Source organism: Gemmatimonadaceae bacterium (genome assembly GCA_020852815.1).
Lineage (GTDB): Bacteria > Gemmatimonadota > Gemmatimonadetes > Gemmatimonadales > Gemmatimonadaceae > SCN-70-22.
In genome coordinates, this window is sequence record JADZAN010000037.1 from 1 (window position 1) to 41,465 (window position 41,465).

At 64.7% G+C, this 41,465-nt stretch carries 31 protein-coding genes and 1 pseudogene; 6 read left to right on the forward strand and 26 right to left on the reverse strand.

What is annotated here, in order from left to right; translation table 11 throughout:
• Positions 1 to 2,130: 2,130 nt before the first annotated feature.
• Entirely contained in the window at positions 2,131 to 3,474 is a 1,344-nt protein-coding gene (gene argG, locus IT359_18240; protein MCC6930937.1) for an argininosuccinate synthase, read from the forward strand.
• Between the two features lie 200 nt (positions 3,475 to 3,674).
• On the opposite strand, the gene IT359_18245 is transcribed toward argG, so the two are convergent.
• From IT359_18245 to IT359_18255, 3 genes are all read right to left on the reverse strand, one after another.
• Positions 3,675 to 3,872, reverse strand: a complete 198-nt coding sequence (locus tag IT359_18245; protein MCC6930938.1) for a BrnA antitoxin family protein — start codon at positions 3,870 to 3,872, stop codon at positions 3,675 to 3,677.
• A gap of 10 nt (positions 3,873 to 3,882) precedes the next feature.
• Positions 3,883 to 4,071: a BrnT family toxin gene (locus IT359_18250; GenBank protein MCC6930939.1), complete on the reverse strand. Its 189-nt coding sequence runs from the start codon at positions 4,069 to 4,071 to the stop codon at positions 3,883 to 3,885.
• 103 nt (positions 4,072 to 4,174) lie between these two features.
• Positions 4,175 to 5,656: a beta-lactamase family protein gene (locus IT359_18255; GenBank protein ID MCC6930940.1), complete on the reverse strand. Its 1,482-nt coding sequence runs from the start codon at positions 5,654 to 5,656 to the stop codon at positions 4,175 to 4,177.
• A gap of 220 nt (positions 5,657 to 5,876) precedes the next feature.
• Between IT359_18255 and IT359_18260 the strand changes: the two genes are divergently transcribed.
• On the forward strand, positions 5,877 to 6,323 hold the full coding sequence (locus tag IT359_18260; protein ID MCC6930941.1) for a (2Fe-2S)-binding protein: 447 nt from the start codon (positions 5,877 to 5,879) through the stop codon (positions 6,321 to 6,323).
• Positions 6,324 to 6,356: 33 nt separating this feature from the next.
• A complete protein-coding gene (locus tag IT359_18265) occupies positions 6,357 to 8,618 on the forward strand; it encodes a xanthine dehydrogenase family protein molybdopterin-binding subunit (GenBank protein MCC6930942.1) in 2,262 nt (753 codons plus the stop codon).
• A 31-nt stretch (positions 8,619 to 8,649) separates the two neighbouring features.
• Here the strand turns inward: IT359_18265 and IT359_18270 are convergent, their stop codons facing one another.
• The 19 genes and pseudogenes from IT359_18270 to IT359_18360 form a co-directional block, all read right to left on the reverse strand.
• Positions 8,650 to 9,558 (reverse strand): alpha/beta hydrolase, encoded by a 909-nt coding sequence (locus tag IT359_18270; GenBank protein MCC6930943.1) that lies wholly within the window; start codon positions 9,556 to 9,558, stop codon positions 8,650 to 8,652.
• Between the two features lie 40 nt (positions 9,559 to 9,598).
• Positions 9,599 to 9,820: pseudogene (locus IT359_18275) on the reverse strand (hypothetical protein).
• Positions 9,777 to 10,784: a tyrosine-protein phosphatase gene (locus IT359_18280; GenBank protein MCC6930944.1), complete on the reverse strand. Its 1,008-nt coding sequence runs from the start codon at positions 10,782 to 10,784 to the stop codon at positions 9,777 to 9,779. The pseudogene IT359_18275 and the gene IT359_18280 overlap by 44 nt, the downstream one beginning before the upstream one ends.
• 204 nt (positions 10,785 to 10,988) lie before the next feature.
• Positions 10,989 to 11,672, reverse strand: coding sequence for a hypothetical protein (locus IT359_18285; protein MCC6930945.1), 684 nt, complete (start codon positions 11,670 to 11,672; stop codon positions 10,989 to 10,991).
• A 478-nt stretch (positions 11,673 to 12,150) separates the two neighbouring features.
• Positions 12,151 to 12,546 (reverse strand): hypothetical protein, encoded by a 396-nt coding sequence (locus IT359_18290; protein ID MCC6930946.1) that lies wholly within the window; start codon positions 12,544 to 12,546, stop codon positions 12,151 to 12,153.
• Between the two features lie 934 nt (positions 12,547 to 13,480).
• The gene (locus tag IT359_18295) at positions 13,481 to 14,299 is read right to left on the reverse strand and encodes a prolyl oligopeptidase family serine peptidase (protein MCC6930947.1); all 819 of its coding nucleotides are present in this window, start codon (positions 14,297 to 14,299) and stop codon (positions 13,481 to 13,483) included.
• Between the two features lie 236 nt (positions 14,300 to 14,535).
• Positions 14,536 to 15,252, reverse strand: a complete 717-nt coding sequence (locus IT359_18300; protein ID MCC6930948.1) for an ATP-binding cassette domain-containing protein — start codon at positions 15,250 to 15,252, stop codon at positions 14,536 to 14,538.
• A complete protein-coding gene (locus IT359_18305; GenBank protein ID MCC6930949.1) occupies positions 15,249 to 15,557 on the reverse strand; it encodes a hypothetical protein in 309 nt (102 codons plus the stop codon). Before IT359_18305 ends, IT359_18300 begins: the two co-directional genes overlap by 4 nt.
• Before the next feature lie 925 nt (positions 15,558 to 16,482).
• A complete protein-coding gene (locus IT359_18310) occupies positions 16,483 to 17,286 on the reverse strand; it encodes a methyltransferase domain-containing protein (GenBank protein MCC6930950.1) in 804 nt (267 codons plus the stop codon).
• 1,056 nt (positions 17,287 to 18,342) lie between these two features.
• The gene (locus IT359_18315) at positions 18,343 to 18,552 is read right to left on the reverse strand and encodes a hypothetical protein (GenBank protein MCC6930951.1); all 210 of its coding nucleotides are present in this window, start codon (positions 18,550 to 18,552) and stop codon (positions 18,343 to 18,345) included.
• Between the two features lie 119 nt (positions 18,553 to 18,671).
• On the reverse strand, positions 18,672 to 20,906 hold the full coding sequence (locus IT359_18320) for an AAA family ATPase (protein MCC6930952.1): 2,235 nt from the start codon (positions 20,904 to 20,906) through the stop codon (positions 18,672 to 18,674).
• Complete coding sequence (locus IT359_18325) at positions 20,903 to 23,404, reverse strand: N-6 DNA methylase (protein ID MCC6930953.1); 2,502 nt, start codon at positions 23,402 to 23,404, stop codon at positions 20,903 to 20,905. The genes IT359_18320 and IT359_18325 overlap by 4 nt, the downstream gene beginning before the upstream one ends.
• Complete coding sequence (locus IT359_18330) at positions 23,405 to 23,641, reverse strand: DUF1016 family protein (GenBank protein MCC6930954.1); 237 nt, start codon at positions 23,639 to 23,641, stop codon at positions 23,405 to 23,407.
• Entirely contained in the window at positions 23,608 to 23,946 is a 339-nt protein-coding gene (locus IT359_18335; GenBank protein ID MCC6930955.1) for a hypothetical protein, read from the reverse strand. Before IT359_18335 ends, IT359_18330 begins: the two co-directional genes overlap by 34 nt.
• Before the next feature lie 100 nt (positions 23,947 to 24,046).
• Positions 24,047 to 26,587, reverse strand: coding sequence for a DEAD/DEAH box helicase family protein (locus tag IT359_18340; GenBank protein ID MCC6930956.1), 2,541 nt, complete (start codon positions 26,585 to 26,587; stop codon positions 24,047 to 24,049).
• A 208-nt stretch (positions 26,588 to 26,795) separates the two neighbouring features.
• Positions 26,796 to 28,205: a sensor histidine kinase gene (locus tag IT359_18345; GenBank protein MCC6930957.1), complete on the reverse strand. Its 1,410-nt coding sequence runs from the start codon at positions 28,203 to 28,205 to the stop codon at positions 26,796 to 26,798.
• Positions 28,206 to 28,400: 195 nt separating this feature from the next.
• The gene (locus IT359_18350; GenBank protein MCC6930958.1) at positions 28,401 to 28,883 is read right to left on the reverse strand and encodes a hypothetical protein; all 483 of its coding nucleotides are present in this window, start codon (positions 28,881 to 28,883) and stop codon (positions 28,401 to 28,403) included.
• Entirely contained in the window at positions 28,840 to 29,139 is a 300-nt protein-coding gene (locus IT359_18355) for a hypothetical protein (GenBank protein ID MCC6930959.1), read from the reverse strand. Before IT359_18355 ends, IT359_18350 begins: the two co-directional genes overlap by 44 nt.
• Before the next feature lie 1,012 nt (positions 29,140 to 30,151).
• Positions 30,152 to 30,427, reverse strand: coding sequence for a hypothetical protein (locus IT359_18360; protein ID MCC6930960.1), 276 nt, complete (start codon positions 30,425 to 30,427; stop codon positions 30,152 to 30,154).
• Between the two features lie 84 nt (positions 30,428 to 30,511).
• Between IT359_18360 and IT359_18365 the strand changes: the two genes are divergently transcribed.
• Positions 30,512 to 30,661 carry a hypothetical protein gene (locus IT359_18365; GenBank protein MCC6930961.1) on the forward strand — a complete coding sequence of 50 codons (150 nt, stop codon included), beginning with the start codon at positions 30,512 to 30,514 and terminating at the stop codon, positions 30,659 to 30,661.
• A gap of 175 nt (positions 30,662 to 30,836) precedes the next feature.
• On the opposite strand, the gene IT359_18370 is transcribed toward IT359_18365, so the two are convergent.
• Positions 30,837 to 32,792: a multicopper oxidase domain-containing protein gene (locus IT359_18370; protein ID MCC6930962.1), complete on the reverse strand. Its 1,956-nt coding sequence runs from the start codon at positions 32,790 to 32,792 to the stop codon at positions 30,837 to 30,839.
• 277 nt (positions 32,793 to 33,069) lie between these two features.
• Here IT359_18370 and IT359_18375 point away from each other — a divergent pair, with 277 nt between their 5' ends.
• Positions 33,070 to 35,022, forward strand: coding sequence for a hypothetical protein (locus tag IT359_18375; GenBank protein MCC6930963.1), 1,953 nt, complete (start codon positions 33,070 to 33,072; stop codon positions 35,020 to 35,022).
• Here the strand turns inward: IT359_18375 and IT359_18380 are convergent.
• The 3 genes from IT359_18380 to IT359_18390 all read right to left on the reverse strand — a co-directional run bounded on the left by IT359_18380 (position 35,019) and on the right by IT359_18390 (position 39,153).
• On the reverse strand, positions 35,019 to 36,224 hold the full coding sequence (locus IT359_18380; GenBank protein MCC6930964.1) for an ankyrin repeat domain-containing protein: 1,206 nt from the start codon (positions 36,222 to 36,224) through the stop codon (positions 35,019 to 35,021). The two genes, IT359_18375 and IT359_18380, sit on opposite strands and share 4 nt — an antisense overlap.
• 30 nt (positions 36,225 to 36,254) lie before the next feature.
• Entirely contained in the window at positions 36,255 to 38,612 is a 2,358-nt protein-coding gene (locus IT359_18385; GenBank protein ID MCC6930965.1) for a DPP IV N-terminal domain-containing protein, read from the reverse strand.
• A 124-nt stretch (positions 38,613 to 38,736) separates the two neighbouring features.
• Positions 38,737 to 39,153: a hypothetical protein gene (locus IT359_18390; GenBank protein MCC6930966.1), complete on the reverse strand. Its 417-nt coding sequence runs from the start codon at positions 39,151 to 39,153 to the stop codon at positions 38,737 to 38,739.
• Between the two features lie 191 nt (positions 39,154 to 39,344).
• Between IT359_18390 and IT359_18395 the strand changes: the two genes are divergently transcribed.
• Positions 39,345 to 40,733 carry an amidohydrolase family protein gene (locus IT359_18395; protein ID MCC6930967.1) on the forward strand — a complete coding sequence of 463 codons (1,389 nt, stop codon included), beginning with the start codon at positions 39,345 to 39,347 and terminating at the stop codon, positions 40,731 to 40,733.
• Positions 40,734 to 41,465: the final 732 nt, after the last annotated feature.

The following is a 41,465-nucleotide window of genomic DNA, read 5'->3' on the forward strand; positions in this document are numbered from 1 at the left end:
AGGTTTCGCCCTGCCGGTCTGCTCGCTCATGGCATGCCTCCCTTCGCGTCCCGGCCACTCGCCGGTCGAGGGAAGAGTGTCACTCGCTCAGATCGCCCGAAAGTGCGATTTCCGGTGAACCACTACAGGAGGCGCATGGAGGCTTACGGAGGCGCACGAAGGCGCACGAAGGCGTACGAAGGCGCACGAAGGCGCACGGAGGCTCACGGAGGCTCACGGAGACGACACGGTGGCAAACGAAGAAATGCCACGACGCGCCGAACCCAGCCCCCACGCCCACCTTCCCAGCGAAAGCTGGGATCCATTTGTCCTCGACGCACGCGCGAAGAGCTGCCTCGGGCGTCCGTGATCGCAACAGCAAAAGCTCGACACGGAGGTTCACGGAGGAGACACGGAGGTTCACGGAGGAGACACGGAGGTTCACGGAGGAGACATGGAGGAGACCAGGAGGCGACACGGAGGAGACATGGAGGAGACCCGGAGGCTCACGGAGGAGACACGGTGGCAAACGAAGAAATGCCACGACGCGCCGAACCCAGCCCCCACGCCCACCTTCCCAGCGAAAGCTGGGATCCATTTGCCCTCGACACACGCGCGATCGGCTGCCTCGGGCGTCCGTAATCGCAACAACACAAGCTCGACACGGAGGCTCACGGAGGAGACACGGAGGAGACACGGAGGAGACACGGTGGCACACGAAGAAATGCCACGATGCGCCGAACCCAGCCCCCACGCCCATCTTCCCAGCGAAAGCTGGGATCCATTTGTCCTCGGCACACCTGCGATCGGCTGCCTCGGGCGTCCGTGATCGCAACAACACAAATTCGTCACGGAGGAGACACGGAGGAGACACGGAGGCGCACGAAGGAGTGCCGCGACGCGCCCTGATCCTCAACGCAATGCTCAGGAGAGAGCAGCGATGGCAGTTCGACGTGGCCACCACCGCTTGGCTTTCAACACAGCTACTCCGTGTTCAAGGGTTTGAGTTGGTGAACCCCGTTGATCGATCGCCCGCATCCAGCGCTTTCGCGCGCACGTCTTGCCGGCCAGGTACAAAGCCATTTCACGATGACGCCCCGCATTCGTGGCAGTGGTTGCGATGCTGGTAGTTCCAAAAGCTTTGAACACGGGGGACACACGGAGGAACGGAGGTACACGGGGAAGACCTCGGCACTGCCGTTCTCCGTGATGCACGGTGTCAAGCTTCTCCATCGCCGACCCCGGCGCCGCACGCGACCGATCGGGTGCAACGCGAGGACAAATGGGTCCCAGCTTGCGCTGGGACGGTGGGCGGCGGTTCTGGCACTCACTCGTGCCTCGGCGCTTCCTCCGTGATCGCTCAGCGAATCCTCTGTGATCCCTCCGTGATCGCTCCGCGAATCCTCCGTGATCCTCCGTGAATCCTCCGCGATCCTCCGTGTCGTGCTTTTCCATCGCCAACCCCGGCGCCATACGCGACCGATCGGGTGCAACGCCACGGCAAATGGATCCCAGCTTCCGCTGGGACGGTGGGCGGCGGTTCTGGTCCTCGTTCGTGCCTCGGCGCTTCCTCCGTGATCGCTCCGCGAATCCGTGATCCCTCCGTGATCCTCCGTGAATCCTCCGCGATCCTCCGTGTCGTGCTTTTCCATCGCCAACCCCGGCGCCGCACGCGACCGGTCGGGTGCAACGCGAGGACAAATGGGTCCCAGCTTGCGCTGGGACGGTGGGCGGCGGTTCTGGCACTCATTCGCGCCTCGGCGCTTCCTCCGTGATCGCTCAGCGAATCCTCCGTGATCCTCCATGAATCCTCCGCGATCCTCCGTGTCGTGCTTTTCCATCGCCAACCCCGGCGCCGCACGCGACCGATCGGGTGCAACGCCACGGCAAATGGATCCCAGCTTCCGCTGGGACGGTGGGCGGCGGTTCTGCCAATCACTCGTGCCTTAGCTCTCGAGATGGACGGCGCCGCTGACCCCTCTCCGGCACCGGAAGCGACGCCATGGCCGCCGCCCCACCGACCGATTCGAGGACGTGGCGACGCGACACGGGTGACCTGCCCTCTCCGGAAAGGGGCGAGGGTATGAATCGGTGGCCAGACGTAGGTAAATTCGAGGTTCGCATCGTTCAGAACCTCGACGTCGAGCACCCGTGGCCAATATCCTCCAAAGACTCCCCGTCGGCGAGAAGGTCGGCATCGCCTTCTCCGGCGGACTCGATACCAGCGCCGCCCTCCACTGGATGCGCGCCAAGGGCGCGATCCCCTACGCCTACACGGCCAACCTCGGGCAGCCCGACGAGAGCGACTACGAGGAGATCCCGCGCAAGGCCATGCTGTACGGCGCCGAGAAGGCGCGCCTGATCGAGTGCCGCGAACAGCTGGTGGCCGAAGGTTTGGCGGCACTGCAGTGCGGCGCCTTCCACATCACCACCGCCGGGCAGACATACTTCAACACGACGCCGCTCGGGCGCGCCGTCACCGGGACGATGCTCGTCGCGGCGATGCAGCAGGACGACGTCAACATCTGGGGCGACGGGAGCACCTTCAAGGGGAACGACATCGAGCGCTTCTATCGCTACGGGCTGCTGACTAACCCGTCGCTGCGCATCTACAAGCCGTGGCTCGACCAGCAGTTCATCGACGAACTGGGCGGGCGCACCGAGATGTCGGAGTACCTCATCAAGGCCGGTTTCGACTACAAGATGAGCGTGGAGAAGGCGTACTCCACCGACTCCAACATTCTCGGCGCCACGCACGAAGCGAAGGACCTCGAGTTCCTCAACAAGGGGATCATGATCGTCCAGCCCATCATGGGTGTCGCCTTCTGGCGTGACGAGGTCGAGGTCAAGCGCGAGACCGTCTCGATCCGCTTCGAGGAGGGGATGCCCGTCGCCATCAACGGGCAGAGCTACGCCACGCCGCTGGCGCTGTTCATGGAGGCGAACGCGATCGGCGGGCGCCACGGACTCGGCATGTCGGACCAGATCGAGAACCGGATCATCGAGGCCAAGAGTCGCGGCATCTACGAGGCGCCGGGGCTCGCCCTGTTGTACATCGCCTACGAACGGTTAGTCACCGGCATCCATAACGAGGATACGATCGAGACGTATCGCGCCAACGGGCGCAAGCTCGGGCGTCTCCTCTACCAGGGGCGCTGGCTCGACTCGCAGTCGCTCATGCTGCGCGACTCGGCGCAGCGTTGGGTCGCGCGCGCCATCACCGGCGAGGTCACCATCGAGCTGCGCCGTGGCAACGACTACTCGATCGTCGACACCACGAGCCCCAACCTGACCTACAAGCCCGAGCGCCTGACGATGGAGAAGGGGGAGGCGTTCTTCACGCCGGCGGACCGCATCGGCCAGCTCACCATGCGCAACCTCGATATCATGGACACGCGCGAGAAGCTGGGGCTGTACTCGGAGCAGGGATTGCTGATGGGGGGCGGAAGCACCGGCGTTCCGCAGTTGCCAGCGGGGGGCGAGGGCGGCGACTAGACTCGAGCGCGGCCAGGCGAAGGCACCGCACGGCGCGATGGCGTGGTACGACAGCGAGGGTCGAAGGCGCGGGGAGGGCCGTGTGCCTTCCGCGACTACGAGCGCACCATCGCCCAGCAGCTGGGCGACATGTTTGCACCTGGCGGTTTCGACCCGCGGCGCGACGTCGCGGGGGTCATCCTCAACCGCTGGGGGCACGCCTACGTGAGTCCGCAGCCCGGCTTCTTCTTGGGCCCCGTCGCTCGGAAGAACGCGATCACGTCGCTGTCGAGCCGAATCGAGATGGCCTCCTTCGCCACCGGCACAACCACCCGCGCCTCCGACCAGAAATCGTCTGGCAGGTCCCGCAGTTCGACCGGCGCCGTGCGGGCAATCTCGGCGTCGGAGACACGGCGCAAACGCGCGAGGTCAGCGCGACCCTGTGTCGGCGTCGTCTTGCGGGCAGATCGCTTCGAGACTCTTGGCATAACGCTGGCGCTCCTTGCGACTGCTGACTCGGGCACTGATCACGCGGCGCACAATGGAACCGTCCGCGGCAATCCGATCGGTGAACACGACGGTGAGCGGGATGCCGTCAGCGAGGCCAAGGGCGATCACGCGATGCTCGCCATAGTCCTGCCGCGGCGACGAATGCCCAGCCTGTTCACCGGCGGCTGCACCGGCACGCACCGCACCGCACGATCACTCGACCGCCGCCCCGCTACCTGATCCGCCGCATCATATAGTTTGTCCGCGCCCGGAACACCCTCCCGTCGCTCCCGCGGTCGAAGCGCATGATCTCGCCGCCCTCGCCGTCCTTCCGGATCTCCTGGAAGGCATCGTCGCCGATCTTCTTCCAACGGGTGATCCCCTTCACCGGCTCATCGCTCGGCACGTGCATCGTCGCCAGCCCGCCTTTCCAGCGAATCACCTCCATCTCGCCGCCAAAGCTCCAGTACGTCCCGATGTACGCGTCGAGTGATGCATCGGCCGCCTTGAGTGCGCGTGCCGTGTCGGCGAGTGCCTCCTTGAGCGCGGGGGCGAGGAACTCGTACCCCTGTTGCGCGAGCGACGTCGCATTCGCGTCGCCGGCGTTGGTCATCACGATCGAGGCGATCTTGTCCTCGGGCTGCAGCGTGAGCTGGGTGCGGTAGCCGGGGCAGCTCCCGCCGTGCCCCACAAACGTCTTCTCCCCCTTGCGCCAGACCTCGAAGCCAAGTCCCCAGGTGGTTTCCCACGAGGGATCGGTGAAGTGCACGCGTTGCATCTCGCGGAGCGTGGGCTTGGACAGGATGGCGCTCCCGCCCGTGGCGCCATTTCCCGCGAGGACGCGGAACTGCCAGGCGGCGAACTTCGCGAGGTCGAGCGGCGTCGACGCGTAGCCCGCTGCCGCCGCCATCGCCTTGGTCTGGTAGGGGGGCATGACGTGACGGCTCCCGTCGCGCTCCGCGGCGCTGTAGCCGATGGCCAGCGTCTTGCCCCGCGCCGCCGCCGGGTACTCGGTGAAGGTGCTCGTTAGGCCCAGCGGGGCGTTGATGTGCGAGGTGACATAGTCGCTCCACGGTTCGCCCGAGACCGCCGACACGACAGCGCCCAGCAGGGTGAAGCCCAGGTTCGAGTACTGGAAGTAGCGCTCGGGGCGATACTCGACCTCGCGGTCCTTCACCCCCTTTACCAGTTCGTCGAAGGAGGGAAACATCATCGCCGGCTCCAGCCACAGCGTGTCGGCGAGCTCGCGTTGCAGCCCCGAGGCGTGAGTGAGGAGCCCCTCGACGGTGATCGCCCCCTCGTCTGCATAACGAGACTTGGGCGTGAACCAGGGCAGGTGCTTGGAGACCGGGTCGTCGAGGCGGAGCTTTCCCGCATCTCGCAGCTGCAACGTGGCGATGCTGGTGAAGAGCTTGGAGATGGAGCAGATGCTGTACGCGGTGTTCGCCGTCGCCGGGATCTTCCGCTCGGCGTCCATGTAGCCGCTTCCCCCCTGCCAGATCACGTCCTGGTCTACGACGAGCGCCGCCGACGCCCCCGGGATCCGCTTCCAGGCGCGCTGGGCATCGAGCCACTTCTCATAGGCCGTGAGTGCCTCCTGCACGCGCGGGTGCTGGGCGACGCCTTGCGCCTGCACGCCTGCGGCCGGGGCGGCGATGGAGAGGGCGATGACTGCGGCGAGGAGCGCGCGGCGCGCGCGGGTGCGATCCGTCATGGGAGGCTCGTGATGGGTGAGGCTGGCGGCCTTAAGCTCCCGGTTATGGCGCGTGGCGCAAGGAGGGCTTCGTCGCGTCGCTGGCGCATCGCCCTGCCTGCAGGGGACTCGGCAATGGCGGCGCGCTTGACCGGTGCCGAGGCGTGCACGATGTTCGCAGGAGTCCCGCGGCCCACCAACAGCATCCGACTGTCGCTTTCATCCCGTTCCGGTCATGGCGATCTACGACCTCACGATCAACGGCAAGTCCCAGAAGGTAGACGTGGCGCCCGACACGCCCGTGCTCTGGGTCCTTCGGGACCATGTGAAGCTGCTGGGGACCAAGTACGGATGCGGGATCGCCCAGTGTGGCGCCTGCACCATTCATTTGGGTAAGGTCGCCGTGCGCTCCTGCACGTTGCCGGTCTCCGCGGTGGGCAACCAGCCGATCACCACCATCGAGGGCTTGTCGGACGACGGCGACCATGCCGTGCAGAAGGCGTGGCTGGAGCACGATGTGGCACAGTGCGGCTACTGTCAGGCCGGACAGATCATGAGTGCCGTCGCACTGCTCAACAGCAATCCCACGCCGAGCGACGCGGATATCGAGTCCGCGATGAGCGGCAACATCTGTCGGTGCGCCACCTACCTGCGCATCAAGGCCGCCATCAAGTCGGCCGCGGAGTGACGTATGGATCGCGAGACGCCAGCCACGACTGACATGCCCATCGTCAGCACGACGTATAGCCGACGTTCATTCCTCAAGACCACGGCGCTGGCCGGCGGTGGTCTCGTCCTCAGCTTCAGCTGGTTGGCCGGTTGCACGCCGACCGACGAGGAGCTTCGGACCCTTCCGAAGGAATGGTTCGACTTCAACAGTTACCTGAAGATCGGGGAGAACGGCGTCGTCAGCATCATGTCGCCCAACCCGGAGTTCGGGCAGAACGTGATCACGTCGATGCCGATGGTCGTGGCAGACGAACTCGATGTCGACTGGAAGGATGTCGTCGTGGAGCAGGCGCCGCACGATCCCGCGAAGTTTCCCGACGCCATGTTTGGGCAGTTCACCGGCGGGAGCCGCGGCGTCTCCAGCAAGTGGAAGGCGCTGCGCACGGCCGGCGCCTCCGCGCGCCAGATGCTGCGATCGGCCGCGGCACAGGCGTGGAACGTCCCGGTCGAGGAGATCACGACCGCCGCCGGTGTCCTGAAGCACGCCGCCAGCGGCAAGTCGGCGCGTTACGGAGAGATGGCCTCCGCCGCCGCCAAGCTCCCGGTGCCAAAGGACGTGCCGCTCAAGGCGGTCAAGGATTTCACGATCATCGGCACGTCGCGAAAGAACGTGGAAGGGCGAAAGATCGTGACAGGGAAGCCGCTCTTCGGGATGGACTATCAGGCGGAGGGGATGCTGATCGCCATGATCGTGCATCCGCCGGCGTTTGGCATGCGCCCCAAGTCGGTGGACGACGCCGCCGTCAGGTCGATGCCCGGCATCACCGACGTCTTCACGATCAGCACGCTGCCCAACGATCAGGAGCGGGGCCCCTTCGACGTCAACGCCTTCCCGGAGCTGGTGGTGGTGGTGGGGCGCAGCACGTGGGAGGTGATGAAGGCTAAAAAGGCGCTGCAGGTGTCGTGGGAAACCGCGCCGAGCGCCTCCTTCGTCGTCGCCGGCTTCGGCAACAAGGCGACCGTGACCGTCCCCGCGGGATTGGAGGACACGGCCACGCACCAGGCGCGCATGGAGTCGCTGGCGGCCAGGCCGGGGCGTGTGGTGCGAAAGGACGGCGACCCCGCCGGCGCCTTCAAGCGCGCGGCCAAGGTCATCGAGCGCAGCTACACGGCGCCCTTCCTCGCGCACAACTGCATGGAGCCCATGAACTTCTTCGCCCACGTGACCGCCGACCGCGTCAAGGTTGCCGGTCCGTTGCAGGCGCCGGGCTTCGTCGAGCCAACGCTCGCCGCGCGGCTGGGAGTCCCCGCGGACAAGATCGACATCGAGATGACGCGCATGGGGGGCGGCTTTGGACGGCGCGCCTATTCGCACTACCTCATCGAAGCGGCGCTCATCTCGCAGCGGGTGAAGGCACCGGTCAAGTTGATCTACACGCGCGAAGACGACATGAGCACCGGGATCTATCGCCCGGCGTATCATGCCACCTACCGCGCCGCGCTCGACGCGGACAACACGCTCATCGCCCTGCACGTGAAGGCTGGTGGCGTCCCCGAGAGCCCGCTCTTCGCCAATCGCTTCCCGGCTGGGGCTGTCGACAACTACCTGGCCGAAGACTGGTCGATTCCGTCGAACATCACCGTCGGCGCCTTCAGGGCGCCGCGCTCCAACTTCATCGCGGGGGCCGAGCAGTCGTTCCTCGATGAGGTCGCCGAGGCAGCGGGGAAGGATCCCATCGAGTTCCGTCTCGACCTGCTCAAGCGCGCGATGGCGAAACCGGTGGGTACCGGCAACGAGTACGAAGCCGATCGCTACATCGGCGTGCTCGAGATGGTGCGCGACAAGTCAGCGTGGGCAACTCCTCCAGCCGGCGTGCACCGCGGCGTTGCGGCCTACTTCTGCCACGAGAGCTATGCCGCGCACGTGCTGGACCTGACCATCGAGGATGGAAGGCCGGTCGTGCAGAAGGTGACCTCCGCCATCGACTGCGGCATCGTGGTCAATGCCGACGCCGCCACCAACATGGTCCAGGGTGCGGTCATCGACGGCATCGGCAACGCGCTGTTTGGCACGATGACGTTCAGGAACGGCGCGCCGGAGAAGACCAACTTCGACAGCTATCGCATGATTCGGATGCGCGAGGCGCCGAAGGCGATCGACGTCCATTTCGTGAAGAGCGAGGTCGACCCCACCGGACTCGGTGAGCCGCCCTTCCCACCCATCTTCGGCGCGATTGCCAACGCCATGTACAAGGCGACGGGGAAGCGGTTGTACCAGCAGCCGTTCTTTGGGGAGAAACCGGTGCTCGGCTAGCCTGCGACGCACGCAAGCGAACGCCCGGCGCTCACTTCAGCGAGCGCAGGAAGTCGAGCACCGCTGCGTTGAATGCCGCCGGGTTCTGTCGCGGCGATCCGTGGCCGGCCTGCGGGATCACCACGCGCGTCGCGCGCGGGAGTTGTTCCTTGAGCGCGTCGGAGAGGAAGAGGTTCACCGGGTTCGTCGACTGGCCGTGGATCAGGAGGATCGGCATGCCTAACGCGCGCACCGCCTCTTTCGACAGGTTGGGATAGGGATCTCTGGCGGCCGTGATCGCCCGGAAGTATCCCACGTTGTCCATCACCGTGCGCCGGCGCTCCGGGGGGAGGCGATCCAGCGTTCCCTCGCCATCGAACGCATCGATGAAGACCCGCATCCCGCCCTCGTCATCGCCACGCGCAAAGAGCGGCGCCGCGCGCTCGTGCGTGCGGGCCATGAAGTCGCGATAGAGGGGGGCGCCGGTCGGCGACGACGCGGCCCAGGCGAGGAGCGGCGCTTCGGCCAGCACCATCGAGCGCACGAGCTCGGGGTGCTTGAGCGACAGGACGAGCGCGGCGAAGGCTCCGATCGAAGTCCCCACCAGGTGCACGCGTCCGAGCCCGAGCTGGTTGATGAAGCCCGCCAGGTCGTCGGCATCGAGGAGTGGCGAGTAGTCGGCACGCGGCGGGTTGTCGTTCGGGTAGTGATACCGGCGACTGTACGACAGGACGCGGTATTGCGGCGAGAACGCCGCCATCTGCGGTCCCCACATGCGGTAGTCGCCCTGCCCGCCGTGCAGCAGGATGAGCGGCTCGCCCTGGCCCTGTTCGATGTAGTGCAGCTCCGCGCCGTTGACGACGATGCGCGTGGGGGTGGGGGGTTGGGCGGGGGCCGCCGAGGGCACCGCCTGGAGGGCGGAGGCAAGTGCGATCGCTGATGTTACGGTGCGGAGATTCATGTGCTCGTCTGTGCCTCGGTTGAGAGGCGCTGCGACAGATCCACCCAAAGCACTCCTGCAGCACTCGATGAAGGACATCGAGCGAGAACACGTCGGGCACCACGACTTGTCGCCAGATCTCGGGCTCGACGTCCCGCAGCACGATGCGGAGCTCGAGGGCTTGCGGCAGTGACTTGGTGCGCGGTGTGCCGAGCCACCCTCGATCGCGCGGGATCCACTCAGGAGGGGCGCGCTCCTTTCGTGCGCTTCTCGAGGAAGACATCCCGCAGCTTCTTCTGCCCGGCGGCGTCTATCCCGAGCCCTTCCGCGAAGTAGTGCTCGATGGTCCCGTAGCGCTTCTGCACCTCGTCGAACGCGGCCTCGAGGTACTCCGGCTCCACGCCGAAGATGGAGTTTGCCAGCGACCGGTCGCCGCCCGCCTCAACGAACGCATCGATCTGCGGCCTACTCGCGCGGAGCATGTTGTCGTTGCTGCGCAGGTAGTCCGCCATGACGGTCTCCCGAGGCACGCCGAGCAACGTGAGGAACGCCGCCGCCCCCCAGCCGGCGCGGTCCTTCCCCGCCGTGCAGTGAAAGAGGGCGGGAAGCTGGTCCGCGTGGCTGATCGACACGAACAGCTCTCGGTACGATTGCCTCGCGCTCGGCAGCGAGACCACGTCGCGGTATAGTTGCGTGTACGTCGCCTTCAACGTGCCGTTGCGCAGCACATCGTTGGCCTTCCTTGGCTCGCGCAGGAGAGCCGACAGCTGCAAAATGGCAGTCATGTCGGCGTCGGCCAGCACGTTCACCTGATGATACACGACACCGAGCGGCAGTTGGTCCGGCCGGAGTCGGACTTCCTCGGACGTGCGCAGGTCGAAGTCGTTCTTGAGCCGCAACTGGGCGAGCTTGTCCCGGTCGTCGGGACTGATCGGATTGAGCTGATTGGAGCGATACAGCAGCCCGCGCCGCACCACGGCACCACTGGTGGTGGCATAACCGCCGACGTCCCGCAGGTTGGGGACAGAGGCAATGCCGAGTGCCTGTCCTGCGGCCAATCCCGCGGCGGGCGCCGCCGGTGCCGGCGTGATCGCGCGATGCGTGCAGCCGGCGAGGAACGCTGACGCGGCGATGGTGGTAGCGAGCGTACGGAAGGTCGATCGCATGGTGCGCGGAGCGGTGAGCACGGGAGGAAGGGAGTGCGCGTTGCGGACGGAGTTGGCGGGGGGGCGTGGTGACGTTGTCATGCGGCCTGGGGGCGTTGGGCCGCGATTGCATGAGAATGGCATTTGCGCGGGCGCGCCGTAAGGGCGTCGCCTCGGCTGATCGATTGTGACGGGGCGCAGGTCACCCGCACGCATCGCGCGCTCACTCGCGCGAAGAGTGGCCGTCGCGGGGTCGGACGTGGGAAGATCGGTGCGTGGTTTGTGGCTGACGGCTGGGTGAAGCACCTATGGCAGCAAAGTCACGATCGGAGGCGCAGCTGCCCAGTTCTCTCCGAACACGCCACTGAAGCGATAGGTGCCCGGCGCAAGGTCGTAGTAGTGCGCGCCGCCGGCGTGCACGCGGAAATCGAAGATGAAGCGCTTCACCTCAAACGGGGCAAAACGCACAACCTCAGGTACATCGGCTCGCAGGTCGTACCACTGGCTACCACCGTTGCCAACGAGCTTGAATCCCCAACTGCGTGGTGGCCCAGCGTCGCCGGACGGAGCGAGGTCGATGATCAGCGCCTGAGGCGTTTCGTTGCGGGCCTGAATGATCATCATGAAATGACCATTCATGATCGCGCGTTGTGGTTGTGGCGGCGTCACCTCGACGCTGACGCGGAGCGAGTCGGAGGGTACATGAACTGCTGTCGGGTCCGGCGGCGGCGGACGGCCGCCCGCTACGATGCAGTCGTCGATGCACACCACCTCTGCCGCGCAGCGCCCAATGAACATCTCGCGCGGATGATCACCGTTGCGCATCAAGGCGTGCAGCATTTCGTGGCGTACGAGGGAACCGTGCAGCTGTGCATTGCCGGCGAGGACTATGCGGTTGGCCCCGTCGTCCCATCGCCCCGAGACTGGGTGTCCATCTGCCAAGGGAATCTCGGCGGCGCCAGGCACCACATAGAAGCTGACGTCGCGCATGGAGCCCGTCAGGCGGGAGCACGACTGCGTGAGCGTCCACCACCACTGGTATACCGCAGGCGGGTCGAATCGCACAGCGCCACGGGGGAGCGGCGCCGTGAGGCTGTCGCAGCTGCCGATGGAGAGGAGGAGGAGCGCGAGTGCAGGATGACGTCGGCTCATGAAGGTTGGGGAGGTTACCTAACGCTTAGCGATCACCTGCAAGCCGCGTTGCACGCGGCGCGCGCGGAGTGAACTACTCTGGACGGTCACGCCGAGTCCATACGCTCTTGTCAGCGATGCGACCCACACTAGCGCGGCGAGTCGCGCAACATCCTGTCGAGCTTCGCGTGCTATGGGCTCGAGGTAGTCGCGCATCATGCTCGGCTCCGAGGCGTAACGTAGGCTGCAGCCGCACAATATCGATCGCGCGGAGCGGCGACGTCACGCGGCGGACTGCGCCCGGCGACGCTAATCTGCAAACTCTCCTGTCGCGCGTTCACGGCTCCAGCGGTGTCTGAACGAGCTGTGGAACAGCGCACCCGTGAAGGCGCGCGGGACGAAACCGCCATCGGGCGAGCACCGCGCGGCCCGTCGACACCAAGTCGCGATCGTTGGCGACAAGGACCTTGAAGCTCTGTGGATCGGGCACCCCGCTCGAGTCGACGACGAACTGCACGAGTGCGAGTTCGGCGGCGGCGGTCGCGGCCCGTCGTCGCGAAGGACGTGGCGACACGGTGGAGTCGGCGATGAAGGTCGCGGGCTGGGCAACCTCAAACTCGAAGTAGGGTTTCGACGGCGCCGAACACCGCTGAGCAAACGCATGCGCGCCCGGCACTCCGGTCGCGAGGCCGAGCACAAGTGATGCGAACCGGACCCGCTTCACAGTCTTCATCGTCCTCCTCATCCCTCCACCTCCAGAGTGCAGTAACTAAACAGTCTTACCCCACCCAGCTCTTACCCGCAACACCGGCCGAGACGCAGCTTTCTCCTTCCCACGATAACGCCCCTCCCCGCCCCCATCCACTCTGTTGCAACTCCAGCACACCCTCGTTTCTCTACCACCACCCCACGACCAACCCGTTCGAGGACCAAGGGGGAGAGCTTGCGGCCCCTCGCCCGTCAGCGGACCATCTCCCGGCTCACGCCCCTCGGAGATGGTGGTGGTCCCCGGCACCGCAGGCCGAACGAGATTGCGGGTGCGCGCATCGACGGCGGCGTTGAGCACGTCGCTCTCCGCCAGGAGGCGCGCCGGATGGCCCTTCGTCATTCCTTCCGCCGCGAACTTTGTACGAACCGCTTCGCTTCGCAGAGGCCATCTACGTGCTGAAGTCAGTCAAGAAGTAGTCGCAGCAGGCGGCGCGGCTGGATCTGGAGCTGGGTGCGAAGCGGTATCGGGATCGTATCAGGAAGCGGGAGAACCGCTGAAGAGACCGTTCATGGCGACGAAGGTCCATCGCAGTACCGGCAACGTGCTGCTCGACAAGATGGGCGCCGAGGTCCGCGAGAGCACCCACGCCGGGTTCGTCGCCTAACGGAGGTGGCGGCGCGCCATCGGGCGCCGCGCGAGGCCTGCCGCTCCGTGGGGAGCGCGCCATTCGTCGATCCGTCACCACTCCGAGGAGAACGTCGCGTATCGCGCGGTCGCCTGCCCCGGATACGGCGCATCCTACGTTCTCAACGTTCGATCTGAGCTGCCCGCGGAGGCAGCTGCAGTAGACCCGAGCTGCAATGATGCACCATGTGCCGCGGCCCGGGCTTACAGCGCCTGCCGTTGCGGGTCAGCTTGAGCGAGGGATAGGCTGCACGCGTCCGCGATGCGCTGCGAACTACTTGACCCCTGTACGCAGCGTCCTTGTGAAAAAGGCGGCTACCGCTCGATTCATGGAAGCGTGCCAACTCTCGCGACTGACTCCGCTGGGATCCTCGCAGATCCTGCGAGCCTCTTTCCGAAGCTCCTCAGGACATGGCGCAAGAAAGACGAAGTGACCCGCCCCCTTAGCCATGTGGTACTCCGGAGGCGTAGGCAGCCATCGCTGAATCAACTGCGTATGCGCCAACGCTACACCGTCACCACCGAGCTCTGAAGCCCAGAGTTGCACAGGCGCCTTTACCCCCTTGAGACTCGACGCAGAGAACAGGTTCAAGGGGTCAACTGCAACGACTGCCTTGACGCGCGAATCGGCACGCGCCGTCAACCTCACAGCCTCGTTGCCGAGCTTGCGGCAGAATGGGATGAGAAACGATCGCCAAGAGCCGCAGAAGCGCTCGGCGCTGGCTGATCGGCTTGGCTCTGCACCAACGAGAGCCAAGGCGGTGTACCCGCCACGCGAGAAGCCGAATACACCGATCGACTGCGCGTCTACGAGTTGACGATCCTTCCATTGCTCCAGCATGTGGGTAATCACGCGGGAAACATCGGCAGGGCGCGACTCGAATATTCCGACTTCGCTGGCTAAGGCGTCGTCACCGAAGGTGTCGCCAGGATGGTTGAAGCTTGCAACCAGGAAACCTGCGTCTGCCAAGGCGGTGGCAGTGTCGTGGTGCCCCAGGCGTGTGCCTCCCTGGCCGTGCGAGATAATGACTAAAGGAAGGGAGCGCCCCGCCACTGGACAGTCTTTGGTAGCGCGAACGAGATAAGGGCCCATCTGCAGCTCGGATGGGGCCGCCGCGCACGGGCTCCACACCAACACTTCAATAGACCGACCGCGTCCAGAAGCGGGTACGACGGTGGTTGACACCCCGGCGGCGCTTGCCAACTGCGCAATGGCGCTGATCGCAAGAATCGCTGCAAGTCCGCTGCATGCATACGCAGCGGGCCATCGGCGGTGCGGGGATCTCAGCTTCATGGCTTTAGTGCCTCACAGTTGCACTGCAACGATCGTCAGATGGCACGCGAGTGAAACCACGATCCGAGGTACTCTCTCCGAGACGCGGGATTCTGCACGGCAATAGCCGGCGGCCCAAGCTCATACGTGGTACCGCTGGTACACCAGCTGACATGATCCGCGGCGTCGAGCAGCGTCGGCACCTCATGACCGGTAATCATCACCGCTACCCCGCTGACCGCGAGACCGGTGAACGTTCTCGTCAAATCTTCCGCGTCCTTCGGGGCGATGCCTCGGTAGGGCTCATCGGCAAGCAGGCAAATCGGCCGCCGCACGAGCACCGCCGCAAGCTCGGCTCGCCGCAATTCGCCGCCAGACAACTCGAACGGACGCTTGTCCAGATGTGCCACGATGCCCATCCGCGTCGCCGCCTCCAACACGTCGCCTCCACCAAACTGGAGGCGGATCATCTCGAGCTGTCTCCGGACGGTAAACGCAGTCGAGAGGAAGTCATGGTCAGGAAGGTAGAACAGGCCGGCGGTGGCCAACTGCGCGAGACGGACCGACAGGTACACGCGCCCAGCAAAGTGAATCGCCCCGCTGTCTGGCGATACCCGGCCCGCGGCAATCTTGAGCAGCGTCGACTTGCCGATTCCGTTGCGGCCAAACAGAACACGCAATTCCCCGGGTACGACGCGGAGTGTCGCGGACGTGAGTACGCGGCGATCTCCGAACGATTTGACAACGGTTTCCGCCGCGAGGATGGGTTTCATCGAAAAGCCGCTCCCCCAAGATGCAACGCGATCTCGCCAAAGACGGCCGGCCAGGCGAAGCATGCACCGACGACGAGCGGACGAATGCCCAAGTTGGCAAGAAGTGCGCTTTCTCGACGTCGCCAAGTCTCGAGGAAGCTCAACACGACGCTGAGTAGGCTGATTCCGACGACTGCGGCGCCGGAGAGCTGGAGCGGATCGGTTCCAGCGAGGAGGAAGACGCCAGACAGCGTCACCCGGGTGACCAGCCATAGCTGCGCGCCACGGGAGAGATATGCTTGAGCGATCAGGCGGTTGGGTAGCATACGTCGGGAGCTTACCCGGCAACGAGCGCGTGGTGCCATCTAACGATGGTTGTCGGATAGGTCCGCGCTCCGTTGCCGACGTGACGTTCCCCATCCCGCAACGATTGCCGGCACGACGATCGTCGATCCTGGGGCGAATGTGAGCGTCGAATTCTCGACAACGCACGGGGTGCATGCGACGGTCGACCTATCCTACATCCTCAACGCTGTAGCTCAGCCCACCGCAGGAACCCGAGCATGGTGCCGTCGCGAGGGTCACGCCGCGCCGTCGGGGGAACGTGCCGTGGTGAAGGTTCGGGCGCCTCAGCGGCTGCGACGCCGGACGTTGGGGGGCGCCGCCGTGGCGGGCCCGAGGACGACGGAATCATCTGCGTTCTCGCGACGAGGGACGCGGCGTAACGGTGCGCGCCGGAAGCGGCTCGCTCTCTGGAGTCGCACGTGTCTCGGAGACGCGATAGCCAACTGGCTCATGCGCGCGCAGCCGCTTCCTCTCGTCCTCGGATCCGGCGGAAGCGGCGGGTGGGGACCCTGAATCATGCGCACTATTCGTGCGCACGGTGACGTCTTCGACCGGTAGCGTCGTGGCATGGCGGCCCATCCAGGCGGCAGCCGCAAAACACCCTAACGCGACCGCGATCGCTCCGAGGCCATCGACGTGCGTCAGATCGAGTGCGGGGAGAATTGGAATCGTGATACGCTCGCCGAAGAGGAGCTTCCCCGCGCCGGCAACGGCCCACACGGCGCCGAGCGCAAAGCTGATCTGGCTTCCGAGACTCTCGGCCCGTTCGAACATAGTCGCTCCGGCGAAATCACCCGTTTGTACGTGCCCATCATCGAAACAGTGTCAGCCCAACGCTCAGCATCAGCGGCGGCGCGTAGTGCCATCTGCTGCATGCGGTTGTTAGACGACGCACCGCACAACATACTAAGGCTTCTGCGCGGTGACGAGCTGCGCCGACACATGGAACGCAGCTCGTCCATCGGCGGTCGCGTAGGAACTGAGCGCCTGCTCGGCGTCCTGGAGGATGCGGCCAATCAGGTCCTCGGTCAGGATGACCCCCATCACCGGCAACCAGCCCCTGAGGTCGGCTTCGACCATGGCCCGGATGCTGGGGAAGTGCGCTGTCCCGTGATGGGTGGTGATGCCGGCTGTAGTCACGCCGGCTTCCAGGAACAACGCGGCCAGATCTTTCCGATTGCCGAGCACAAACGGCGCACGCAAGGCATCGGCCGCTTGCCGACCCGCCATCCGCTCCAGAAGCGCTACCTCGGACGCGTAGGCGGGTATGTTGTCGAGAGAGTCCCAGACCGCAACGGCTAACCGTCCTCCGGGAGTCAGGACGCGAAGCATCTCGCAAAGGGCCTTACGCCCGTCGGTGAAGAACATGAGCGCGAATTGGCTCACGACAGCCTCGAAGGATTGATCAGGGAACGGGAGTGACTCGGCGACTCCCTCTCGCCACTCGACGACTGGCGCGAGCTGTTTCGCTACCGCAAGCATTCCGGGACTCGGGTCAATTCCCACGACACGCCCCACTGATCCGATTCGCGATTCGATTTCACGCGCAAGGATCCCTGTGCCGCACCCAACATCCAATACTCGTTGAGCAGGCTCGATTTGCGCGGCGTCTGCGACTCTTGGAGCCCATTGCCCGAACAGCGCGGGCACGAACAGCGCTTCGTACGCGTGCGCCGCATCGATCTGAGCTTGTAGCGTCGGTTCGCTCATGTTGCGCTCCTCCTCTCGGCGCCGACTAACGCAAATGTTGGACTGCGCCGGATGAAATAGAGCGAGGGGAGCGAGAGCACGATAGCCCGACCGTGTGCCCCAACTACCGTTCGGCGGACCTACGGAGGAAGCGATACCACACGTGCAGCGCTCCAGTGGGTGCCAAATCTGACACGGACCTCGTAAACCCCTGCGGACAACTGGAGGCGCGGGCGAGGAACGTCGAGCGCCAGATCGAAGACCATTCGCTTCTGTTCGTTGGCCGCGAACTCCGCTAAGCGTGGATCGGCAGTTGGAACAGATCCGCCCAACCGCTCATCCCCGCGTAGGAGCTGTAGAGCAAAGCCGTCACCGGCCGTTGTCCGGATGGCCGTCGGCTGCGGATTGCGCACCGTCGCAATGACTCGAAAGTGGCCGCCATCGATTGCCCGACTCGGTAATGGCGGATCAAGCACGAGCTCAACAGCTAACGACTCGGGTGGAAGAACGGAAAGGTTCTGCCGCAGCGTCCGCTCGTTTGGTGCTTCGACGCACTCAATCGAGCAATCCACGACTCCCCCGCAGGAATCAAGGAACTCTCGCGCTGGATGCCCGGACCGTCCGCGAAGCGCATGGAGCATCTCATGGCGCACGACGCGGCCCGCGTACACGAAGTCCTTCCCGACAACGATGCGCCTCGCGACATAGTCATAGTACGCCAACGCCTGAGACCCGGCACGGGCTTGTACCGCCGCCAGCGGCGCCCGGTACAACTCGATGCGATCAAAGCTCCCCGATATCCCGCTACACGCCTCCGTCATATCCCACCAGGTCACGTACACGGGCGGGACGTCAAAGCGCTCTGCGCTTGCTGGAAAGTCAACGCGCACCTTGCACGCACTTGCCACCAAGCAGACCACTGCGAGCATGCGTTCCACCCGTCCCATGCGAACCCCCAAACTGTTCGTCGCTTCGGTCGTCTGGTTCCGCCTAACAACGCTACGGTTCAGCGGCGGGCCGCGCAGCGGACCGTCCGCTGCAACCGGTTGTGATGGCGCGTTTCATCGCGTACCTGATTCACTGACGACGCCTGCGGATACCGTTCACCCAGTTTTCGAGGGTCTCGATGTCGGCCTTGAGAGCACCAGGGTCAGGGATGTCCGCTCGCGCCGCAGCTGCCTGGTCATGGCCGGGAAGCCACCTGGAGCATTTCGTCATGGCCGCCTCTACGGTCCGGCAGTCTTCCGCTGTGATGTCCGCCATCTTGCCGATCTGCTGGGTCTGCACGCCAGGTCTATACCGCTCGACCACCCCACCAAGAAGGACTTCCTCGAGTCCGCGTTCCCATGCCTCACGCTCGTAGAATCTTCAATGCACGTCTCGGCTCCGCTTCTCGACGACAATGCTCACTCTTCACGCTCCGAGACGGATTCCTCTACGTACGCGTCTCCCATCATCATCCGATAATGTGCCCAGTGGTCCGATTTCCTGAAGATCTCCATGAAGACCTGTAAGTACACATCAACTGTCGCCTCAGCACTCGACACGAAGAGATCGTCCAGGGCATGATGAGAACCCGCGTTCACCCAAGAGAACAATGACTTGCAGATCAACTTCTCCTTCCCTTCGAACTTTGTGCAGATCTGGTCCGGATCAACCCCGCCCAGAATCTTGAAATAGTTCTCAAGAATTCGCCTGAGGGTATTCTGAATGGTCAGCGACGAGCGATTCGGATTCCTCACTTCAGACCACAGCAATTCGTAGGAAGTCTTGATCGGATTGGTTGAATGACCGTCCAACATCGATACGGCTCCGGATTTTCTGGCTACCCAGAAGGTTTCCTCATTCATCGCCTGATCTTTGCTTCGCCTCGGGTTGAACGTGATTTCCCGGTGGAAATACACATTGTGGGTAAGAACGAAAACCTGCCTGACGTGCCCGGAGGCGCCACGGACTTCTTCGAACAGTCCTTTGATGAGGCTTCCCACAATGAACAGAATGTCGCTGTCGAGGCTCGACACGGGATCGTCGAACACGACCACTCGATCGGCAGTCATGCCGCTTTCCTGGTGGCTCCCCTTCAACAGGTGGTAGAAATACAGGAAGGTGACGAAGTTCTTCTCGCCTTCGCTTAACGTGGTCTTGGCATCGGTACCATCCTGACGAACCAGCTTGTAGGAGGTGCCGTTCGCTGCCTTGGCCAGCGCAAAGGCATGGAAGCCAAACGAGGACAACAGAGCGTTGATTGCGTTGATCGTCGGCTGAACGCTTGTTGTCTGTTTCTCCAGGTTCTGTATCTCAGTGGTTTTCTGGCTCCTCTCTTGAGTTGCCGTCGCGATCTGGTCATTGAGGTTGGATATGGCTTTGCTCAGCCCATCTTTCGCCGTCTTGAACGCTGCGAGGTCGGTTTTCAGTTCTTCAAGCACGAACCTCCATACCTGTGCTGTCAGCGATTTGCGCTCCGCCCCCAAGTTGGCAACCATTCTGTTATGGTCCGCAATACTGCTGTTTGCAGAGTCGATCAACGCTGTGACCGCCAATGCGACGCTGCCGAGCGGTTCCAACTCAACTACCTGACTTGCCTCCTTTTTCTTTCCCGCGAGGCGCTGATTATTGAGCGTGATCTTTGCATCAAGCAGCTCCTTTTCGGACTTCAGCTTCTCGACGTCGAGGAACCTGGATGGCGATCCGATAATTGCCGCAAGCTGTTGCTGAACACGTTCGGACTCGGTTGTATAGTTGATTACGAGACCGTCAATCGCCTTGCTGTCCGCCGTGAACGTCTCGTCGAAGTACTCGTTCAGACTCCGAGCAAACGATTCGTCCGTGCTTTGCTGACAGAACGGGCACGTCCGATCATTGACTTCGTAGAACGAACGCCCTTGTTGGACCCAGTCGCTGTTTCCCAGTCTTGTGATCATTGCGGCGATATCGACATCATCCTTGCCAATCACCCGCTTCTTCAGAATGGGATTCCCTTCATGGGCCAGGAGGTTGCTCGTGTCGATAGAGGCAATCGTAGGTTCGGTGGTGGGAGTTTGACCGAAGATGGTTTCGGCCTTCTTCTCCAGGTCCGCCAGCGGCTGGAGGGCGGCCTGATTGGAGCCTGATTCCTGGAGAACTTTAGTCTTGAAGTTCTCCGCTTTGTTCCGATACCCCTCGAAGGCACCCTGGAGTTTCGCATCGTGCTTCTGTTTCTGCGCCCAGCATTTGGCCTTGAAGCCATTTTCCAGGGTGGCAAGCTCACCCGTCTTGCCACCGGCGCCGTCATCCCCACGAAGGGTACGGGTCAGGTTTTCTATCGTTGCCGTGAGTTGATCACGCTCGGTTTTTGCCGCCGTGATCCTGGCAAGCGTTTCAGCTTGATCCTGGCCAAGCGTAAAGACGCCCTTCAGTTCGGTGGACTGATTGAAGTTCCGCTCCACGAAGTCGCTGTTGTACACCAACGCTTGCAGCTTCGTGCCGCCCTTCCACGTCGTTTGACAGGTCGGATAAGCGGTTTCATCGGCAATGATACGACTGATCGTCGTCTTTCCGGAACCATTTGAGCCGTATACGTAATTGAACTGCGATAGGCCGGCCATCTCTACTGGTGTGTCGCCATAGGTAGCGACTTGGGCGATGCGGATGGACTCGATCATTGCACGCTTCTCTCCGGCTCCTCGCCCCAGATGCGGGCGAGGGTGGCCTGGATCTTCTCCTCCATGCGGGCGACGAGGTCGCGGTTGGCGGCGACTAGCACCTGCTCGGCCTCGATCTCCGCGACGATGGTTTGCTGCGTGGTAAGCGGTGGGAGGGGGATTTCAACGGTCTTTAGAATCTCAATGTTGATGTTCTTCTGTGCCGATTGCGGGGCAACATCGTTGAGGTGCTGCTTCTTGGTACGCATAACGACTTCCAAGTAGCGGACGTCTGTCCCCGGTTTCGGAATCAAGGCGACCACGCTGTCGGGAAAACAGGACGGAAAATCGAGAACGGCGGTGTCCCCGATGTTCGCAGCAATCGTGATGACAACGACGGGCGGCTGGAAGAGCTTGCTCACGGAGAGACCTTCTTGGTTCAAGGTCTGCGTGAATGTGATCTTTCCACCGTTCGCGGCGCGAACCACATCGCCCGTCTGGATGAATGGATACTCGCCGCCGTAGAAGCGGGGCTCGTTTCTTGGTCGGTGCGAGAACTTACCTCGTTGGATGTCGCACGCCGCTTCTAGCGGCACCATCGGCCAGTCGGAGTGGATGGGGATGTGGGGGCGGTAGTTGTCGAGGACGGCGCGGGCGCCGTCGATGACCTTCTGGTAGCCCTCGATCTCCGCCACAATCTCCTTCTGCACATCCAGCGGCGGAATGGGAATGTGGAGGTCCGAAAGAAAGCTTCTCGTGACTCCGCGTACTCCGATGCCCTGGGCGCTTTTTTCAACGACCTGAGCAATGTGGTTGGCCGCGACAAACAAGAACGCAGGCGCAAGGCGCTGATCGTCTTGAGAAACAAGGGCCGTGAGGTCTTGGTTGATAGCATAGTAATCGTCAGCGAATGCATACTTCCCGACGGACACGCGAGTGATGATGATCGTTGAGCCCTTGGGTGCGACTCGCGTCGAAGTCTCTTGAATTGCCGCGTTCGAAATCAGTTCGAAAGCAGTGATATTCCCACGGTCGTCAATGTGCTTTGACGAAATCCATTTCACAGAGCCGTTTGTCCAATAGCGTTCGTTTTGTTTGGATGGAGTCGCTCCACCGATTAGGTCACACAGCTCACCAAGCGGTGCGGTCGGGAACGATAAGAGTCGTGTCCCATTCTCCCGATACCGCTCCCCGCACAGGTTATAGTCGTCGTTCGCTGCAATCTTCTCCTTCGGCACTACGAGCCCGAGCGTCGGCGTGAAATCCTCCACCGATTCCCGCGCGCGCAGGCGGCGCAGGTACTCGGCAATCTCGGCGCGGATCTGGGGCAGGTCGTTCCTGTCGATGGGGCGACGCTGGGCGCCGAGGTTGAAGCCGTCGTTCTCGATCTTGAAGAAGCCGATGCGGTCTGTCTGTTTCGCCAGCGCCTTGTCGAGAATCAGGATCGAGGTCTTGACGCCGGAGTACGGGTTGAACACGCCCGCCGGCAGCGAGACGACGGCGACGAGGTAATCCTCCACCAGCATCTTGCGCAGTTGCGTGTACGCGGTCTGGCTCTGGAAGATGATGCCCTCCGGCACGATGATGCCGGCGCGGCCGCCGGGCGTGAGGTGCTCGGCCATGTAGTCCACGAACAGCACCTCGCTGCGCTTGCTCTGCACACTGAAGCGGTTGTGCGGCTTGATGCCGCCCTTCGGCGACATGAACGGGGGGTTGGCGAGGATGACGTCGGCGTACTCGTTCCAGCGGTCCTGGCTGGTGAGCGTGTCGTACTCGTAGATGTGCGGGTCGGTGAAGCCGTGCAGGTACAGGTTCACCAGCGACAGGCGCACCATGTCGGGCGAGATGTCGTAGCCCTTGAAGTTGGCCGCCAGCCGCCCGCGCTCGTCGGGCGTGAGCGTGCTGTTGCCGTCCTGATCGGTGTTGTCCTTGAGGATGTGCTTGAAGGACGAGATCAGGAACCCGGCGGTGCCGCAGGCGGGGTCGAGCACGGCCTCGGACTTCTTCGGGTCCACTACCGCGACGATGAAGTCAATGATGTGGCGCGGGGTGCGGAACTGGCCGGCGTCGCCCTGGCTGCCCAGCACCGAGAGCAGGTACTCGAAAGCGTCGCCCAGGCGCTCGGAGTGGTCGTACTCGAACTCGTCGATGATCTTGAGGAAGGCCCGCAGCGTCTCCGGGTCGCGGTAGGGCAGATAGGCGTTCTTGAAGATGTCGCGGAAGAGCGGCGGGATGCCGGGGTTCTCCGGCATCTTGGCGATGGCCTCGGCGTAGAGGTTCAGGGTCTCGTGGCCGCCGAGCCCCGAGCGCATCAGCTTCGCCCAGCCGTAGCGGGCGTAGCCGTTGGCGAAGAACTTGCGGCTGCCGCCCAGCTCCTCGGCCTCCAGGTCCATGTCGTCCATGAACTTGTAGATCAGCGCGATGGTGATCTGCTCGACCTGACTCTTGGGGTCGGGCACCTTGCCCACGAGGATGTCGCGGGCGGTGTCGATGCGGCGTTTGGTGTTGGTGTCGAGCATCTATTTCAGCTTCTTTCGTGTCTTCGTTGAGCGTCCGCGTTCCGTGATTCCGCGGCGCTCCAGCATCGCCCGCGTCTTCTGCAGGTCAGCCGCGATCAGCTTTTCGTCGGGCAGGAACGTACGGTACTCGGTAGCGAGGACCTTGTTCGGCAGGTTACCGAGCGCGTACCGGGCCAGGGCTTCGTCCTTCTGGGCGCAAAGGATCAGACCCACCGGCGGATTCTCTCCGTCGTGCATCCAGTGTTCTGTCGCGTAGGATCGCTGGGTTGCGGGCGCGCGCCCTTCGCGAGCATCGCCGACTTGTTCCGAGAGAGGGCCGTGCGTTCGTAGAACTGGGACTGGATCTGGCGGTCGAGCTGACGCACGGACCAGCCGGCGCGCAAGGCTTCGGTCTCATAGAAGGTCCTGGCGTGCTCGTTGTCGAGTGCCAGAAGGCGAACGTACGCTGACCAAGGCAGTGGAAAGCTAGCGGCGATCGGGACCAGGTCGGATTCTGCAGACACCGTCTGCAGAGTCGGCCAGGCCAAGTAGAACGCCTTCATCTGCCAGACGTTGCGAACGGAGAAGCCACGGCCGGAGCGAGGGGATCGACGGCCTTCGCCTGCCTCACGGTGGCCTTGCGTTTCGCGCCCATGGACCCTCTCACGTGGCGAACTGGTTGAGGGATACGTAGTCCTTGACGTACTCCGGCACGAGCGTGCGGAACGGCTCGGGCACGGCGCGGAAGTCGCGGGTCGAGAACACGGGGTTAGTGGCCAGATCGGTGAACTGGCGCTGGTCGATGATGTCGCGCACGCGCCCGCTGGTGACGTAAGCCTTGAAGTAATGCTTGATCGCCGGTATCGCCGACGGCGGCTCGGGCACGTGGTCGGCGACGAACTTGGCGAACTCCTCTTCGAGCAGCTCGTCCTTGCTCTTGAAACGCGGGATCAGGCCGAAGACCTTCTCCAGGATCTCGCGCAGCGCGATGCGTCGGTCCACGGCGGCGGCCTTGCGCAGCTTGTCGAGGCTGTAGAATTCCTCGGGCTTGTCGAAGACCTCGCGGTTGACGTAGTCGATGACGCGATCCCACTGGCCGGCCTCGACGGCGGCGGCAATGATCGGATCTTCACGAACGGTGTCTTCGAAGCGCTCGAAGAACATGCGGTCGATCTTCATGCCTTCGTAGCCGATCGTCTCTTCCCGCACGGACGCGAGGATGTCGGCGCCGAGGTGTTCGTACGTGCCCTCGTACACGACAGGCCCGGTGCCACCATCCTCTTCGCGCGGCTTGTCCGTCGGGCGCGGCAGCTTCAGCACCTCGTCGTAGTTGAACTCGTCCTCGAAGTACTCGCAGTTGGCGAAGAAGTCGAAGAGCTTGAAGGCGGTCTTCTGCGGCTGAGCGATGCTCTCGCGCAGCGAATCGTCGAACAGTTGCTCCAGGAAGTTGTGCTTGCGCGTTCCGCGACCGTTGATCTGGATGAAATCCGTGGGCGAGAAGATAGGGCGGAACAGGCCGAGGTTGAGGAGGTCGGTGCAGTCGTAGCCGGTGGTCATCATGCCGACCGTCACGCAAACGCGCGCCTTACTGGTCTTGTAGGCCGGGATGAAGTTGCCGGAGCCGAGCAGGTTGTTGTTGGCGAAGTTGATGGTGAACTGTTGGGCATCGGGCACCAGTGACGTGACTTGCACGGCGAAGTCGGACTGATACTTGCCCGGAAACATGCGGTCCGCGATCAGGTTGAACATCTGCGCCAGCTTGGCCGCGTGGTTCTGGCTGACCGCAAAGACGATGGACTTGCCGATCTCGCTGCTGACGGGATCACGCAGGGCGTTTTCGAGATAGGTCTTGCAGAAGACGGCATTGGTGGCGTCGGAGAAGAAGCGCTTCTCGAACTCGCGCTGCTTGAAGGCCTCCTGCTGGTCTTCGCCGGTGTCATCGGTGAAGGAGACGATGAAGCCCTCGTCGGAGAGCAGCTCGGTGGTGACTTCCGTTCGCGCGTCCACCACCGTCGGGTTAATCAGGTAGCCGTCCTTCACGCCGTCGAGCAGGGAATAGCGGAAAGTCGGCTGCCCGCTCTCGCAGCCGAAGGTGCGGTAGGTGTCGAGAAGCAGGCGGCGCTCGGCCTCACGCGGATCTCGGGTGCCAGGGTTGTTCGCGTCGAAGCGACGGAGATAATCGCGAGGCGTTGCGGTCAGGCCGAGCTTGTAGCCGATGAAGTAGTCGAACGCCGCGCGCGCATTGCCGCCTATGGAGCGGTGAGCCTCGTCCGAGATCACGAGGTCGAAGTCGGTCGGCGAGAAGAGGCGCTGGTACTTGTTGTTGAAGAGCAGTGACTGCACCGTCGTGACCACGATCTCGGCGCGACGCCAGTCGTCGCGGTTCTCCTTGTAGATCACGGTCTGGAAGTCGGCCGACAACAGCGCCGCGAACGCCTTCTTGGCCTGGTCTTCCAGTTCGAGACGGTCCACAAGGAAGAGCACGCGCCGGGCGTTGCCGGTGCGCAGGAAGAGCTTCACCACGGCGGCGGCGGTGAGCGTCTTGCCGGTGCCCGTCGCCATCTCGAACAGGAAGCGGTCCTTCCCGTCGCGAATGGCTGCCTGGAGTCGATGGATGGCGTTGAGCTGATAGGGGCGGAGGAATCGCAGCTTGTTGGCCTGGACGTACGCGGACCGCTCCGCCTCGTTCTTCCATCCGGCCTCGGACTGGTACGTCGGGCGCTGGCTCAGCGCGATGTAGTCGTCGGCGACGTGCTCGGCGATCAGGCTTTCCGGATTCGGCGTTACCTGCTTGTAGCCGGTTACCGAGTCAGGCGTCGGGAACGAGGTGATGACGTAAGGATTGCCGCGCTCCAGGTCCCAGAAGTAGTGCAGGTTGCCGTTGGAGAGGATGACGAAGCGACAGTTCTGCGAACGGGCGTACTTGCGGGCCTGTTCCTTGCCGACGAGCGGGTCTTTGTCTTCGGCCTTGGCCTCCAGAACGATCAGCGGGAAGCCGCGGGCATCGAGCAGGAGAAAGTCGACGAATCCCCGCTCAGCCTTCTCGAAGTTCTCGCCGAGCGAGTCGAGGTCGGCGGCCTTGATGGCCACGGTGGGCTCAAGCCGGATATTGGCCGGGCCGCTGCCGTCCGGGAAGAAGCGCCAGCCCGCTGCTTCGAGCAGCTTGTTGATCCTGATGCGGGCGGTGGCTTCCTTCTCGGACACTCAGTCTCCTCGTTCAGCGATCATGGTAGTCAAGCGGCATAACGCCCGAGTTCACCTGCAAGGGAATCAGACAAAAGCGCGTGGCGAAGCCACGCGCAATCCTCAGTTCCCGTGTCAGGCGCAACGATCGTTATGCGGCTGGTCGCGATGATGATCTTCGATTACCCGCAAGTGGAAGCTGGTGCGGCGAGCAATCTGATGCTTGGGTCTACTTGCCTACCTTTGCAGTCGATACTCGGCCGATCGTTTCGGTGAGCGCAAGTTCAAACTCACGCGTAACGTCGCTCTCTCCTGACCGCGCGTGAGCGAATTCGTGCAGGAGGGTACCCGCGAATGAGCTCAGACTCCGGAGTTGCTCACGGCTGATGATGACGCGCCCCGTGTCCGGTTCCCAGACGCCAGCGGGATTCATCCCTTCCGTCACTGAAGGACGCATGGTTGCTGAAACAAGAACAGCCTTCACTTCGCGCGGAACGCCTCCGTCAAGCAATGCGATCTCGCCCCACTTTGAGAAAATGGCGCGCTCGCTCGCGGTGAGGTCGCGCTCCTCGATGAACTTGAACTCAAACGACTCGGACCACTCGCTCGCGAACTGTTCCAAAGACTGGAGCGGATTGCCTTCTACATCTGCGGTAGCGGCTAACTTGCCTGCGACTGTTGCTGGAATCGTAATGACGTCGCGACCCTCACCGATTGCGAGATCAATCATATCTTTGTCGCGTAGGGCTTGCTCAGATGTGATAAAGACTACCGGGCGAGCCGCATTGAGAATCTGGCAAGCCCGGAGGCCGACGTCGGCCCATGACTGAACCTCGTCATGCGCTGTCCCCTCTGAAAGGCGCGCTAGGTCGTCTACTAATACCTCCGCCACTGTTGGGGACTCCGCAACGAGCAGCATGGACTTGACCCGATCGCTGTAAGCGGTGCGCCCAACATTCGTGCGTTCCCGGTTGAGTGCCTTCAGCATCGGTTTCGTCAATACCGTGATGTTATAACTGAAAGCAAAATTCTCCTCTTCGGCAACAACCAAGCCTTTCACATATATCCGGGCCGGCTTTCCGGGTCGCCTGCTGAGGACTTGGCCAATTCTAGTTGTCTCAAGAAGCGTCTCGCCGGAGAAAGCGAGAAAGAATGCCTGAGCCTCTGTGATATCTGAGTCAGCGATGTTCTGTAGGATTACTTCGGTGCCGGACACGCCGCTGTCCAGCGCCGGTTGGACAGCGGCGTGAATTGTTTCAATGTCGGCGAAGCCTGCTTTGGGGCGATGTGCAAGCGAGATGCATCCGTGGCGTGATCGAAGCTCCACACCAACGCCGCGTCGATCCAGCACTGCTAGCGCATCCTTGAGTCCGACGCCAAATCGACCAATGACTTCTCGTTCCCGCTCAGCCTTCTCAACGCTCTCGTTCTGCGTTAGATGGCTGTGGTGAAGACCGCGACCGTGATCTCGAATACGCCAACGGCCATTGGCAATCCGGTCGATTTCTACAGGCAAAGTATTGGTCAGGGTACGCTCGTCGATCGCATTCGCAATCAATTCGCGAATGGCGTGCCGAACTTCCCAGCCCTCCAGCACTTTCTCAATGTTGAGGTCAAAGTAGCGGACAGTATCAGCCATAAAGAGGGGGTGCCTAAAGTGAGCTCGTGTTGCCGTATAACGCTCAAGTTCAGCTGCATGCGAGCCAGATAGGTGCGCATGCGGAGCATGCGCAATCGTCAAATCGCTTGCCGGCTGCAACGATCGTTACATGGCTTGCGCATCGTGACTGACGTACTTCGTAACGGACAGTCAGGTAGAGTACGGAGGCAATCGTCAGCTGAAAGGAAACAGGCTCCAAATTTCGGCCGCGACGACGTACAAGAAAACTCCAAATCCTGCCAGGAACGGTATGAGCGCTGCCCTCAGCCAGCGCCGTTTCGCCTCGCGTAGCGATCGGATGGCGCGCTCCTTGGCGGCCTCGGAGAATGCGACATACTCGCGAGGGTAGATGCCGAGAACCGTACAAACGATCGCCGCAAACCAGAGAAGCACCGGTGCGAAGAGCAAGGTCTGAGCGAGCGGCCGCGTCGCTACCGCAGGCAGCTTTACGTACTCTCGAAGGCTCGCAGAATACATCGCGATGACGATGCCGCATGTTGTCGCGATGTACTTGAGAGAATCAATGAGAACATCGATCGTCTTCTTCTCGAGGTCTTCGAAGTCGGCGACGCGCGGTGGTGACTTGCTCGGTGGCTTGCCTTCAAGAACCACACTACCAGCCGAAGCGCTTTCGAGCTTGGTCGATTGCGGCGCCATAGTCGCCGCGGCGTGCGTCTTCGATCGCTTTCGTGATCGCCGGGTCATCGGATGTTACACGCTCCAAGAGTTGCGAGATCATCTCCGTGGTCAGAGCGATCGCATTTGCGGCGCCGCACCTATCACAGTAAAACGTTACCTCTCGAGACGCGTTGGGGTCGGGCAGCATCCGCTCTACCCGTACGCGACCCTCGGCCGTGAGATGCAGACCACTAAACGTGTTGCATTTGAAGCAGCGGAAGCTCAGGTCGGGCATTGGGTGGCCTCCATAAGACACGTCCGGGAAATGGGTTTGAGCGAGCGGCCAACATGGATCGATCGCCCGGGCGTCGCTACATGGTGGCCTAGATGTTCAGAGGGCTATAAGCGAAGCAACAGCGTGGAGCCATCCAACGTGTAAGGTTCACCTGCAGGCGAACTCAATAGACGCGAGCGGAGCGAGCATCCGTCGCTCGCATGACAGGTGCAACCGATGTTGGGGCGAGCAGGGGTGGCGTGCGTTCGAGAGGAGGCCGGCCGAGGCGCGACCAACCACCCGAGCGCGGCGCCGAGCGCGGTCCCTCCGCCGACGAGCAGCGGAATACTGATGTACGGAGTAAAATCCTCGTCAGAAGGACCGAGCGCGTGGCGATAGTATGCATAGCCGGTGATCCCACCGATGAGGGCGCCGACCACCACGAAGGCCGTCGCGCGTCGGTGTGATGACACGAGGAGCGCGGGAGGTGCGGGCGAACGCAGACGGGGCGCGGCGTTCCAAGGCGACGCAGCGACGCGCTGCGCCGACACGCCGTGCCAGGGCAACGCGAGTAGGGCGATGGCGATTCTCGAAGCGCGCCGGTGCCTTGAACGCATCGTCTCATTCTCTCCCTGTGTCCGCCCAACGCAGATTCTCCAGTCCCCTCAGCCGCGCCGCTCCTATGCAGCGCCGTTCCCGACTGGCTATACCTCCACACCATAACGCCCCCGCTCGCCAACCTCCACACTGTTGCATCCCCAACACACTGCCACGTTTGATCAATCGAAGTCGCCTCGACCGGTGGACTATCCTCGCGCCGATGACGGGCTAGCACCACTCCGCCGCAGTGTCCCCCGGAGGCCCAAGGAGGAAAGTCTGCAGCCCCTCCCCCTCGCCCCTCAGCGGCCCACCACTTCCCTCTCACACGCGGCGACCCCTACGCCGGCTTCGCCACCTCCCCCGCCCCCTGGGCGGCAGCGGCCTGCTCCCCAGACAACACGCCAATACGGCAACACCGGCTCCCCCGGCCCCACTACCGGCGCCGCCCCACCCTCCACCACCCCACTCTCCCCAACCGCTTCGCCACCAACCCCGCGTTGCGCTCCCCATCATTGGCGCGGATCAGCGGCATCACCAACGAGTCGAGCAGCTTGAGCAACCGCACGGCGCGCCGCCCTTTGGAGATGGTGGTGGTTCCCGCCGCCACCCACTGCACGACGTTGCGATCTCGCGCATCGACGGCAGCGTTGAGCGCTTCGTTCCCCGCCAGCAGGCGGGCCAGATGACCCTTCGGCAATCCGGCCGCCACCAGCTTCTCCTCGAACGGTTTGGCGGTGTCGTGGAAGCCCCGCGCCGCGGTGACGAGCCCTGCAGGTTGTTGGACCGCGGAAGCTTGAGCGACACCACGGCCGGAACTCCCGCGGTTTCCGCGAACGGCGCCACGGTCCTCACCGGGTGCACCACGGGGCGCTGCTGGTCGTTGCGCAACGCGCGCGCGCGCACGCGCATGCTGTCGGTCCCCATCAGCGCCTCGCGCGCGTGACGGTCCTGCTGCGTCGCCTCCTCGGTCATCCGCGCAATCGTCGACTCCAACTCGGCGAAGGCGGCGACGAGCGCCGGCTCCTCAGCCATGGGCGGAAGGAAGTCGCGGACGCGACGGAGTGCCTGCAGGCGGTTCTTCTCCGGCTCGGCCGCACCCTAACGCGACGGGCGCGCTCTCATCGGGCGGCTACCACGCGTATCGGCTGCACCCCGAAGACGCGCGCATCGGTCGGCGTCCCCACGCGCACCTCGAGCTCCACTTCTCCCGGCTGGTCGATGCTGAACTCGTAGTCATACGTCTCGCCGATGGAAACGAGCTGCGCTACGGCGCGCGTGATCGCGAGCGCTGGCGCCACGTCGGCGCCGTCCTTGGCGACGAGCGTCCACGGCAGCACCACACCACCGCGCCGCAATGCCAGGCGCACCCCTGAGCGCCGCAGCGTCATGTTGATGAGACGCACGCGCACGCGCTCACCTGCGCGCACGACGATCGGCGCGGGCGACAACGCGCCATTCACGTAGACCACACGTGAGGCCTCGCCCTGGTCGGTGGGCGAGGTGATGAGGATGGGATGGTCGCGCGACGCATCGAACGGACGAGCGGGGTCACGCACGACGAGTGCACCGGCCAGCCCCGCTCCCTGCTGGCGGTCCTCATCGTAGTGGGTGTGGTAGATGAAGGTGCCGGCGCGCGGCGGGGTGAAGCGCACGACGAACGAGTCGCCAGGTGCAATGAGCGGCGTGGTCCTCGTCCCCATCCCGCTGAAGCCGGGGACGCCGTCGTAGTAGCTCTCCAGCTCGATGCCGTGCCAGTGCACGGCGGTGGGCTCGGCGAGGCGGTTGACGACGGTGATGCGCACCGGCTCGCCGCGCGTGACGACGAGCGTGGGCGATGCAACACGCCCGCTGTCGCGCGGCGGCTCGGCGCCCCCTTCATGGATGGCGTAGGAGAAGAGCGGCTCGCGCGCGGTGCTCCCCGCGCTCTCGCGCACGAGGAGGCGCAGGCGACGGCGGCCAGCGTCGAGGTCGCGCGGCGGTGCCGCGATGGCCGCACCGGCCGCACCGCCCCGCTGCCTAACGGTGACGCCGAGTACGAGGCCGCTCATTCCGCCCTGCGCGTGCGACACCGCGCCGATTTGCGCTGCGTGCCCGGTGGTGTCGCGCGGGAGCCCCAGCGGCGCGCGCGGGCCGAAGTGCTCCGGGATGTGGCAGTGGTAGAGCCAGTTGCCGGCGCGCTCGGGGACCCACGTCATGGCATAGGTCGCCCCCATGGTCAACGCCTCGGTCACCTCGCCAGGTGCACGATCGGCGGTGAAGAGGGTGTCGGTGGCTCCGTCGCCGCGCGCCGTCACGCGGAAGTAGAAGCCGTGCAGGTGCATCGGGTGCAGGTCACCCGACGCGTTGATCACGCGCCAACGCACGGTATCGCCCACGGTGGCAGTAAGCGTTTCACTGTTAGGCCAGGAGCGACCGTTGACGACGCCCAGGACGCGATGGCGCGGGAGGAAGGAGCGAGCGACGGTGTCGGTCCACATCCCGAGGACGAAGATGCGATCGCGTGGAGGAGACGCGGCATCGCGCGGATCAACCACAATCGCCCCGGTGAGCTGCGCGTCGAGCCCGGTGCGAAAGCCCATTACTCGGCGCGTCGTGGTTCCCCAGTAATAGAAGGTGCCGGGAGCGGTGAGGGTAAAGGTGAGCGTGCGGCGCTCGCCCGGGAGCAGGGTGATGGCCGCGGTGTCGGCAGGAGTCGTGAAGGGGCGCGGATGGAGCCCCTGCAGGCGCAGCGTGTCGTTTGGGAGTGCGTTGCGCACGGTGACGACGACGGTGCTCCCCTGTCGCACGCGCACGAGTGGGCCGGGGACGCTCGCGGTCCCTCCCTCCACGGCGAAGGCGGGAATGGTGACGCCTGGTGCGCGCGCGCCGTCGGGATGCCACTCGCCGAGCGTGGTGACGAGGGCCAGGCGCAGCGTGTCACCGCGCAGCCGGCCGGCGGGGCGGCGGTTGTCGTTAGGTGTGATGCGGGCGACCGGGGCGGCGGCGGCGCGCGACGCGACCGGCTGTGCGTTGACGCCGGTCGCCCGGGCCGAGCAGAGGACCGCGGTGAGCCACACGATGACGCGAGGCGACACGATCATGCGACTGGTGGCTCGGGGCATTGGGGGCGTTGATCGGAGAGCAACGCGATTCACGCGGCTCGAAGCTGCCGCTGGGCGCGTGGCCTCGACAAGCGTGCTCGGCCGTGCTCGCTCTTCTTCTACCATCGCCCACGCGCGTGTTTCGCGAAAGACGTCGCGCGCACGCCACACCCTTCCCGCCCGCCGTCACGCGCTGCATGATGCCGCCGGCCACCTACACATCAGCAACGGGCGGCCGCCATCGTGTCGTCCAACCTCGCTGGAGTGTGTCATGCCGGGGCGTACCCGTCGTTCGGGAAAGAAGAGGGAGGCGCCGCCCGCGTACACGCTCGGGCATCGCGTGGAGCGCGCCTGTCGCGTGAAGCCGTACGATCGCACCCCAGACGACCCCTTCTCCCGCCCGCTGCGGATCTTTGCCCTCGACCCCGCCGCGTCGCGACTGCACGGGAACGTGGCGTGCGTCGACGTGCCGTACGAGCCGCTCCTCCCCGGCCCCGAGGGGAAGATCTTCGTGGTCGACGCGCGCGAATACGACGAGCAAGGCAAGGTGGTGCGCGACAACCCGGCGCTCGATCTCGAGAACCACAAGCTCATCCTCTCGGCGGGGCTCGAGCCCTCACAGTCCGACCCGCGCTTCCACGCGCAGATGGTCTACGCGGTCTGCTCCACGCTGTACCGCCGCTTTCGCGAGGCGTTGGGGCGAAACGTGGCGTGGGGTTTCGTGCTCCCCAAGTCGGATGAAGCATGCGACTCGCCGGTGCGGCTGCGCATCAAGCCGCTCGCGCTCCCCGACCAGAACGCCTATTACGATCCCGACAAGGGGGAGCTGTCGTTCGGCTACTACCCCGCCGACAAGGACAAGACGTCCGGGCGCAACCTCCCGCTCGGCGTCGTCTACCTGAGCCTGGGGCACGACATCGTGGCGCACGAGTGCACACATGCGCTGCTGGACGGGCTGCGCGCGCACTTCACGACCACCACGCACATCGATGTGGCCGCCTTTCACGAAGGCTTTGCCGACATCGTCGCGCTGCTGCACCGCTTCTCGCACAAGGACGTGGTGCGCGAGGCGCTGCGCGCCTCACGCGGCCGGCTCGACACCGACCGCCTCACGGCCATCGGCCAGCAATTCGGCGAGACGCGAGGGGACTTCGGCCCCATCCGCAACGCCATCGACTACACCGTGAAAGCCGACGGGACGCGCCAGTACCTCTCCTACGCGTCGCAGAACGAGGCGCACAGCCGCGGTCGCATCTTCTGCGCGGCCATCTACGAGGCGTTCGTCACCATCTTTGACCGCAAGAAGGACCGCTACATCCGCCTTGCCACGGGTGGCACCGGCTACCGGAACGAACGCGAGCAACTCTCCACCGACCTGCTGGATGTGCTCACCGACCAGGCGCGCGTATTGGCCGAGCAGTTCCTCAACATCTGCATTCGCGCCATTGATTACTGCCCGCCGGTGGACATTCGCTTTGGCGACTTCCTGCGCGCGGTGATCACGGCCGACCGCGACATGGTCCCCGAGGATCCCTACGGCTATCGCGAAGCGCTGATCGACGCCTTCCGCAAGCGGGGGATCTTTCCCGACGATGTCCCCAACCTGGGCGAGGACGCGCTGCTCTGGCGCAAGCCGCAGGTGCAACTTCCGCGCGTGGAGGCGCTCTCGTTCGCCGAGCTGGCCTTTGATGGCGACCCCGGGCGCGCGCCGCGCGTGACGGAGCTGCGGCGCCAGGCCAACGAGGTGGGGAAGCTGATGACCAACCCGAAGTACATGCGGGAGTTCGGGCTGGTGGACCCCACGTCGCCGTTGCCACCTGAGACAAAGAACGCCGTCACGGTCGACACGCCGATCGTGGAATCGGTGCGCGCCGCTCGCCGCGTTGGGCCTGACGGCAATGTCATCTTCGACCTCGTGGCCGAGGTGACGCAACGCGTGGAGCGGCGCTTATCGCGGGGAAGGCGCGTGGAGCTGTACGGCGGTGCGACGATCCTCATCGACGCCTGGGGCGACGTGCGCTTCGTGATTCGCAAGCGCGTCCTGCGCGAGAAACAGGACGCGGAGGCGATCGACTTCCTCACTGGCGCGGGCGCCGACTACTGGCACCTCGACGGCCAGGTGCTTCACCCGGTGCGCTCGGCGTTCCGGTTGATTCACGAACGGCGGCGGCGAGAAGAGGCAAACAAGGCGAAGCGGACGCGGAAGGCGAAGGCCTCGCGCTAGCCCTCGCGCAGCGCGCGCTGGAAGAGGGGCCAGAGTTCCGCATCGCCGCGCAGCCGGTCGTCGTCGATCCATTCGCGCGTGACCGTTGCCCCCGCCTCGAGCAAGCGAAGGACAACAGCGCGATAGGGCTCGCCGGGGGTGCGATTCTCGACGAGCCAGGCGTGCAGTGCCCAGACTACCGGCGGCGTGCCGTAGCGCCCGTCAGCCGAGTCGATCGGTGCGCCGCGCGCCAGGAGGAGGTCGACCAGCGCCTCGTCGCCGCGATGCGCCGCGATGTGGAGCGCGGACTCGCCATCGGTTGGGTGGCGCGTGTCGACGGCGAGGCCGTGATCGAGGAGCGCGGCAATCGCCGCGTGCCTTCCATACCAGCTGGCCATGAAGAGGGCGTGTACGATCTCCTTGTCATCGGCCGCGATGTTTCCCGCGGCGAGGTGGGCGCGGAGGAGGTCGACGCGCCCGATCCCCGCCGCGTCCTGCAGTCCCACCTCTCCCCCCTTGGCCGCCATGTGCGCCGCCGCTTCGGGACACCCGTTCATCAGCGCCGAGTGCACGATGCGAGGCTCGAGCGGTGCACCGCGCGCCATGAGGAGGTCGGCGAGTTGCAGCTGCACGCCTGCGCCTCGCGGATGGGCACTCGTCACCGTGAGGCCGAGCACCTTCGCTCCTCCGCCGTACATCTCACCCTCGGCGTTGACGTCGGCGCCGGCATCGAGCAGCCGCTCGGCGATGGCGAGGATTCCCGGCGGTGTGCGTTGTCGATAGTTCTCCACGCCGTTGGCGGCCACGTAGTGAAGGAGCGTGGCGCGATGCACGCGCGTGGAGCGCTGGTGCACGAGCGCGGGCGTGCGCGCGAGGAGGGCGTCGAGCGTGGCGAGATCACCGCTGACGATGGCGTCGGCGGCCCGCTCGAAGTCGGCGACGGGAGAACCGTCGAGGCCGAGCGCGTCGAGGTGCGCGGTGAGCGCCTCCCAGTCGGCAAAGCCGTGCGCGAGGGCGAGGATGGCTTGCGACTGTGCGAGTGCGTCGTTCGACTCGGCGAGGCGTGCCTTCGCGTACGCCGCCAGCCGCACATCCCGTCCTGCGCCGACCCGCGACGTTGTCCAGGCAGCGAGCTCCTCGTCGCCGGTGCGCGCGGCCAGCACCAGCGCCGCGGCGTCGCGCTCGAACATCGCGACGTCGGCGCCGGCTGGAAGGGGGAGCACGTCCTGGGGGTTGGGATACACCTGCGTTGCCTAACGTGGCATGCGGAAGACGTAGTCGGCCGGCGGCTCCTCGCGCCGCAGGTGGCGCACGAAGTAGTCCATGGTGAGCTGGATGGCGTACGGCTCGATGGCGTAGCCGTGGTTGCGGTTGGGAAAGACAAAGACATCGAACTTCTTGTTGGCCCGGATGAGCGCGTCGATCACGGCGAGCGTCATGTCGGGATGCACGTTGTCGTCCAGCGTGCCGTAGGACAGGAGGAGCTTCCCCTTGAGGTTGGCGGCAAGACTCTGGTTGGCCTGCGAGTCGTAGTTGCTCCCGCCGGTTTGGTTCTTCACCAGGAGGCCGTGATACTTCTCGCCCCACGGGAAGTGGTAGACGCGCTGGTCATGATTGCCGGCCCCCGACACGGCCACCTTGTAGAAGTCGGGGTAGCGCAGGATGGCATCGGTCCCCGAGAAGCCGCCACCGGAGTGTCCATAGATCCCGACGCGGTCGAGGTCCATCGCGCGGTAGCGCACGCCGAGCGCCTTGATGGCCGAGATGTGATCCGGGATCCCGTTGTCGGTCATGTTGGCGTAGTACGCATCGTGGAACGCCTTGGAGCGTACGGGGGAGCCGAAGGCATCGACGGTGAAGACGATGAAGCCCAGCTCCGCCATCGACTGCGTGAAGCCAGCCGCGCTGGCGACAAACGATCGTGTGGCGACGGCGCCGATCTGCGGCCCGGGGTAGATGTAGTCGAGGACGGGATACGACTTGGTGGAGTCGTAGTCGCTGGGGAAGTAGAGATAGCCGTACACGTCGGTGACGCCGTCGCGCCCCTTGGCGGTGAAAGGCACGGGAGGCTTCCAGCCGACGGCAGCCAACGGGGCGATGTCCCCCTTCTCGATCCCTTGCAGCACGCGACCGTCAGCTGCACGCAGGACGCCGGTGGGGGCCAGGTCGCGGCGCGAGTAGAGGTCGACGAAGTACTTCCCCGAGGGGGTGACGGTGACGGCGTGGTCGGCGTTCTCCGGGGTGAGGCGCGCGAGCCCGCTCCCGTCCAGCGCGACCTTGTAGAAGAGGCGATAGTAGGGATCGACGCCGCCCTCGCGCCCTACGCCAGCGAAGTGCACGGTGCCCAGCGTCTCGTCGACGGAGAGGAGGTCGAGGACGAGCCACGCCCCGCTCGTCACCTGGTTGATCACCTTCCCCGTGGCGACATCGATGCGATAGAGGTGCCCCCACCCGTCTCGCTCCGACCACCAGAGCAGTTCCTTGCCGTTCTTGAGCGGGCGCCAGTTGGGGGCACCAAACTGGTTGAGTTCGCGATACGTCTTGCCCGAGTCGGTGAAGACGAGCCGCGCCTTGCCGCTGGCGGGATCGCCCTGCCACACGTCGTACTTCTTGAAATCGCGCGAGCGCGCCGTGACAAAGAGCGACGCGCCGTCCCTGGTCCACTGCACGTCGTCGAACGACGAATCGGCGCTGGTGAAGAAGCCGGGGATGGGGGCGATCTCGAGCTTCACGCCACGCCTGGCCTCGACGTCGAAGACGTATGCCTCCCACGTGGGGATGACCGAGTCGCCCGGGAGCGCGTAATGGTAGCTGTGGAGCTTTGGGCGCCCGCCGGGAACAGTCTCGATGAGGTTGAGGAGCTCGACGCGACGCTCGTCGTAGCGGTGTGTCGCGATGCGCCTGGAGTCGGGCGACCAGCGCAGCACGGGCCACACCTTTCGCTTCGCGCGCCGGTTGGTGATCTCCTGGCAGCACCCCTCGGGGACAACGCCGTATCCCCAATTGGCCTCGCCATCGGTGGAGAGCTGCGTCTCCTCCCCGCTGGCGACGTTGCGGACCCACAGGTTCTCGTTGCGCGAGAAGGCGGCCCACTTCCCATCCGGGGAGAGGATCTCGTCCTTGGCCGGTGCCGCGGCCTTCTCTCTCGCTGCGCACGTGTAGGCGACGATGTCGCAGGTGAAGCGCGCCGAGTCGGCCACGTTGAACCGGATTGCCTGGCCGTTGCGGACGTACTCGAACTCGGTGAAGGGGAGCTTCCCGGCTGCATACGCCGTATCAGCGGCGAGGGAGAGGGCGGCGGCGAGACGCACGTGATCGAAGGCAGTGGCGCGCGTCCCGCGAACCGGGTCGACGACGATGAACTCACCGCCCAGCCCGCGCGATGCGCGGAACCAGAAGCGGTCGCCGTCGAGCCAGTGCGGGTCGATGGTGTTCCCGGAGACGAGCGACTGCGCATTCCAAGGCAGGAACGCGTCGGCGCGAGCGTAGCGCGCCGAGAGCGACTGCGCGGCGAGCTGGGAGGGCGTGGCGGCGAAGAGGAGAGCGGCGACGAGCGCGGCGAGAGACGCGCGAACGAAGGTAAAGGCGTCGCCGGCGGGACGGATGTGCACGAAAGGGGCTCCGGAAGGGACGCTCGAAGAACGGCCTTCCGGAGCCCGCGGTCAAGGAGTGCGACGAGAACGCGCCGCCTTCGGAGCGCGCGTCGCGACGCCTACGGAGCGCGCGTCGCGACGCCTACGGCACGTCCTCGTACAGCACGTCGGCGATGGCGCGATCGCGGTGCGAGGCCTCGTGCCAGACGCGCACGCTGGCCAGCGACAGTCGCCCGTTGCCGTTTGGACGCCGCTCCCACGCCTCGGCGGCGACTTCCGCCGGGGTGCGTGCCGGCTCGGTGGCCGAGATCACGAGCGCATCGGCGCGCTGGATGTTCTCGGGCTCCGGGTCGTCGTAGCCGTGCTCGATGCGATCCCACGCCCAGACGAGCGACCCTTTCTCGGTGCGGAAGAGCCGGACGCGGGTGTCGGACTCGCCGTTCTCCTCGTCGAAGATCGTGTGGGCCGCGAGGAGGACGCCCGTCAGGCGCAATGGCTTGGCGTCGGTGCGGAAGATCAGGTGCTGCGACGGCGCAGTGCTGCTCGCGAAGGCGAACATGGAGACTCCTCGTTCACTGGGTGAGTGTCTGACTGCTCGATGGATCGGTGGACTGCGAACGTGCGCGCTGTTTTGCCGGCCGCGCGCGAGACCGGTCGGAACACCGTCCTCCGTAATTGGTGCCCTGGGGCGAGTCCGATGGTGGTGAGTATCGAGGCAGGAGGGGCGCGCGTCAACAGGGGCGCCTCATATTGCGCGACCGTCGAACGGTCCGCCAATTCCTTCTCGCCATCGACCTCGCCTCCACCACCTTGCACATGGCCCAGGCAATCCATCGCATGCATTCGCTGCCGGTGCCCGCGTTGTTCGCGTTCCCCGCGCTGCTCGCGCTGCTCGCGCTGTCGTCGCACTGGTTAGGCGCGCAGCCGCGCCCGACCCAACGACCGCGCATCGTCGTCGTCGACTCCGTCGCGGTCATCGACGTCAACGCCCGCAAGGCGACGCCGATGCAGCGCATCGTGATGCGCGGCGACTCGATCGTCGCTGTGCAGTCGGTGAACGCGACGCCCCCCGACACGATCGATGAACGCGTGAATGCGCGCGGTGCCTTCGTGATTCCCGGGCTCACCGACCATCACGTGCACCTGACGCCGGGCATGACGGCGGCGCTCGAACGTGGCGCGCGCGGCGGCGTGACGATGGTGCAGGCCATGGCGGGGGACAACCGCACGGCCGGCGAGTACGCGCGCGCCTCGCACGCGCGGGAGATCATCGCACCGGAGATCGCCTACGCCTCGGTCATGGCGGGCCCCGCCTTCTTCGTGGACCCGCGCTTCATCGGGGCGAGCGATGGCTTCCCGATCGGGAAGGCGCCGTGGGCGCAGGCGGTCACCTCGGAACGGAGCGACGCCGAGCTGGCGATCGCGGTCGCCGCGGCCCGCGGCTCGGGGGCGGAGGTGCTCAAGCTCTACGCGATGATGGACAGTGCGCTGGTGGCGCGCCTCACCGCCGAGGGACACCGGCAGGGGATGCGCGTCGTGGCGCACGGGACGGTCTTTCCCGCTCGACCGTTGCAACTGGCGACCGCCGGCGTCGACGTCCTGGCGCACGCGCCGTATCTCTCGTGGCAGGGCGCGCGCGAGATCCGTCCCGAGGATTCGTGGAAGCGACGCGATGGCCCTTATGCGACCGTGCCCGTCGACGGCGCCGAGATGACCGCGCTGCTCTCGGCGATGAAGGCGCGGGGGACGTATCTCGAGCCGACGCTGTGGGTCTTTGGGCGCGAGGAGGTGCCGCCGGTGGTGGGGGCGTGGGGGGCAGCGCTCACCGTGCGGGCGATGGCGGCGGGGATCCCGATCCTGGCCGGGACCGACGGCTTCGTGGAGCGCGACACCACGGCGCTGCCGGTGATCCACCGCGAGCTGCAACGCCTGGTCGATGCCGGGCTCACCCCGGCCGCCGCGCTCGCCGCGGCGACCACGGTGCCGGCGCGCGAGATGCGCCGCGAGCGCACGCACGGCGCCGTCGCGCCGGGGCGTGTGGCCGACCTCGTCATCCTCGACGCCAACCCGCTCATCGACATCCGCAACACGACGCGCATCCGGGCGGTGGTGCTGCGGGGGCGGGTGTTGTCTCGTTAGGGGTTCGTCGTTTCGAGAAGCTTGACACGGAGGTACGCGGAGGGCACACGGAGGTGCGCGGAGGAGACGCGGCGCAGGCACAGCGGAGACACAGCGGAGGCACGGCGGAGGCACGGCGGCAACAACACAAGCACGACACGGAGGCTCACGGAGGAGACACGGAGAAGTCCAAGAGCACGACACGGAGGCTCACGGAGGAGACACGGAGGTAAACGGAGGAGTGCCGTGACGCGCCGAACCCAGCCCACACGCCCACCTTCCCAGCGCAAGCTGGGATCCATTTGTCCTCGACATACTCGCGATCGGCTGCCTCGGGCGTTAGTGATCGCAACAACACAAGCACGTCACGGAGTCTCACGGAGGAGACACGGAGAAGTCCAAGAGCACGACACGGAGGCTCACGGCGGATGCACACGGAGGAGACACGGAGGCGCACGAAGGAGTGCCGTGACGCGCCGAACCCAACCCCCACGCCCACCTTCCCAGCGAAAGCTGGGATCCATTTGTCCTCGGCATACTCGCGATCGACTGCCTCGGGCGTCCGTGATCGCAACAACACAAGCACGACACGGAGGCTCACGGAGGAGACACGGAGAAGTCCAAGATGTAGTGGTTCACCGGAAATCGCACTTTCGGGCGATCTGAGCGAGTGACACTCTTCCCTCGACCGGCGAGTGGCCGGGACGCGAAGGGAGGCATGCCATGAGCGAGCAGACCGGCAGGGCGAAACCT

Excerpts from the sequence above, each read along its gene's own strand:
- IT359_18255 (MCC6930940.1), bottom strand. The coding sequence starts at position 5,656 with ATGACGGATCGCACCCGCGCGCGCCGCGCGCTCCTCGCCGCAGTCATC.
- IT359_18265 (MCC6930942.1), top strand. The coding sequence starts at position 6,357 with ATGCCCATCGTCAGCACGACGTATAGCCGACGTTCATTCCTCAAGACC.
- IT359_18270 (MCC6930943.1), bottom strand. The coding sequence starts at position 9,558 with ATGAATCTCCGCACCGTAACATCAGCGATCGCACTTGCCTCCGCCCTC.
- IT359_18280 (MCC6930944.1), bottom strand. The coding sequence starts at position 10,784 with ATGACAACGTCACCACGCCCCCCCGCCAACTCCGTCCGCAACGCGCAC.
- IT359_18285 (MCC6930945.1), bottom strand. The coding sequence starts at position 11,672 with ATGCGCGACGTCAGCTTCTATGTGGTGCCTGGCGCCGCCGAGATTCCC.
- IT359_18290 (MCC6930946.1), bottom strand. The coding sequence starts at position 12,546 with ATGAAGACTGTGAAGCGGGTCCGGTTCGCATCACTTGTGCTCGGCCTC.
- IT359_18295 (MCC6930947.1), bottom strand. The coding sequence starts at position 14,299 with ATGGGCCCTTATCTCGTTCGCGCTACCAAAGACTGTCCAGTGGCGGGG.
- IT359_18300 (MCC6930948.1), bottom strand. The coding sequence starts at position 15,252 with ATGAAACCCATCCTCGCGGCGGAAACCGTTGTCAAATCGTTCGGAGAT.
- IT359_18305 (MCC6930949.1), bottom strand. The coding sequence starts at position 15,557 with ATGCTACCCAACCGCCTGATCGCTCAAGCATATCTCTCCCGTGGCGCG.
- IT359_18310 (MCC6930950.1), bottom strand. The coding sequence starts at position 17,286 with ATGAGCGAACCGACGCTACAAGCTCAGATCGATGCGGCGCACGCGTAC.
- IT359_18320 (MCC6930952.1), bottom strand. The coding sequence starts at position 20,906 with ATGATCGAGTCCATCCGCATCGCCCAAGTCGCTACCTATGGCGACACA.
- IT359_18325 (MCC6930953.1), bottom strand. The coding sequence starts at position 23,404 with ATGCTCGACACCAACACCAAACGCCGCATCGACACCGCCCGCGACATC.
- IT359_18330 (MCC6930954.1), bottom strand. The coding sequence starts at position 23,641 with ATGCACGACGGAGAGAATCCGCCGGTGGGTCTGATCCTTTGCGCCCAG.
- IT359_18335 (MCC6930955.1), bottom strand. The coding sequence starts at position 23,946 with ATGAAGGCGTTCTACTTGGCCTGGCCGACTCTGCAGACGGTGTCTGCA.
- IT359_18345 (MCC6930957.1), bottom strand. The coding sequence starts at position 28,205 with ATGGCTGATACTGTCCGCTACTTTGACCTCAACATTGAGAAAGTGCTG.
- IT359_18350 (MCC6930958.1), bottom strand. The coding sequence starts at position 28,883 with ATGGCGCCGCAATCGACCAAGCTCGAAAGCGCTTCGGCTGGTAGTGTG.
- IT359_18355 (MCC6930959.1), bottom strand. The coding sequence starts at position 29,139 with ATGCCCGACCTGAGCTTCCGCTGCTTCAAATGCAACACGTTTAGTGGT.
- IT359_18375 (MCC6930963.1), top strand. The coding sequence starts at position 33,070 with ATGCCGGGGCGTACCCGTCGTTCGGGAAAGAAGAGGGAGGCGCCGCCC.
- IT359_18390 (MCC6930966.1), bottom strand. The coding sequence starts at position 39,153 with ATGTTCGCCTTCGCGAGCAGCACTGCGCCGTCGCAGCACCTGATCTTC.